66 protein-coding genes and 1 riboswitch (1 of these 67 cut by a window edge) are annotated in these 55,885 nt (G+C 45.5%); of the genes, 21 read left to right on the forward strand and 45 right to left on the reverse strand.

Annotated elements, in window-relative coordinates:
- Positions 1–908 (forward strand): octaprenyl diphosphate synthase (ispB, locus tag R7E42_RS17940; protein ID WP_318072891.1); only part of this gene is annotated, 908 nt, incomplete at its 5' end.
- Between the two features lie 93 nt (positions 909–1,001).
- On the opposite strand, the gene R7E42_RS17945 is transcribed toward ispB, so the two are convergent.
- Positions 1,002–1,193 carry a hypothetical protein gene (locus R7E42_RS17945; RefSeq protein WP_213883837.1) on the reverse strand — a complete coding sequence of 64 codons (192 nt, stop codon included), beginning with the start codon at positions 1,191–1,193 and terminating at the stop codon, positions 1,002–1,004.
- A gap of 113 nt (positions 1,194–1,306) precedes the next feature.
- Positions 1,307–2,242: a malate dehydrogenase gene (mdh, locus tag R7E42_RS17950; RefSeq protein WP_005379660.1), complete on the reverse strand. Its 936-nt coding sequence runs from the start codon at positions 2,240–2,242 to the stop codon at positions 1,307–1,309.
- Between the two features lie 359 nt (positions 2,243–2,601).
- Here mdh and argR point away from each other — a divergent pair, with 359 nt between their 5' ends.
- The 4 genes from argR to R7E42_RS17970 all read left to right on the forward strand — a co-directional run bounded on the left by argR (position 2,602) and on the right by R7E42_RS17970 (position 7,800).
- Positions 2,602–3,072, forward strand: a complete 471-nt coding sequence (argR, locus tag R7E42_RS17955; RefSeq protein ID WP_005379659.1) for a transcriptional regulator ArgR — start codon at positions 2,602–2,604, stop codon at positions 3,070–3,072.
- A gap of 405 nt (positions 3,073–3,477) precedes the next feature.
- Positions 3,478–4,446, forward strand: coding sequence for a TAXI family TRAP transporter solute-binding subunit (locus R7E42_RS17960; RefSeq protein ID WP_005379657.1), 969 nt, complete (start codon positions 3,478–3,480; stop codon positions 4,444–4,446).
- Positions 4,447–4,737: 291 nt separating this feature from the next.
- Positions 4,738–7,317 (forward strand): TRAP transporter permease, encoded by a 2,580-nt coding sequence (locus tag R7E42_RS17965; protein WP_017820274.1) that lies wholly within the window; start codon positions 4,738–4,740, stop codon positions 7,315–7,317.
- A 45-nt stretch (positions 7,318–7,362) separates the two neighbouring features.
- Positions 7,363–7,800 carry a universal stress protein gene (locus tag R7E42_RS17970; RefSeq protein ID WP_171342786.1) on the forward strand — a complete coding sequence of 146 codons (438 nt, stop codon included), beginning with the start codon at positions 7,363–7,365 and terminating at the stop codon, positions 7,798–7,800.
- A 63-nt stretch (positions 7,801–7,863) separates the two neighbouring features.
- Here R7E42_RS17970 and R7E42_RS17975 read toward each other — a convergent pair whose 3' ends face one another.
- Positions 7,864–8,940: an alkene reductase gene (locus R7E42_RS17975; RefSeq protein WP_025768366.1), complete on the reverse strand. Its 1,077-nt coding sequence runs from the start codon at positions 8,938–8,940 to the stop codon at positions 7,864–7,866.
- A 92-nt stretch (positions 8,941–9,032) separates the two neighbouring features.
- Between R7E42_RS17975 and R7E42_RS17980 the strand changes: the two genes are divergently transcribed.
- Entirely contained in the window at positions 9,033–9,980 is a 948-nt protein-coding gene (locus tag R7E42_RS17980) for a LysR family transcriptional regulator (RefSeq protein ID WP_318072892.1), read from the forward strand.
- 18 nt (positions 9,981–9,998) lie between these two features.
- Here R7E42_RS17980 and thiQ read toward each other — a convergent pair whose 3' ends face one another.
- The 5 genes from thiQ to mpl all read right to left on the reverse strand — a co-directional run bounded on the left by thiQ (position 9,999) and on the right by mpl (position 15,572).
- On the reverse strand, positions 9,999–10,703 hold the full coding sequence (gene thiQ / locus R7E42_RS17985; RefSeq protein ID WP_171342788.1) for a thiamine ABC transporter ATP-binding protein: 705 nt from the start codon (positions 10,701–10,703) through the stop codon (positions 9,999–10,001).
- Positions 10,703–12,289: a thiamine/thiamine pyrophosphate ABC transporter permease ThiP gene (gene thiP / locus R7E42_RS17990; protein ID WP_136976965.1), complete on the reverse strand. Its 1,587-nt coding sequence runs from the start codon at positions 12,287–12,289 to the stop codon at positions 10,703–10,705. Before thiP ends, thiQ begins: the two co-directional genes overlap by 1 nt.
- Before the next feature lie 41 nt (positions 12,290–12,330).
- Positions 12,331–13,323: a thiamine ABC transporter substrate binding subunit gene (gene thiB / locus R7E42_RS17995; RefSeq protein WP_171342790.1), complete on the reverse strand. Its 993-nt coding sequence runs from the start codon at positions 13,321–13,323 to the stop codon at positions 12,331–12,333.
- Positions 13,324–13,395: 72 nt separating this feature from the next.
- A riboswitch (TPP riboswitch) is annotated at positions 13,396–13,532 on the reverse strand.
- A 37-nt stretch (positions 13,533–13,569) separates the two neighbouring features.
- Positions 13,570–14,208, reverse strand: a complete 639-nt coding sequence (locus R7E42_RS18000; protein WP_033906022.1) for a flavin prenyltransferase UbiX — start codon at positions 14,206–14,208, stop codon at positions 13,570–13,572.
- 5 nt (positions 14,209–14,213) lie between these two features.
- Positions 14,214–15,572, reverse strand: coding sequence for a UDP-N-acetylmuramate:L-alanyl-gamma-D-glutamyl-meso-diaminopimelate ligase (gene mpl, locus R7E42_RS18005; RefSeq protein ID WP_318072893.1), 1,359 nt, complete (start codon positions 15,570–15,572; stop codon positions 14,214–14,216).
- 312 nt (positions 15,573–15,884) lie between these two features.
- Between mpl and fbp the strand changes: the two genes are divergently transcribed.
- Both fbp and ppa read left to right on the forward strand, forming a co-directional pair.
- Positions 15,885–16,901, forward strand: a complete 1,017-nt coding sequence (fbp, locus tag R7E42_RS18010; protein ID WP_005383114.1) for a class 1 fructose-bisphosphatase — start codon at positions 15,885–15,887, stop codon at positions 16,899–16,901.
- Between the two features lie 127 nt (positions 16,902–17,028).
- Positions 17,029–17,559, forward strand: coding sequence for an inorganic diphosphatase (ppa, locus tag R7E42_RS18015; RefSeq protein WP_005379635.1), 531 nt, complete (start codon positions 17,029–17,031; stop codon positions 17,557–17,559).
- A gap of 73 nt (positions 17,560–17,632) precedes the next feature.
- Here the strand turns inward: ppa and R7E42_RS18020 are convergent, their stop codons facing one another.
- From R7E42_RS18020 to R7E42_RS18035, 4 genes are read right to left on the reverse strand one after another with little or no spacing between them, the layout of a single operon-like run.
- Positions 17,633–17,995: a DUF2799 domain-containing protein gene (locus R7E42_RS18020; protein WP_025768360.1), complete on the reverse strand. Its 363-nt coding sequence runs from the start codon at positions 17,993–17,995 to the stop codon at positions 17,633–17,635.
- 49 nt (positions 17,996–18,044) lie between these two features.
- Positions 18,045–18,392: a gamma-glutamylcyclotransferase gene (locus R7E42_RS18025; RefSeq protein ID WP_318072894.1), complete on the reverse strand. Its 348-nt coding sequence runs from the start codon at positions 18,390–18,392 to the stop codon at positions 18,045–18,047.
- Between the two features lie 44 nt (positions 18,393–18,436).
- Positions 18,437–22,201, reverse strand: a complete 3,765-nt coding sequence (locus R7E42_RS18030) for a translocation/assembly module TamB domain-containing protein (RefSeq protein WP_213898416.1) — start codon at positions 22,199–22,201, stop codon at positions 18,437–18,439.
- Positions 22,198–23,910 (reverse strand): autotransporter assembly complex protein TamA, encoded by a 1,713-nt coding sequence (locus R7E42_RS18035; RefSeq protein ID WP_064353584.1) that lies wholly within the window; start codon positions 23,908–23,910, stop codon positions 22,198–22,200. Before R7E42_RS18035 ends, R7E42_RS18030 begins: the two co-directional genes overlap by 4 nt.
- A 167-nt stretch (positions 23,911–24,077) precedes the next feature.
- On the opposite strand from R7E42_RS18035, the gene msrA reads away from it, so the two are divergent.
- On the forward strand, positions 24,078–24,716 hold the full coding sequence (gene msrA, locus R7E42_RS18040) for a peptide-methionine (S)-S-oxide reductase MsrA (protein WP_318072895.1): 639 nt from the start codon (positions 24,078–24,080) through the stop codon (positions 24,714–24,716).
- A gap of 70 nt (positions 24,717–24,786) precedes the next feature.
- Here the strand turns inward: msrA and R7E42_RS18045 are convergent, their stop codons facing one another.
- Positions 24,787–24,987, reverse strand: coding sequence for a DUF1107 domain-containing protein (locus tag R7E42_RS18045; protein WP_005379612.1), 201 nt, complete (start codon positions 24,985–24,987; stop codon positions 24,787–24,789).
- Positions 24,988–25,202: 215 nt separating this feature from the next.
- Between R7E42_RS18045 and R7E42_RS18050 the strand changes: the two genes are divergently transcribed.
- The 7 genes from R7E42_RS18050 (at position 25,203) to R7E42_RS18080 (ending at position 30,824) form a co-directional block, all read left to right on the forward strand.
- Positions 25,203–25,754, forward strand: a complete 552-nt coding sequence (locus R7E42_RS18050; RefSeq protein ID WP_005383122.1) for a YtfJ family protein — start codon at positions 25,203–25,205, stop codon at positions 25,752–25,754.
- A gap of 227 nt (positions 25,755–25,981) precedes the next feature.
- Positions 25,982–26,281 (forward strand): DUF2607 family protein, encoded by a 300-nt coding sequence (locus R7E42_RS18055; RefSeq protein WP_080996158.1) that lies wholly within the window; start codon positions 25,982–25,984, stop codon positions 26,279–26,281.
- A gap of 134 nt (positions 26,282–26,415) precedes the next feature.
- Complete coding sequence (gene zrgA / locus R7E42_RS18060) at positions 26,416–27,060, forward strand: zinc uptake protein ZrgA (RefSeq protein ID WP_053349701.1); 645 nt, start codon at positions 26,416–26,418, stop codon at positions 27,058–27,060.
- A gap of 52 nt (positions 27,061–27,112) precedes the next feature.
- Positions 27,113–27,841, forward strand: coding sequence for an ABC transporter ATP-binding protein (locus tag R7E42_RS18065; RefSeq protein WP_053349702.1), 729 nt, complete (start codon positions 27,113–27,115; stop codon positions 27,839–27,841).
- Positions 27,838–29,097 (forward strand): ABC transporter permease, encoded by a 1,260-nt coding sequence (locus R7E42_RS18070; RefSeq protein WP_053306844.1) that lies wholly within the window; start codon positions 27,838–27,840, stop codon positions 29,095–29,097. Before R7E42_RS18065 ends, R7E42_RS18070 begins: the two co-directional genes overlap by 4 nt.
- Before the next feature lie 4 nt (positions 29,098–29,101).
- Entirely contained in the window at positions 29,102–29,596 is a 495-nt protein-coding gene (locus R7E42_RS18075) for a DUF3299 domain-containing protein (protein WP_005379600.1), read from the forward strand.
- A gap of 322 nt (positions 29,597–29,918) precedes the next feature.
- Positions 29,919–30,824, forward strand: coding sequence for a TIGR03899 family protein (locus tag R7E42_RS18080; RefSeq protein ID WP_005379599.1), 906 nt, complete (start codon positions 29,919–29,921; stop codon positions 30,822–30,824).
- Positions 30,825–30,913: 89 nt separating this feature from the next.
- On the opposite strand, the gene cysC is transcribed toward R7E42_RS18080, so the two are convergent.
- The 5 genes from cysC to cobA all read right to left on the reverse strand — a co-directional run bounded on the left by cysC (position 30,914) and on the right by cobA (position 36,824).
- Entirely contained in the window at positions 30,914–31,531 is a 618-nt protein-coding gene (gene cysC / locus R7E42_RS18085; RefSeq protein ID WP_005379598.1) for an adenylyl-sulfate kinase, read from the reverse strand.
- A 24-nt stretch (positions 31,532–31,555) separates the two neighbouring features.
- Positions 31,556–33,280 (reverse strand): SLC13 family permease, encoded by a 1,725-nt coding sequence (locus tag R7E42_RS18090; RefSeq protein ID WP_005379596.1) that lies wholly within the window; start codon positions 33,278–33,280, stop codon positions 31,556–31,558.
- A gap of 251 nt (positions 33,281–33,531) precedes the next feature.
- Positions 33,532–34,962, reverse strand: a complete 1,431-nt coding sequence (cysN, locus tag R7E42_RS18095) for a sulfate adenylyltransferase subunit CysN (protein WP_017633444.1) — start codon at positions 34,960–34,962, stop codon at positions 33,532–33,534.
- An 18-nt stretch (positions 34,963–34,980) separates the two neighbouring features.
- The gene (cysD, locus tag R7E42_RS18100; protein WP_005379592.1) at positions 34,981–35,889 is read right to left on the reverse strand and encodes a sulfate adenylyltransferase subunit CysD; all 909 of its coding nucleotides are present in this window, start codon (positions 35,887–35,889) and stop codon (positions 34,981–34,983) included.
- Between the two features lie 59 nt (positions 35,890–35,948).
- Complete coding sequence (cobA, locus tag R7E42_RS18105) at positions 35,949–36,824, reverse strand: uroporphyrinogen-III C-methyltransferase (protein ID WP_031780800.1); 876 nt, start codon at positions 36,822–36,824, stop codon at positions 35,949–35,951.
- 275 nt (positions 36,825–37,099) lie between these two features.
- Here cobA and cpdB point away from each other — a divergent pair, with 275 nt between their 5' ends.
- Positions 37,100–39,061, forward strand: coding sequence for a 2',3'-cyclic-nucleotide 2'-phosphodiesterase (gene cpdB / locus R7E42_RS18110; RefSeq protein ID WP_318072896.1), 1,962 nt, complete (start codon positions 37,100–37,102; stop codon positions 39,059–39,061).
- Positions 39,062–39,158: 97 nt separating this feature from the next.
- Positions 39,159–39,737, forward strand: coding sequence for a Crp/Fnr family transcriptional regulator (locus tag R7E42_RS18115; RefSeq protein WP_213871821.1), 579 nt, complete (start codon positions 39,159–39,161; stop codon positions 39,735–39,737).
- Between the two features lie 54 nt (positions 39,738–39,791).
- Here R7E42_RS18115 and dbpA read toward each other — a convergent pair whose 3' ends face one another.
- Positions 39,792–41,171 (reverse strand): ATP-dependent RNA helicase DbpA, encoded by a 1,380-nt coding sequence (gene dbpA / locus R7E42_RS18120; RefSeq protein ID WP_318072897.1) that lies wholly within the window; start codon positions 41,169–41,171, stop codon positions 39,792–39,794.
- 142 nt (positions 41,172–41,313) lie between these two features.
- On the opposite strand from dbpA, the gene R7E42_RS18125 reads away from it, so the two are divergent.
- A complete protein-coding gene (locus R7E42_RS18125) occupies positions 41,314–41,775 on the forward strand; it encodes a GNAT family N-acetyltransferase (RefSeq protein WP_017820295.1) in 462 nt (153 codons plus the stop codon).
- Positions 41,776–41,866: 91 nt separating this feature from the next.
- On the opposite strand, the gene R7E42_RS18130 is transcribed toward R7E42_RS18125, so the two are convergent.
- The gene (locus tag R7E42_RS18130; protein ID WP_017820296.1) at positions 41,867–42,463 is read right to left on the reverse strand and encodes a LysM-like peptidoglycan-binding domain-containing protein; all 597 of its coding nucleotides are present in this window, start codon (positions 42,461–42,463) and stop codon (positions 41,867–41,869) included.
- Positions 42,464–42,695: 232 nt separating this feature from the next.
- Here R7E42_RS18130 and R7E42_RS18135 point away from each other — a divergent pair, with 232 nt between their 5' ends.
- Both R7E42_RS18135 and R7E42_RS18140 read left to right on the forward strand, forming a co-directional pair.
- Complete coding sequence (locus R7E42_RS18135) at positions 42,696–43,316, forward strand: FKBP-type peptidyl-prolyl cis-trans isomerase (protein ID WP_005383137.1); 621 nt, start codon at positions 42,696–42,698, stop codon at positions 43,314–43,316.
- Positions 43,317–43,469: 153 nt separating this feature from the next.
- Entirely contained in the window at positions 43,470–43,949 is a 480-nt protein-coding gene (locus tag R7E42_RS18140; RefSeq protein ID WP_017820297.1) for a DUF2780 domain-containing protein, read from the forward strand.
- 135 nt (positions 43,950–44,084) lie between these two features.
- Here the strand turns inward: R7E42_RS18140 and rplQ are convergent, their stop codons facing one another.
- The 25 genes from rplQ to rplW form a co-directional block, all read right to left on the reverse strand.
- Positions 44,085–44,465: a 50S ribosomal protein L17 gene (gene rplQ / locus R7E42_RS18145; protein WP_005383141.1), complete on the reverse strand. Its 381-nt coding sequence runs from the start codon at positions 44,463–44,465 to the stop codon at positions 44,085–44,087.
- Between the two features lie 26 nt (positions 44,466–44,491).
- Entirely contained in the window at positions 44,492–45,484 is a 993-nt protein-coding gene (locus R7E42_RS18150) for a DNA-directed RNA polymerase subunit alpha (protein ID WP_005383143.1), read from the reverse strand.
- Between the two features lie 24 nt (positions 45,485–45,508).
- A complete protein-coding gene (gene rpsD / locus R7E42_RS18155) occupies positions 45,509–46,129 on the reverse strand; it encodes a 30S ribosomal protein S4 (protein ID WP_005383146.1) in 621 nt (206 codons plus the stop codon).
- A gap of 27 nt (positions 46,130–46,156) precedes the next feature.
- Positions 46,157–46,546 (reverse strand): 30S ribosomal protein S11, encoded by a 390-nt coding sequence (rpsK, locus tag R7E42_RS18160; protein ID WP_001118870.1) that lies wholly within the window; start codon positions 46,544–46,546, stop codon positions 46,157–46,159.
- An 18-nt stretch (positions 46,547–46,564) separates the two neighbouring features.
- A complete protein-coding gene (gene rpsM, locus R7E42_RS18165; protein WP_005383154.1) occupies positions 46,565–46,921 on the reverse strand; it encodes a 30S ribosomal protein S13 in 357 nt (118 codons plus the stop codon).
- 149 nt (positions 46,922–47,070) lie between these two features.
- On the reverse strand, positions 47,071–47,184 hold the full coding sequence (rpmJ, locus tag R7E42_RS18170) for a 50S ribosomal protein L36 (protein WP_000868186.1): 114 nt from the start codon (positions 47,182–47,184) through the stop codon (positions 47,071–47,073).
- Between the two features lie 38 nt (positions 47,185–47,222).
- Complete coding sequence (gene secY, locus R7E42_RS18175) at positions 47,223–48,557, reverse strand: preprotein translocase subunit SecY (RefSeq protein WP_005379562.1); 1,335 nt, start codon at positions 48,555–48,557, stop codon at positions 47,223–47,225.
- Positions 48,558–48,577: 20 nt separating this feature from the next.
- The gene (rplO, locus tag R7E42_RS18180; protein WP_005383155.1) at positions 48,578–49,012 is read right to left on the reverse strand and encodes a 50S ribosomal protein L15; all 435 of its coding nucleotides are present in this window, start codon (positions 49,010–49,012) and stop codon (positions 48,578–48,580) included.
- Positions 49,013–49,017: 5 nt separating this feature from the next.
- Positions 49,018–49,194 carry a 50S ribosomal protein L30 gene (gene rpmD / locus R7E42_RS18185; protein ID WP_005379565.1) on the reverse strand — a complete coding sequence of 59 codons (177 nt, stop codon included), beginning with the start codon at positions 49,192–49,194 and terminating at the stop codon, positions 49,018–49,020.
- Positions 49,195–49,201: 7 nt separating this feature from the next.
- Positions 49,202–49,705: a 30S ribosomal protein S5 gene (gene rpsE / locus R7E42_RS18190; protein ID WP_004745894.1), complete on the reverse strand. Its 504-nt coding sequence runs from the start codon at positions 49,703–49,705 to the stop codon at positions 49,202–49,204.
- Between the two features lie 14 nt (positions 49,706–49,719).
- Positions 49,720–50,073, reverse strand: a complete 354-nt coding sequence (gene rplR / locus R7E42_RS18195; RefSeq protein ID WP_005379568.1) for a 50S ribosomal protein L18 — start codon at positions 50,071–50,073, stop codon at positions 49,720–49,722.
- Between the two features lie 9 nt (positions 50,074–50,082).
- Complete coding sequence (rplF, locus tag R7E42_RS18200; RefSeq protein WP_005379570.1) at positions 50,083–50,616, reverse strand: 50S ribosomal protein L6; 534 nt, start codon at positions 50,614–50,616, stop codon at positions 50,083–50,085.
- 13 nt (positions 50,617–50,629) lie between these two features.
- Positions 50,630–51,022, reverse strand: coding sequence for a 30S ribosomal protein S8 (gene rpsH / locus R7E42_RS18205; RefSeq protein ID WP_005379572.1), 393 nt, complete (start codon positions 51,020–51,022; stop codon positions 50,630–50,632).
- Between the two features lie 29 nt (positions 51,023–51,051).
- Complete coding sequence (rpsN, locus tag R7E42_RS18210) at positions 51,052–51,357, reverse strand: 30S ribosomal protein S14 (RefSeq protein WP_004410442.1); 306 nt, start codon at positions 51,355–51,357, stop codon at positions 51,052–51,054.
- Positions 51,358–51,374: 17 nt separating this feature from the next.
- Positions 51,375–51,914, reverse strand: a complete 540-nt coding sequence (gene rplE, locus R7E42_RS18215) for a 50S ribosomal protein L5 (protein WP_005379573.1) — start codon at positions 51,912–51,914, stop codon at positions 51,375–51,377.
- A 23-nt stretch (positions 51,915–51,937) separates the two neighbouring features.
- Positions 51,938–52,255 carry a 50S ribosomal protein L24 gene (gene rplX, locus R7E42_RS18220; protein WP_005379574.1) on the reverse strand — a complete coding sequence of 106 codons (318 nt, stop codon included), beginning with the start codon at positions 52,253–52,255 and terminating at the stop codon, positions 51,938–51,940.
- A 13-nt stretch (positions 52,256–52,268) separates the two neighbouring features.
- Positions 52,269–52,640 (reverse strand): 50S ribosomal protein L14, encoded by a 372-nt coding sequence (gene rplN / locus R7E42_RS18225; RefSeq protein ID WP_004410450.1) that lies wholly within the window; start codon positions 52,638–52,640, stop codon positions 52,269–52,271.
- A gap of 162 nt (positions 52,641–52,802) precedes the next feature.
- Complete coding sequence (rpsQ, locus tag R7E42_RS18230) at positions 52,803–53,057, reverse strand: 30S ribosomal protein S17 (RefSeq protein ID WP_005379575.1); 255 nt, start codon at positions 53,055–53,057, stop codon at positions 52,803–52,805.
- Positions 53,057–53,248 (reverse strand): 50S ribosomal protein L29, encoded by a 192-nt coding sequence (rpmC, locus tag R7E42_RS18235; RefSeq protein ID WP_005379576.1) that lies wholly within the window; start codon positions 53,246–53,248, stop codon positions 53,057–53,059. The genes rpsQ and rpmC overlap by 1 nt, the downstream gene beginning before the upstream one ends.
- Positions 53,248–53,658: a 50S ribosomal protein L16 gene (gene rplP, locus R7E42_RS18240; protein WP_005379577.1), complete on the reverse strand. Its 411-nt coding sequence runs from the start codon at positions 53,656–53,658 to the stop codon at positions 53,248–53,250. Before rplP ends, rpmC begins: the two co-directional genes overlap by 1 nt.
- A gap of 11 nt (positions 53,659–53,669) precedes the next feature.
- Positions 53,670–54,368, reverse strand: a complete 699-nt coding sequence (rpsC, locus tag R7E42_RS18245) for a 30S ribosomal protein S3 (RefSeq protein WP_005383161.1) — start codon at positions 54,366–54,368, stop codon at positions 53,670–53,672.
- 18 nt (positions 54,369–54,386) lie between these two features.
- On the reverse strand, positions 54,387–54,719 hold the full coding sequence (rplV, locus tag R7E42_RS18250; RefSeq protein ID WP_005383164.1) for a 50S ribosomal protein L22: 333 nt from the start codon (positions 54,717–54,719) through the stop codon (positions 54,387–54,389).
- A gap of 10 nt (positions 54,720–54,729) precedes the next feature.
- The gene (gene rpsS, locus R7E42_RS18255) at positions 54,730–55,008 is read right to left on the reverse strand and encodes a 30S ribosomal protein S19 (protein ID WP_004394525.1); all 279 of its coding nucleotides are present in this window, start codon (positions 55,006–55,008) and stop codon (positions 54,730–54,732) included.
- Between the two features lie 21 nt (positions 55,009–55,029).
- Complete coding sequence (rplB, locus tag R7E42_RS18260; protein ID WP_005383168.1) at positions 55,030–55,854, reverse strand: 50S ribosomal protein L2; 825 nt, start codon at positions 55,852–55,854, stop codon at positions 55,030–55,032.
- A 15-nt stretch (positions 55,855–55,869) separates the two neighbouring features.
- A protein-coding gene (gene rplW / locus R7E42_RS18265) for a 50S ribosomal protein L23 (protein WP_004398471.1) crosses the window boundary here: on the reverse strand, positions 55,870–55,885 show its final stretch. The gene runs 287 nt beyond the window's last position; only the last 16 of its 303 coding nucleotides appear in the window; its start codon lies off the right edge, out of view; its stop codon occupies positions 55,870–55,872.

Below are 55,885 nucleotides of genomic sequence, written 5' to 3' on the forward strand. Positions count from 1 at the left end.
AAGCCCAACTTAATTCTGATGTCTCTTTAATCAACCAGCTCGGTTTTTATATCGTGAGTGGTGGAGGCAAACGTCTAAGACCGCTTTTAGCGATACTGTCAGCCCGTGCACTTGGTTACCAAGGCAATGGTCATACAATGGCAGCTGCGTTTATTGAGTTCATCCATACAGCGACTTTGCTGCATGATGACGTGGTAGATGAATCAGACATGCGCCGTGGTAAAGCCACTGCGAATGCAGCATTTGGCAATGCGGCTAGCGTATTAGTTGGGGACTTTATCTATACACGCTCATTTCAGATGATGACGGAACTAGGATCCATGAAGATCCTTAAACTAATGAGCAATGCCGTAAACGTGATCGCCGAAGGTGAAGTACAGCAGTTGATGAACTGTAACGACCCTGACACGACAGAAGAAAGCTACATGCAAGTCATCTACTCTAAGACTGCGCGCTTATTTGAATCCGCAACTCAAATCGGTGCAATCTTAAATGATGCTCCTGAGCATGTGGAAATCGCAATGCAAAATTACGGTAAGTATCTAGGCACTGCGTTTCAGCTCATTGATGACGTCATGGATTACACTTCTGATGGCGAAGACATGGGTAAAAATGTGGGTGATGACTTGGCCGAAGGCAAGCCAACTTTACCTCTACTCCATGCTATGCGTAATACCACACCAGAAAACGCCATCATGATTCGTGAAGCGATTGAGAAAGCGAATGGCATGGATCGCTTAGAAGAAATTCTTGCGGTCATGAAAGAAGCAGGCTCTCTGGAATACACAACGCAAAAAGCTCTAGAAGAAGCAGACAAAGCAATCGCAGAACTATCAGTGTTGCCAGAGTCTGAATACAAACAAGCGCTTGTTACTCTGGCTCATGTCGCTGTACAACGCACGAAGTAATCAATAGCTACCCATAACGCAAGGCTTATAGCTAAAAGGAAGAGCATGCTCTTCCTTTTTTACGTTTGATACCTAATGACGACGCCCGAGGCGCTAGTAATATCTGTCACTACCGCCATGCAGTTGTGGATCATCTTCTATTTCATCAAAGCTAACGGCGAGCTGCTGTTCAGTCCCTTGTTTGGACAACAATACCGTCTCTGCTTCATGGTCGACCACTAATATCGTACCGACGCCTTGTTGGCACTCAACAACCATGCCTTTACGGATTCGCCTCGCTTCCATCATCTTCTCCTTCACTACGTGGTTTTATTCGACCATTTTTACGAAGTTGAGAAATCAAGGATCAAAAAAGCCGATCAAAATGATCGGCTTTCTTCTTATATAGGCTTTCTAGATTACTTTGCGAATTCAACACCAATGTTGATGTCGCCATTTAGTGTTTCTAGCATACCGTCTAATGCAGACTTTTCGTAATCGCTGAGTTTGCCGTAGCTTAGTACTTCTTCAACGCCTTCTTTACCCAGTTTCACAGGTTGCGCGAAGTACGTCGCGTGTTCGCCGTCGCCTTCAACGTAAGCGCACTCAACTACGCCTTCTTCACCTTGAAGAGCACGAACCAGAGACAGACCAAAGCGACATGCAGCTTGGCCCATTGATAGTGTTGCACTACCACCACCCGCTTTCGCTTCTACAACTTCAGTACCTGCATTTTGAATACGTTTCGTTAATGCTTCTACTTCTTCAGCTGTAAACTCAACACCTTCTACTTGAGACAGTAGAGGTAAGATCGTTACGCCAGAGTGACCACCAATTACTGGCACGCGAACGTCACCTGGATCTTTGTCTTTTAGCTCAGCAACAAACGTTTCTGAACGGATAACATCCAACGTTGTTACACCAAATAGACGACGCTTATCATAAACACCCGCTTTTTTAAGAACTTCAGCAGCAATTGGCACTGTTGTATTTACAGGGTTTGTGATGATACCAACACAAGCTTTCGGACAAACAACCGCAATCTTCTCCGCTAGCGATTTAACGATACCAGCGTTTACATTAAATAGATCCGCACGATCCATACCTGGCTTACGCGCAACACCAGCAGAAATTAGCACAACATCCGCGCCTTCTAGTGCTGGAGTAGGATCTTCACCAGCGTAACCTTTGATAGAAACTGGCGTAGGGATGTGGCTAAGATCAGCGGCCACACCAGGAGTTACTGGAGCAATATCATATAGGGCTAGATCAGAACCAGCAGGAAGACGGTTCTTAAGTAGAAGGGCCAGGGCTTGACCGATGCCACCAGCGGCACCAATAACGGCTACTTTCATGTAGTTCTCCTTGAGAGTATTTCTCTTATAAACGTATTCGTAGGGTAGTTTGTAACCAACTTAAATAAAGCTATCGGAATCACAACTTGATTACAATCAATTAACGCTAGCTTTGCGACCTCGCGCAACTCGCTGTTACCGTGCTACAAATGGGGCTTGGATTATTCTTTTATTCTGTTGAAATGACAAGGAATTCAAGAAAACAGATACAGCCCTACTTCAGCGCGCTAAAGAATTCTATGTGGTATATAGTTTACAGTGACGCATCTAACATAATCCTGGGACTCTTTGGCACCGCCTGAATATATATGCGAGAATATGCAAAATTGCTGACCCGTAATAAGAGATTTGTAATGACTATGCGCAATTCAGAAAAACAAGACAACTTAGTTCGCGCCTTTAAAGCCCTGTTAAAAGAAGAAAGCTTTGGCTCACAGGGCGAGATTGTTGACGCACTCAAACAGCAAGGGTTTGAGAGTATCAACCAATCTAAAGTCTCACGTATGCTGACTAAATTTGGCGCCGTCCGTACGCGCAATGCAAAAATGGAAATGGTTTACTGTCTTCCTGCTGAGCTAGGTGTCCCAACAGTCAGCAGCTCTCTGCGTGAACTGGTACTAGACATCGATCGTAATGCAGCGTTAGTGGTAATTCACACCGGCCCAGGTGCAGCACAGTTGATTGCTCGCTTGCTTGATTCACTCGGTAAATCCGAAGGTATTCTTGGCGTTGTCGCGGGTGACGATACCATTTTCATTACGCCAACCATGGCAATTACGACTGAGCAACTCTTCAAATCAGTGTGCGAGCTGTTCGAATATACTGGTTAAGTTCTATAAAGCTTCAATCAGCTAACTCATTGTGGGTTATAAAAGAAGTCTCATTTTGTAGCCCATAATTTATGTAAATTTTTTGCTTACTCCGCTCGTTCTTTAACCACCCATTTTGTGATTAACATCACGCAATTGATCTTTTTCATTTCAGTCACTAAACGTTAATTAAGTAATTGTTATAAAAAGAATTAAATCACAAATTGAATCCTATCCCCTGATACAAAATTCAGACTTATCAACTATAACATTTAACAATTGGATAATTTTCTGCCAATTTTTTGTTATGATTCGCTCGCTTTTTCAAACGATTGGATTGAAAAAGGTGCCGTTTCCAAATAGGAAACTCCAGAAGTGATTTATGGTTATTTCCGGGTAAATAATGAATATAAGGAAGGGAAATTCATGGCATTTAACAAACTTCTCAAAGTAGGCGCTATCGCTGCAGCCGTAATGGGCGCAGGCGCAGTTAACGCTCAAGAGTTTATTACCATCGGTACTGGCTCTGTGACAGGTGTTTACTACCCAACTGGTGGTGCTATCTGTAAGTTGGTAAATAAAGGTCGTAAAGACCACAACATCCGTTGTTCAGTAGAATCGACTGGTGGCTCAATTTACAACGTTAACACTATCCGTGCAGGCGAATTAGATTTTGGTATCGTGCAATCGGATTGGCAGTACCACGGCTACAACGGTACGAGCAAGTTTGAAGAACAAGGCCCGTACAAGAAGCTACGCGCAATGTTCTCTCTTCATACAGAACCTTTCAACATCATTGCGCGTGCAGATTCAGGTATTGAAAACGTTGAAGACCTGAAAGGTAAGCGCGTAAACATCGGTAATCCAGGCTCTGGTGACCGTGCAACGATGGGCGTTGTCATGGAAGCGATGGGTTGGACAAACGACAGCTTCAAATTGGCGTCTGAGCTAAAAGGCTCTGAACGCTCTCAAGCACTTTGTGATAACAAAATTGACGCCTTCATTTACATGGTCGGCCACCCGAACGGTTCAATCAAAGAAGCAACCACATCATGTGATGCGAAGCTAGTTTCAGCAACAGGCCCTAAAATCGATAAAATTGTTGCCGACAACCCATACTACGCCTTTAGCTCAGTACCGGCTGGTATGTACCGCGGTACAGACAAAGACGTAAACAGCTTTGGTGTTGCAGCAACAATGGTAACGACCTCTGATGTTTCAGACGATGTCGCTTACAACGTGGCAAAAGCTGTGTTTGAAAACTTTGATACCTTCAAACGTCTACACCCTGCATTCGCAAACTTGAAGAAAGAAGACATGGTGAAAGCTGGTCTTTCTATTCCTCTTCACCCAGGTGCAGAAAAATACTACAAAGAAATGGGTCTAATTAAGTAATTTCCTCAGACTCTACATACAGGCAGGAAAGAATATTTTCTGCCTGTTTGAGCATACAGGTTGTAGCACGTTCTAACTGTATGCTTCATTCGCCAGTTTTCTTCTGAAAACTGCGAGCTCATACCCAAGAAAACTTAAACGCCGCCTAACAGAGTACCCAACAATCAACACTTTGAGTTCAGGCAGCAAAATACTCGAAAGCAAACTTCGCTCCATTCACTACACTGATAGAGGCGAAGTGTGGTTCTCGATAAAAATCAGACAGGACCATCAATAATAAGGAAAAAGTACATGGCGACGAATCAAGCTCCGTCACAAGATGTGCAAGAAATGGTGGCTCAGGCAGACACAGGTGCACGTAGCCCTTCGGGAATGCAAGGACGAATCCTTTGGTTTGTTCCTCTGTGTTGGTCACTATTTCAATTATGGTACGCATCCCCGTTACCATTTATTTTCAATTTTGGCGTACTGAACGACACGGAAGCGCGATCTATCCACCTTACTTTCGCGATCTTTTTGGCTTTCACTGCTTATCCAGCGATGAAGAATTCTCCTCGCGATCATATCCCTCTTGTTGATTGGATACTCGCGTTGGCTGGCAGCTTTTCAGCAGCCTATATATACCTTTTTTATACCGAGCTAGCAGGACGCTCAGGCGCACCGACAACGGTTGATATCGTTGTTGCTGTTATCGGTATGCTCCTCCTTTTAGAAGCAACACGCCGAGCACTTGGTCCACCATTAATGGTCGTGGCTGCTGTTTTCCTTACTTACACCTTTGCAGGCCCTTACATGCCTGACGTTATCGCGCACAAAGGGGCAAGCTTGAACAAGGCCATGTCTCACTTGTGGCTAACAACAGAAGGCGTATTTGGGGTTGCGCTAGGTGTTTCTACCTCTTTTGTCTTCTTGTTTGTATTGTTTGGAGCAATGCTGGAACGCGCTGGTGCTGGTGCTTACTTCATTAAAGTTGCCTTCTCGTTACTTGGCCATATGAAAGGTGGTCCAGCTAAAGCGGCCGTTGTTGCATCAGGTTTATCTGGTCTGGTTTCTGGTTCTTCAATCGCAAACGTAGTAACAACTGGCACCTTTACGATTCCACTGATGAAGCGTGTTGGCTTTCCCGGCACAAAAGCGGGTGCGGTAGAGGTAGCGGCTTCAACCAATGGTCAGTTAACACCGCCAATCATGGGTGCAGCAGCATTTTTGATGGTGGAATACGTCGGTATCTCCTACGTTGAGGTGATTAAAGCCGCCCTACTTCCAGCGCTAATCTCTTATATTGCTTTAATTTACATTGTTCACCTTGAAGCGTGTAAAGCAGGCATGACAGGGCTTCCTCGTCGCCACAACCCAACACTAGTACAAAGTCTGCTGTCCTTTACTGGCACAATCTTAGGATTGTGTGTGATCAGCGCATTGGTTTACTACGGAGTGGGTTGGACAAAGGACGTCTTTGGTGATGCCGCGACACCAATTGTTACCGTCGCACTATTAATCGCGTACGTTGGGTTGGTGAAAGTCTCAGCAAATCACGTGCAAGATGGCGCAATTGAGATTGATGCAGAATTAACAGAAGTACCTGATCCTGGCCCAACCGTTAAGTCAGGCTTGCACTACCTACTCCCTATCGTCGTATTGGTTTGGTGTTTGACTGTCGAACGTTTCTCACCTGGTCTTTCGGCATTCTGGGCAACGGTGTTCATGATTTTCATTTTGCTTACTCAACGTCCGTTGATTGCACTGCTGTCAAAGCAAGGTGATATGCTTCAGCAAACCAAAGATGGCTTTGTCGATCTTGCCGAGAGCTTAGTTTCTGGTGCGCGCAATATGATTGGTATCGGCGTTGCAACCGCGGCAGCGGGCACCGTAGTTGGTGTTGTTACACTAACGGGTATCGGACTAGTGATGACCGACTTCGTCGAGTTTATCTCTGGTGGCAGTATCATTCTTATGCTGCTGTTTACCGCCATCATTAGCTTGGTTCTGGGGATGGGTCTGCCAACAACGGCGAACTACATCGTGGTCTCTACGCTAATGGCGCCGGTTATTGTTACGCTCGGCGCGGCGCATGGCTTGATTATTCCGTTGATAGCGGTGCACTTGTTCGTTTTCTACTTTGGTATTTTGGCCGACGATACCCCACCTGTAGGTCTTGCGGCTTTTGCAGCAGCAGCGATTGCGAAATCAGATCCAATTCGTACCGGTATCCAAGGTTTTACTTACGATATTCGAACCGCTATTTTGCCGTTCATGTTTGTGTTCAATACCCAGTTATTGTTAATGGGGATCGACTCTTGGTGGCATTTGGCACTCACGGTCATTTCATCGATCATTGCAATGCTGATATTCTCTGCGGCAACTCAAGGGTGGTGGTTCACGCGTAACAAGTGGTGGGAAACAGTCCTATTATTAGTACTGACATTTTCGTTTTTCCGTCCAGGTTTTTGGTGGGACATGCTGTACCCAGCGAAAGTTCTTTCTCCTGGCGTTGAGGTAGCTCAAATCACGGAAACACTAAATGTAGGAGAATCATTGGAGTTACGTGTTGCCGGTGAAAACCTTGAGGGCGACTACATTGAGAAAACGGTTCGTCTTCCATTCGAAGACAGTGCGACAACAGCAGACGCACGTATTTCATCTATGGGTCTGATGCTGACCGAAAGTGACAACAAAATGATTGTCGATATGGTTGAATTTGGTAGTCCAGCAGAGTCCGCAGGTATCGACTTTGATTGGGAAATCAAGTGGGTTATCCAGGATGCAGACCGTCCGATGAAAGAGTGGGTGTTTGTACCATGCTTAATGATTTTGCTGGTGCTTGCAATGAACCAAAAACGTCGTGCTCGTAAGGAACAATTGAGCGCATAACCGATTTGGCCCCGAGGATAAAGGGGCCTTAATGAGAGACATTGAATGTACAAACAAATTCTTGTTCCGGTTGATCTAAATGACCAAGGCTTTTCAGACCGAGCGGTTGAACTAGCGGTTTGGCAGGCAAAGCAAGCAAATGCTCAAATCCATCTTCTGACGGTACTACCTGGTATTCACATGTCGATGGTTGCCACATACTTTCCGAAAGATGCTGCAGCCAAAATGAAGCAAGACGTGAAGCAGCAACTAAAAGCTTTCGCTAATGAGCATATTGCTGAAGATGTGGTTTACCAAGTGCATGTTGCTGAAGGCAAGGCCTACGCGACCATTCTTGATTATGCAGAACGTTTAGGCGCTGATCTCATCATTATGCCAAGCCACAAACGCTCTAAAATCAATAAAGTAATGCTTGGCTCTGTCGCGAGTAAGGTTGTGGAATATTCTCCAATCAATGTGATGATCGTAAAACCGCAAGGCTAAGTAAATACAGAAACGAAAAAGGACGCTAACATTAGCGTCCTTTTTATATTAAACAAGTAAGGGTTATGCCATCACTGGGTAATCGGTATAACCTTCTGCTCCACCCAAATAAAAGTGTTCTGGTTTCGCCTCATTAAGAGGTGCATTTTTCTTAAACCGCTCAACTAAATCTGGGTTTGCGATAAAGGGAACGCCAAATGCGACCACATCAACTTTGTTTTCTGCAATTGCTGTTGCCGCTTCTTGTGCACTGTAGCCCACGTTCGCCATTAAGTGACCTTGATAGTTTTCGCGTGCTGGCTTGAGAACATCTGCTTTTTGTACGCCTTTCAGATCCGCACGCATCACGTGCCAATAAGCAAGATCGAAAGAATTAAGTTGCTCTGCTAAGTAACGCACCAAACCAACTGGATCACTGTCTTTCATGTCATTAAATCCATTTAGCGGAGATGTACGCAGACCGACTCTTCCGGGTCCCCACACCTCAACGACTTCTTTCACTATCTCAAGTAAAAATCGAGCACGATTTTCAACCGAGCCACCGTATTCATCGGTACGTAAATTTGAGCCGTCACGAAGGAAGTTATCAATAAGATAACCATTGGCGCCATGTATCTCGACCCCATCAAAGCCTGCTTTCTTGGCGTTTTCTGCACCTTGTTTAAACGCCGCAACAATGGAAGCTATCTCATCCACTTCGAGTGCTCGTGGTACCGTATATGCTTGCTTACCCGAAGGGGTATGGACTAATTCATCACGAATGGCCAATGCGCTCGCCGCTACAGGTGTTTTTCCTTCATTCAGATCAGGATGACAAGCTCGTCCCGCATGCCAAATTTGCAGTACAATCTTACCGCCTCTCTCATGAACCGCATCCGTTACCTTTTTCCAAGCTGCGATTTGCTCTTCGTTGTAAATACCCGGCTCTGCCATGAAAGCAGACGTACCTTCCATCACCATGGTGCATTCAGCAATGATAAGTCCGGCACTCGCACGTTGAGCGTAGTATTCAACCATAAGGTCATTAGGAATATGGTCTGCGCCAGCACGAGCTCGCGTTAAAGGCGCCATAATGGCACGGTTATCTAATGCTAATTGACCGAGTTCGATAGGAGAAAATAAGTCTACAGAGTTGGACATGTTGTTTACCTCAAATGACAATAACTTGATGGCTAAGGATGAGGTGCCAGACTATAATCAGATTAATATTGAAACAATATGGATAATTGAAAGTGATTGTTCGGAATTTAGAAACAATTGACTTTAGAACGCTTTCTATCTTTGTCACAAGCTGTCGACTACTGAGCTTAACCAAGTGCGCGCTGGAGTTAAACCTACCGAAATCTACTGTTAGTAAAGCCATAACCAAACTCGAACAACACTTTGAAGCCAAACTGCTAGAGCGCACAACCCGAAAGTTAGTGATCACCGAAGCTGGCCAAATGGTTTTAGAGCGTGCTGCAAGCTTAGTTGAGGAATTCCACTCAATTGGCCATGACGTTCAGGAGATGGAACAACAGATCCAAGGCCGGCTGCGTATTTCCGCGCCACCAGCGTTGGATGCGTATATGGCGGAGCACATCTTTTTGCCATTTTTAAAACAATGGCCAAAAGTACAAATTGCGTTAGAAGCATCGAACGATTTTGTTGATCTGTTTTCACACGGCTTTGATATGGCAATTAGAGTCGGTCAGATAGTTGATGATCGATTAATCGCGAAAAAATTAGGCTATACCACTCGAGTCCTGGCTGCTAGCCCTGAGTATTTAGCTGAGTTCGGCGTACCTGAAACGCCAGAAGACCTGACAAAACATAACTGTTTGAGGTATCAATATGTTTCAGAAATAGGACCTTGGACGCTGATCTCACAAGATAATACCGTCAATGTTTCAATAACCAGTAACTTCTCAAGTACAACTGTAGAAGCAATATTAAAAGGCGCACTTAAAGGACTAGGCATCGCGAACTTACCTGTGCAGAACATGACGCAAGAGCTAGAAAGTGGCACCTTAGTCAGAGTGTTACCGCAATGGCACACGGTACCAATGCCTATTTATTTAGTCTATCGTCCTGGAGCAAACCGCCCACGGCGTGTACAAGCAATGATTGACCATATCATGAGCTTAAGATCTCAATTTGAATTTGGCCCTCGGCATGGTTTGTGTTGCGGAGAAGCATAACCTAGCAACTATCAGGCACTAGCATGCTGCTCGGATAAATGCCGCAAGCTTCTCACTAGCATGCTGTTCACTCAATGCAGACATATCACCCGCGGCTTCCACTTTACCATCTGCCACAAACACAAAGTGGCTGGCAATCGCTTTGGCATCGCTTAAATGGTGCGTGACCATCAATACAGTTATTCCCTGCTCTGCTGCGAGTTTTTTTACCAAGCTCAGCATCTCTTCACGCAACACCGGATCAAGCGCCGAGAACGGCTCATCCAATAGCCACATGGGATGAGGCTGAACAAAACAACGCGCTAAGGCAACACGTTGACGCTGGCCACCAGAAAGATGCTCTGGCAAACGGTCGAGGTACTCTGCAACACCAACTTGCTGCGCGGCTTGTTCAATCTGACGATTTTGGTCCACCGTAAGCTTTAGCCCTGGGTGTAAGCCCAAACCGATGTTGTCACGCACCGATAAGTGAGCAAACAAATTGTGCTCTTGGAACAACATAGAGAACGGACGCAGATAAGGCTCTTTACGCACAATGGACTCACCATCAACACAAATATCACCACGGTCAGGATGGATGAATCCTGCCACCAACGCCAGCAAGGTTGACTTCCCTGCCCCACTTGGTCCCATCAGCGACACAATCTGTCCTTGCTCAATCGTTAAGTCAAAACGAAACAGTTCACGTTGGTAGGTGTACTGCACATCATCCAACACTAACATTACGCTCTCTCCTTCGTTTTCAATACTTTCTCAATCAAGGCAAAACAGCCCACACTCAACAACAATAGGGTCACCGATACCACCGCAGCTGCGTCCATCTGATAACTGCCAAGCAACTGGAACAAATACAAAGGTAAGGTACGAAACTCTTGTCCACCAAACAGTGCTATGGCACTTAAATCCCCTATTGCAAACATAAAGCTGATCGCAAACGCATGTGCAAACGGCTTGCGTAGCGCCTGCCACTCCACCACTTTAAACCGTTGCCAGCCACGCATGCCTAAGCTGGCACATACATACTGATACTGTTGTTCAATGTGCAGCATTGGCTGCGCTAGCGTTTTGATCACGTAAGGCAAAGCCATCAAACCGTTCACCAAAATCACGACAAAAAATGCCAAGCTAAAAACATCGGTAAATGCGCGCAGTAGTAAGAATAAACCGGTGCTAATCACCAGACCTGGAGTCACCAAAATAATGGTGCCGATTAACTCTATCTGATCGGCTCGCGTGTTTTTGTACTGCAACCGCCAACGGCGACTGGTCAATAGTATGGACACCCCTGCAGCGACCGCAAGCACGCTAGCGACACAGGCGACTTTGAGGGAGTTCAATAGCGCAAACCAAAAACGCTCATCGGTTAATACTGTCCAAACTTGTTGGTTGATGCCACTCAGTAACACCATCAATAACGGCGGTATTACCAGTAAAAAGGCACCTATGATCCAAAAGCTATCCCAAGCTTTTGACCACCCATGATCCTTCGTTAAATATTGCTGTACCGATGTGCTTCCAGCACTGATAGAAACAGGCCTTGTTAACTTCTGCACTCCAATAGCAAGCAGTCCACATAACAGCATCTGCCACAGCGCCAATAACGCCCCAGCTTGTAAATCAAAATCAAACTTAATCGCTTGGTAAATGGCCAATTCAATGGTGGTGGATTTTGGCCCGCCCCCCAACGCCATTACAGTGGCAAAACTGGTAAAGCACAACATAAACACCAACCCACAAACGTGGGGAAGCTGCTGCCTTAAACGCGGCCATTCTACCCAGCGAAACTTATCCCAATGGCTCATCCCAAGATGCGCGCAAAGCTTATGCTGCTCGGCAGGAATAGACTCCAAGGCTTGCAGAAGCAATCGTGCCGCGTAAGGTAAATTAAAGAACACATGGGCGAGTAAAATGCCGTTCAAACCGTAAATAGAGAATGGCAGTTTAGTGTCGAAACTTTGCAACCACTGCGCCAACAAACCACTGTTGCCATAAATCGCTAACAGCCCAAAAACACCAACCAAAACCGGCAAAACCAGTGTCGATGCAAACAGCTTAAGCAGTAATGATTTACCAATAAATTGGCGACGCGAAAGTGCGTGCGCTACTGGAATGGCAAAGCCAACACTGAGCAATGTGGAAAGAAACGCTTGGTAGAAACTGAACTTGGTGACATGTTGATAGTACGGGTCGCCCCATACCACAGACACATCAAGTGAAGGGGCTTGAACAATCAAAGCACCTAGGGCAGAAATAACAAAGGTCGCGATGATCATCGCGACCCCTAAACCTATTTTTGGAACAGAATTCAAAGGTAAAACCTATCTCATTCAGATGAGGGTGGAAACGTCAGCTAAAACGTCAATGCGCTTTGCCATTCGCGAATCCAAGACTTACGCATTTTTGCCACTTCATCAGCACTAAAGCTCAACGACTTGCTTGGAACACTCAAAGTTTCAAAACCTTTAGGTAACTCAACGTCAGTGACTGGGTACATCCAGTTACCCGTTGGCATCGCCGATTGGAACTCATCACTTAAAATGAAACTCATAAATTGATCAGCAAGTTCTGAATTTTTTGCCCCTTTCACTTTGGCGGCGACTTCAACTTGCATGTAGTGGCCTTCAGCAAAATTCGCCGTCGCAAACTTCGAATCGTTTTCCGCAATTAAGTGGTACGCAGGTGAGGTGGTGTAAGAAAGCACTAAATCGGACTCACCATTGAGGAACATGGAATACGCTTCAGACCAACCTTTCGTGACCGTTACGGTTTTGCTCGCTAGCTTCTGCCACGCTTGCGTCACATCGTCGCCATAAATAGATTTCATCCATAGCATCAAGCCTTGGCCCGGCGTTGAAGTCCGCGGATCTTGGTAAATCACTTTCAGATCGTCGCGCGTTTCCACCAGCTCTTTCATGCTTTTCGGCGGATTAGTCATTTTCTCTTTGTTGTACACAAACGCGAAGTAGCCGTAATCGTACGGTACAAACGTCGTGTCGCTCCAACCGTTTGGTAACACTGTATTGGACGTATCTACATTGTGCTCGGCAAGCAGACCGGTTTTCTTCGCTTCTGCCATCAGATTGTTATCCAAACCTAATACGATGTCCGCTTTGCTATTACCGCCTTCAAGACGAAGACGATTCAGAATCGACACACCATCGTCCAACGCTACGAAGTTAACGTCACAGCCACATTTTGCTTCAAAAGCTTGCTCGATTTTAGGACCCGGCCCCCAATCTGCGGCAAAAGAGTCGTAGGTATAGATGGTTAATGTGTTTTCAGCGGCAAACGCTGAAGTAGAGGTGATTGCAGCTAAGGCAATCAGATTTAGAGTGGGTTTCACTGCTCGCTCTCCATGAGTATTTCAGAGAAATAAGTTGAGCGGCACAGGGTTTGAGGCGGCTATTAAGGACTTCCAATATCCAGACTCAATTCCTACGCCAGCATTATCTGGTTCAGGTAATACGGGTCCCTAGTTAAACACTTAGGTCTCAGCGCCCCAATGCATTGATTGACTCAATGCTAAATGGGTTTGCTCCCCGATGAGTTGGATGGATTGTAAAGGTATTTGAGTGGTTACACAATCAGCTCACGAGCGCTGGTCATAACCCCAACGAGGCACCAAACCTTGCTCAATACCTAAGTGGTCAAGAATTCTCGCCACCATAAAATCCACTAAGTCTTCAATACTCTTTGGCTGATGATAGAAGCCTGGAGCTGCTGGCATGATGGTGACGCCCATTTGCGACAGTTTGTGCATGTTCTCCAGATGTAGCGTTGAAAATGGTGTTTCGCGAACCACGAGCAACAGCTGCCCGCGCTCTTTCATTACCACATCAGCGGCCCGCTCGATCAAGTTATCTGACATACCATGCGCAATCGCTGCAACGCTTCCCGCAGAACATGGGCAAACCACCATTTGCTTTGGTGCAGCAGAACCAGACGCAACCGGTGAGAACCAGTCATCTTTACCGCAAACGGTGATGTTATCGGGATTGCAGTTCAGGTGCTCTACCAATGCTTGCTGCGCTGCTTCTGGACCACTTGGCAGCTTAAGATTATGCTCGGTTGCCATCACAACACGAGCTGCCGAAGAAATCAGAACGTAGACATGATAATCCGCCGCAACCAAGCATTCTAAAAGACGAAGGCCGTAGGGAGCACCAGAAGCCCCCGTTAATGCCAACGTGATGGCTTTTTTGTGAGAGGGTTGTGTTTTGTTTTGCATATCAATCAGGCTTTTTGTTTTAACTGCTCAAGAAGTTTTCCGTGAATACCACCGAAGCCACCATTACTCATGACTAGAATTTGGTCACCTGCTCGCGCACGTTCGACGATCTTGGCTACAAAGTTATCTATATCCGCATCGAAAAACGCTGGCTGTTTGCATTGGTCGGCAATGTCTTGCACAGACCACTCGATATTATCTGGCTGGAACAAGAAGACTTCATCTGCACTGTGTAGTGACTCTGCAAGTGTGTTGTTGTGTACACCACGCTTCATGGTGGCAGAACGCGGCTCTAACACAGCAAGGATGCGTTTTTCACCTACCTTGTTACGCAAACCACCGACAGTAAGTTCAATTGCCGTTGGGTGATGCGCAAAATCATCGTAAACCGTCACACCTTGTTCTTCACCTTTCAGCTCTAAACGGCGCTTGGTATTGATGAAACGCCCTAATGCCTGGCAAGCAAGATCCGGAGTGACTCCAACATGTCGTGCAGCAGCGATTGCCATCAGCGCATTATCCACATTGTGGTCACCCACCAAATTCCATTCGACGGTACCAACCTTCTCACCTTGCAACGCAACGTCAAATTTTGAGCCATCAAGCACTAATTTGTGCGCTTGCCAGTCACCATTCTCACCAGAGAACTGTTTTTCAGTCCAGCAGCCACGCTCTAATACATCCGCTAACGCTTGATCTTTCCTCGGCGCTAAGATCAATCCGTTGCCCGGTACAGTTCGCACTAAATGATGGAATTGGCGCTTGATCGCTTCTAGATCATCGAAGATATCAGCATGATCGAACTCAAGGTTATTCATGATTAAAGTGCGAGGATGGTAATGCACAAACTTAGAACGCTTATCGAAAAAAGCACTGTCATATTCGTCGGCTTCAACGACAAAAAACATGCTTTCACCCAAACGAGCAGACACTCCGAAGTTACCGAGTACCCCACCGACTAAGAAACCCGGTTGATAACCACAATCTTCAAGTATCCAAGCAAGCATGCTCGACGTGGTCGTTTTCCCATGTGTACCCGATACCGCCAATACCCAACGATCATGCAGCAAAAACTCGTTGAGCCACTGCGGGCCAGAGGTGTAACGCATGTTAGTGTTGAGCACATGCTCGACACACGGGTTGCCACGGCTCATCGCGTTACCAATCACCACAAGATCTGGTTGGGGGTCGAGTTGAGACGGGTCAAAGCCTTCAATAATTTCAATACCTTGAGACTCAAGCAGTGTGCTCATTGGCGGATAAACGTTGGCATCAGAACCAGTGACTTTATGTCCTAATTGGCGCGCTAGAATCGCTGCGCCGCCCATAAATGTGCCACAGATACCCAAGATATGAATGTGCATAAACTAAACCTTGTAATGCGTTTTTTAATGCTTTCATTATCGCGATTACCGCCTGAAAAGCGAGTGACTTTAGCCTTCTTCTTGCAGTCCCTTTCACAAATATGACAAGGTTGAACACAGACTGTACAACCTCTTGCTTACTGATGAATCCCTCAAACAAGTCTACAAATAAATTGAGATCTCAAACAGTTACTTCATTACCATTAAAAAGATCTGCGACTTAAACTTACATCCAGCGCAATCGTTTAACATCCATAAAGAGATGCTCACTTGCGCACTACCCCCAATGAAATGAAAATGTAAGGATTAACCATGTCAGGACTGCGCACCCTAGGCGAGTTCATTGTCGAAAAACAAGCGGATTTCCCCCACGCTAGCGGTGATCTATCATCCCTTTTAGCCTCCATTCGTTTAGCTGCAAAAATCGTTAACCGCGAAATCAACGCAGCGGGTCTCGGTGATATCACTGGTGCTGTAGGCACGGAAAATGTCCAAGGTGAAGATCAGCAAAAGCTCGATGTTTACGCGAACGATAAGTTCAAAGCCGCGCTTGAAGCTCGTGACCAAGTGTGTGGCGTTGCCAGTGAAGAAGAAGACGAAGCAGTTGCGTTCAATAAAGAACTCAACCAAAACGCCAAATATGTAGTACTGATGGACCCACTTGATGGTTCTTCTAACATCGATGTGAACGTCTCTGTTGGTACTATCTTCTCGATTTACCGTCGTGTTTCTCCAATCGGTACTCCACCAACTGAAGAAGACTTCCTACAACCTGGTCACAAACAAGTGGCTGCGGGCTACGTAATTTACGGCTCCTCCACCATGTTGGTATACACAACAGGTAACGGCGTAAACGGCTTTACTTACGACCCATCTATCGGCAGCTTCTGTCTTTCTCATGAAAACATGATGATTCCTGATGATGGTAAGATCTACTCCATCAACGAAGGTAATTACATTCGTTTCCCTCAAGGGGTGAAGAAGTACATCAAGTACTGCCAAGAAAACGTGCCAGAAGACGGTCGCCCATACACTTCTCGCTACATTGGCTCGCTGGTTGCTGATTTCCACCGCAACCTACTGAAAGGCGGTATCTACCTTTACCCAAGCACACAAAGCCACCCACAAGGCAAGCTACGCCTGCTTTACGAATGTAACCCTATGGCATTCCTCATTGAGCAAGCTGGCGGCATTGCATCGGACGGCGTGAATCGCATTATGGACATCAAGCCTACTGAGTTGCACCAGCGTGTACCTTTCTTTGTGGGTTCGAAGAACATGGTTCGCAAAGTTGAAGAGTTCCTTGAACTGCACCGCGACGAAGAATAATTTCAGACCTTTGTCCAACGCGGCAGGTGTTTACCTGCCGCGTTTTTGTCGCTAAAGTGAAACGCGAATTTATCATCAGATGAAGCCGCTTTTGTGTGACTCATCGTTAATGAAAAGGAATATTCTAATGAGCTTAAACCATGTACCAGCAGGCAAGTCGCTGCCTGAAGATATCTATGTCGTTATCGAAATTCCAGCAAATGCAGATCCAATCAAGTACGAAGTAGATAAAGACTCTGGTGCTGTATTTGTCGACCGTTTCATGTCTGCACCAATGTTCTACCCATGCAACTATGGCTACGTGAACAATACCCTGTCTCTTGATGGCGACCCAGTCGACGTATTGGTACCAACACCATACCCACTCATGCCAGGTTCAGTCATTCGCTGCCGTCCTGTTGGCGTTTTGAAGATGACAGATGAATCGGGTGAAGATGCAAAAGTGTTTGCGGTTCCCCACTCAAAAATCTCGAAAGAGTACGAGCACATCCAAGATGTGGACGATATCCCAGAACTACTGAAAGCGCAGATCACGCAATTCTTTGAGCGTTACAAAGAGCTTGAAGCAGGCAAATGGGTGAAAGTGGATGGGTGGGCAGATGTTGCTGCCGCTAAAGCTGAAATCCTAGAATCTTACGAGCGAGCTCAGAAAAAATAAGCATCACTGCTGATACAAAATTAAAAAGAGCTGCTCTAGGGCAGCTCTTTTGCTTTCATCTTACCTGTGTCAACTAGATAGGTGCGCCTGCTGAAGACATTCGTCCAGCGTCGTAGTCATGTTGAAAGAAGGGGTCAACATCATCACAAATGCCAAAATACGGACGCCCGATAACACCGAGCATATAAGCACTTTGCTCACAATACTCTTGCTTGCCTTGCTGGTAACCCGCTTGATAAGCCATTATCAGTTCTGGCGTCGCATGGTTAACATCATCCAGCTTCGCAATTCGCTCCTCAGATAACTCCCGTAATCCATCTAAAGCTGACTGCTTACCAAACACTTGCCAATCGGTCACATTATTCGAAGTCGGTAGTGTTGTTTGTGCGCATGCAGCAAGAAGCAACGCCATTACTCCAATTACGAATGTTTTCATCGTGACTCCTTAGTGTTTAGCTCGTTGCTATTGATAATGTCAGTATAGCTCACACCTTTTGACACCAATCGCCGGAAGCGATTTCTTCGGTTAATTGCTCAGTATCTTGATATAAGTAGATCCAAGCTTGGCCAAACAGCGTAACGATGCTCTCTCGGCGATATTCCACTGGCACATCTTCTAACCTATCTAGCTCGGATAAGGTTTCATCATCAATCAGATACACTTCACCTTGAATCGAGCGTTGCCCATCAGACAACGCTGGATAAGGGCCTAAGTCATACATTGCAAATTGAGCATCCGTTTCATGTAAACCAAGAAACTGCGCCGAGCGCAAATACTGATGGTTGTACTCTCCCTTGCGTAACGTGCCGTAGACAAAAATCAAATGCTGCATAACCACTCCTTAGTCATGACTGTATATGCTTAGGTTAAAGCACTTTAATCGAACTCAAACTGATAGAGTAGGTCAACGGCGCTATCTACACCAGATACTGCTTCTAAATACAAGTCTTGCATCAATCGGTAACGCACAGTGAACTCACCTAGGGAGTTAAAGATGCCGACACCATATTTCACCTGCAAACCTGGCAGAATATAACCACTCACCGTCACTTGCGAATCATCGCCCGACCCAGCAGTGTCCAGCTGTAAATCTTGTACGCCAAAGGCTTCACCGATTTCACCAACCACACGACCACTCTTCGCCAAGCTTAAACCAATTAAGGTAGTCGTCATTGCATTACCACCGGCTTCACCATCAATATCTTGACCACGAAGTAGATAAGAAAGTGCATTGGCTTGGTTCATCGCGGGCTCTGAGAAAATTTCTATACTCGGATCAGATGCTGGGCCTGACACTTGTACCCCCGCAATGACATCATCTTGGGTATTGTCTGGATTACGAATCGCTTTGATAGACAAGTAAGGTTGATCCGGTGGACCATTCATCAGAATCTTACCTTCTTTAATCAATAAGTCCTGACCAAACGAACGATAAGAACCGTCGACAACATTCACTTCACCAACGATGAAAGGACCTTTGTCTTTTTGTGTCACGTTTAGGTTCCCTTTCAACCCACCTTTTAAACCAAAAGCGGCAAGTTGGAAGTCATCACCAATTTTAATGTTGATGTTCGTTTCCACATCAAACGGCATCGCAGCCACATCGTCCACTGGCTGCAAGTTTTTATCGAGAATAACGGTATCACTCGATACGCCTACCGCACTTGGTGGAAGCTCTTCGACGACAATTCTGCCCCATGGCAAATTAATATCACCCTCAATTTTCGCAAGCTGAGGAGTCACATCTATTGTCATGTCAGGCTCAACTTTGATTTTTACCATTGGGGGCAAATCAACATTGAGCTCTTTAGCAAATACACGCGCTTTAGTGCGCCAGTTCTGTAAGTCCTGCCAGTCGGCATCACCGGTAACGTTCAACTCACCATCCGGGGTTAAAATTCCGGCATCCAAGTCCGCTTGATGACCTTTAAAGTTGATGACGACCTGTCCTGAGTTTATATCTATCGGTGTGACTTCACCCTGTAGCTTCATCTGGTCAATCAAGAACTGGCCGTTCACCTTCGGATGCATGACGTCACCTGATATCGCTAGGTCAGTATTCATGTTTGCTTTAAACAAGCTGTACTCACCAATCAACGGTGCCAAGAAATCCAAGTGGAACGTAGAGAGTGAAACCTTACCATCAATAGTGGGCTTTTCAGACGAGACATTCAGTAAAGAAACCTTACCAGACAAGTCACCGTTATCTTTCACATCAAATAGCCACTCGGCATCAAGCTTGTCTTTCGCTAATGCCGCTTTAAAGTTGAAGCTTTCCCAACCGACTTTAATTGGCTGCTCAAGCGCTTGTTCAACTTGGCCTTTTGGCATATTGACACTTAAGGTTACTTCAGGCTTTTTCTCTGGTGCCCATTTAGCAAAAGCCTGTGCATTAACCGAGCCTTGCAGCTTGGTTTCTGGCGGCAGGAATTGTTTGATTTGGTCAAAATCAAAATCATTGATGGCTAACTTCGCCTGGCCACTCTTACCGACACTAATGTCTTCGGTTAGACATACGCTCGACTCAGCTTGCAACCAACAATGCGCTTGAACGTTCGCGATCTGTTTGTCGATATTGACCTTCACCGCGGTCGATTTTTGCAACGCCCACGGGCCTTGTTGCGAGCTCAGCGTCAAGCGGCGCAGCGCCCCATCCCAAATCATTTCTGGTTTCTGCTGGAATGTCCCTTCAATTTCTAAACTGGTCGACACTAGGTCAGACACTACATCGAGCGTAAGTTGATGCAGTTTTTCATCCCCAGAGACTTCAAGGTCAGCACTATCAACTTTTATGTCGTCATAGGTAATGTTGTTCGCAATAAGGCTTATATTCGCTTTTGGTGCTGGCAGAGGCTTCACATCGCCCTTTAAGGTGATCGTTTCTACGTTCGCCTGTTGCTGCCAGTTAATCTGATTTAAAGCGAGATCAAGATTGATGTTTGGTTCTTTCAAGCTACCACGTAGTGCGACTTTACCTTGCATCTTACCTGCAAGGTCCGGAACACTTTTCGCAAAATCAGGGAAGTTAACCTCAACATCCATCAGAATTTGCTTATCGATCTTACCCTTTGCACTCAGTTGGTTCGGGCCATGAGAAAGCGCTAAACCCTGAGTGGTAAGTTGGATGTCTTCGCCTTTGCCGTTCTTATCAGACGCTTCAAGTTGCCCTTCAACATTCAGCGGATAACCTCGCAAAATGCCGTCAATGTCTAACTTAGGCAAACTGACTTGCCAACCGCCTTGTTCTGTTAACAACCCCGAAGTCGAAAGATTACCGCTGATATCCCCTTCGGCTTCTTTCCACTGCAATCCTGGTTGAATGTTCTTCAGGTTTAAGTCAGCTTGCCAGTTGATTGGCGCGGCCCAATTGGCCATGACTTTCCCAGAGAGTTCGCCCCCTAAGGTTTTCACTACAAGGCTTTCGAGGTCAATTTGCTCTAACGTACCTTTGCCGTTTAGTGCGACATCAACGGCGGGAATATCTTTGCCTGACGCTTTGGTTTCTAATGCGACTTCGTAGCCGTCAAGTGAGCCTTTTGCCGCCAAGCTTGGTACAGAAACCTGGTAATCGCTTTGTCCAAATAGCGGCCATTGCGCTTGTACATTTTTAATCGCGACATCAAACGGTAACTGTGTTTTAAGCGGTTGAATATCACCTTTGATCTCCGCTTGTATAAGCTCAGAAAGCGTAGCATTTAGTGACAAATCACCAACCGAACCCGAGACCGAAAGCGACAGTTTTTGTCCCTTCGCATCCGCTTGCTTCACTAACGCGTCCAATTGCGCTTTGATAGGGTAATCAGAAGAAAGCGTCACTTGTGTGCTCAACTTGCCCTCCACTTCTGGCATGTCGAGTTCTAACGTTTTGACATCAACACGCTCACCGCCTGCTCTTGCAACCAAACCAAGATGATTGACGATCACTGGCGTTTCACCTGCCAGTTTGAAATTGTGAATATCAAGACGACGCGCTTCCACCGTCAGCGGAATCCATACTTCGGGTAACACAATATCTTGCGGCGTAGCATCGGCTTCTTTCGGCTCTTCAACAACCGCTTCAGGTTCAGCTTCACTTGGTGCTAAAGCCACATTAATGTCTTTCAACGCGGTAGGTGCGATCACCAAACGATCGCCTTGCATCGACAAAGCGGTCGAGAACGTTTGCCAATCAATTTGATTGCCCAGCACATTGACATTGATATCATTAAAGCTGACTTTATTAACAAAAATTGGCACTGGCGTACTGATAGAACGCAGTGGTGGTGTTTCCTCTTGCTCCTCGCTTGCTGGCGGTAGCTCAGGCATCTTAAAGTCAAGCCCCTGCAGTCTTAACTCATCGACACAAACCTTAGGGTCAAAGAAACAGCGGAAGTTCACTGCCAAAGCTAAACGCTCGACTTTGGCATCGATATTCAAAGACTCATCGACAAAACTGACGTTATGCAGTTCGAAGCGAGGAAACAATGAACCCTGCACTTTTTCAATCTGCAATTGTGGTAGTGCTTTTTCGGCTCCCCACAAGGCAAATTTGAGGCCTGGGTGGGTAAATAAAACTGTCGCGACAATAATGATGAGCAACAGCAATAGACCAATCAAACTGAGCGACAGCCATTTGGTCCACTTAAACATCATTTTGATCATAGCTCAGGCCCCAATGAGAAGTGGATACGAAACTCTCGTTCTGGTTTTGCATCCAACCCCCATGCAAAATCAAAACTAACAGGGCCCACCGGAGACGCCCAGCGGATACCAACACCAGCACCTGATTTCCAATCTGGTGTTTCATTAAACGCATCACCAATATCGTAAAACGTTGCAGCCCACCAGTTTCCATAAACACGATATTGGTATTCTAATGTACTGCTAACAATGTATTTACCACCCGTCAAAGCACCACTCTCATCCACAGGTGAAATAGATTCATAGCCGTAACCACGAATATTATTGTCACCACCTGCGAAGAAACGCAGCGACGGTGATAGCTTTTCAAGTTCATCGGTAATATTCGCACCACCTTCTAAGCGGAACAAACCACGATGATTCTCTCCAATACCACGAATCCAAGAAGTCGAGCCAATCAAGCGGAGCACTCTAGTTTCAGAAAGCATAGCGGTATCACCATACTCAACAGTGATGCTTTGCTTGTCTCCCCACATTGGCATATTGCCCCCTCGAACCCTAGTCCGAGAAAATGTCGCACCTGGAAGTACGAAGTTGAATTCATCATCTTGTAAACCTTGCGTAAAGCTCTCGTACAAATGACGAACATAAACGGTATTATGCCAACCACCGTCTGCTAACCAATGACGTTCCACTGCAAGGTTAGACTCGATACTCTGCGTGTCACGGTTGTCTAGGTTTTTAAGCCCATATTGAACTTGATAATAATCGTTAGCGACATCTTCTAAAGGAATTTTGTAAGAAGCAGTCACGGTTTGCTCTGGCTTAGATAGGGATAAAGCAGTGTTGAAACTGTGCCCTCGGGAGCTCACCCAAGGTTTCTTCCACTTCAACGTTCCTCGAACGCCGACATCCGTTGAGTAACCAATACCCGTCTCGATCTGATTCTTCGAAGCAGGAGATAAAGACACTTTAATTGGCAAGTCTCGGCCATCATCAAGCCTATCCAATTCAGGCTCAACAAAAACTGAGGAAAACCACTCCGTATTTGATAGCTTCTGGTTAAACTCGCCCAGCTTCGAAACGTTGTATGGGTCCCCTTCTTTAAAAGGTTGTAGTGATGCGACACGGTCTTCCCAGATGTGGTTGCCAATAAAAGAAACGTCGCCAAAATTGAAACGTATTCCACTGCTGTAGTGCAAACGGACATTAGCTTCGTTCAGATCAGGGATAACCTCTAATCGACTTAGCGTAAACTCACCATTGAAGTAACCACGCTGAAGCGCCAAGTTACGAATGCCTGACTTAAGGCTGTCGTATTGGCCTTGATTCAAAACTTGGCCAACTTTGAGCGGAGAGCGCTCAATAAGTTTTGCAAACTCTTCATCGTCCTTGGCCTCTCCAGTGATGACCACATCCATGACTTTCACTTTCACTGGCAAGCCCGGCTTGATGAGCACAATTAACTCATCATTCGCTTCAGGAATAGAGTATGAAATTTTTGCATGATAATACCCAAGCGCGTTAAGCGCTTCAGTGATACTTTGATCTAATCTCGCTTGAAAACGCAGAGAAGTGGAGTAATCCTTCTCTGGAATAGATGATAGATACGCACTGACATTCTCTTCTAAAGCGCCATCAATGCCTTTCAAAGTCAAAGAAACATCGGCATAGGCACCATGAGAAAAGGCAAACAGGCCAACAATGGTGGGGAGAGCTTTTTTTATCATGCTTTTATGGCTGAATGAGGTTAAGTAAACGTAAATAATGATAACGCCAATTAGGTTCTAAGTCTGTAATATTAATAGGTTTAACGCGGTCTATGTCATCACAGCATCAGATACAGACGAAATGAAAAAGTTCGCAAATTTAAGACACGTATTGAAGGACAAATACCATGCTCAACAAACAAACATTGATCAGTATAGAAGATGCCTTGCCAGGTAGAGATCAACCAATGCAGATTGACGCTCATCATTTTGTAAATAAATCTAACCTAAAGGCGCCTCTGGCGTCACACCAACAGCAGATTTTGCTCGGAATGGGCTGTTTTTGGGGCGCTGAGCGCGTATTTTGGCAACTCGACGGCGTTGTATCTACTTCGGTCGGTTACGCTGGGGGGTACACACCCAATCCCACCTATGAAGAAGTCTGTACGGGTAAAACGGGTCATACAGAAGTCGTACGAGTCGTTTTCGATGAACGCGTCATCTCATTAGAAAAGCTACTGGCTGTTTTTTGGGAAAAACACGACCCAACTCAGGGAATGCGTCAAGGTAACGACTTAGGTACTCAATATCGTTCTGCAATTTACACTTATTCGACGGAGCAACTCGAGAGCGCAGAGAAATCGAAACTCTTGTATCAGCAAGCACTGCAAGAAGAGCAGCGCGCGAACATCACCACCGAAATACAACCAGCAGGTCCGTATTACTTTGCGGAAACCTACCACCAGCAATATTTGGCGAAAAACCCTGATGGTTACTGTGGCATCGGAGGAACGGGAGTTTGCTTCCCACCAAGCCTCCAAGGATAAACCTAACCAGCAACAAAAAGAGCGACCGATATGGTCGCTCTTTTCTAAATCTAAGTGGGTACCAAGCTAACTAAGCCGATAATGATGCTATCACTTGGTTGACTTCTTTAAAGATGGTGAGCCTTTTATGATCGTTGACGTCAGGTAGTAACACTTTGCCATTGTCGAACTGAAAACAGCCAACCCCAACAATAAAAAATTGACCTTTGAACAACGTTTTAACAAAACGGGCCACTTGTAATGGTCGATATACAGCAAACTCACGTAGCATAACTCACCTCAATTCCTTTGAGAAAACACGGATTGCTTATTTTTCCTCTGCAATCTTAATGCGCAATTTGCGACGGAAATCATTTTAGCAAATTCTAAATATAACGCAAGATTACACCACTCCATACGTTAAATAAATGTTATCACCGGTCCTACAAATTTCTAAGATCTGGATATATACTGGAAGCTTCCAAACCTCGTACGGAATATAACAATATGAAAACTAAGACTCTCCTACCTCTACTACTGGCCTTAACGCCAAGCTTGACCTTTGCACACAACTTGTCAGTGGGTAAAAGCGTTCCTCCTGTCAATGTTGCCGCTTACGGCGAGATTGTTTTACAAGGCGAAGGCGTTGCATACCAACCCTGGGCAACTCAACATATGCAAGGCAAAGTTCGTGTTATTCAAGCCATCGCAGGCCGTAGCAGTTCAAAAGAGATGAATGCCCCTTTAATGTCGGCAATAACAGCGGCAAATTTTCCACAAGAAAGCTACCAGACGACGACTATCATCAACCAAGATGATGCAATTTGGGGGACAGGCTCTTTCGTGAAGTCTTCAGCTCAAGACAGCAAAAAAGAGTTTCCTTGGTCATCCATGGTTCTTGATGAAAATGGCGTAGTTGCTAATACTTGGGACCTGAAAGAAGAAAGCTCGGCCATTATTGTTCAAGACAAAACGGGCAAAGTTCTGTTTGTCAAAGAGGGCGCACTTGAGCAAGATGAGATAACAAAAGTCATTGAGCTTATTAAACAGAACATCTAGCTTCATTGAATGGCTCCTTGTTCCTGTTGTAAGGAGCTATATGAATTTGATTAGAAGCATGGGCAGTGATAACTCTGCTCTTTATAAGTGCGACACTTCCATCAGAGAGTATTACCAATATTTTTCGGCACGTATGTGTTGAGTTAAATTTTTCTGCTAGCCAACAAAAGAGTGAACTTTTATTCATTATGGGTGTTATATTATAACAGTCGGTAAGAGGAGCTCAGATGTACCACCACCAGCAAAAAATACTAAGATATTGGTATCGCACTGCTTTATTTTTCAGTGTTGCGTTGCTGATCGCTTGGAACTTTGCGGTTGTACTTCATCAAGTTGATCTGACGCCCGACCATCATACCCATCATCATTGCCAATTATTTTCTGGTGTTCAGCACGGTATAGCAAAGGTACAACCTACCCTCTCTACACCGACTTTTACGCGCGCCCAGCATCATCATGTTTTTTTGCATCTCGTGTACGGCGAAGAAGTTCTTGGCGCTGCTCGTGCCCCTCCTTATTTTGCTTAATTTCCAAACTATTCCACACTCAAAATTATTGAGTTCATTTCCGCACCTAGTGTGTCAGGGAACAATAACTTAGTGAAACTCGAATCTGAGCAATACCGCCTTTGGTTAATGCCAGTAAAATTAGGAAAAATACAATGTCATCAAAACACGTTTTAGCCCTTGCTATTGGCCTCACTTTATCGACAGCAGCGAATGCAAACGAATACCGCCAGCATGGTGCTCATGTGCATGGTCACGTCGAGTTTAATATCGCCCAAGATGGCAAAGATCTGTTAGTAGAGATCACAGCTCCTGGAGCTGATGTTGTGGGTTTCGAGCATGCTCCAGAAAACGCGCAACAAGAGCAAGCGCTTAAACAAGCCGTCGCTACACTCGAAGACAGCAACGCATTGTTCGCTATTAACTCACAAGCTGATTGTAATATTGAAGAAGCTTACGTGAGCCACAACCTAAGCGAAACTCATGAGGAACATGATCATAGTGAGCACGACCATGATGACCATGCACATCACGATCATGAAGGGCACGAACATCATGATCATAATGATAAACATGACCACCATGACGATCATGATGAGGCGCACGATCATGGCGGTCACGGTGAATTTTCGGTGCAATATCGCTTCAGTTGCGAACAAGTTAATCAGCTTAGCCAAATCCAAACCGATTGGTTTAACCAATTCCCAACTACAGAGTCCATCAGCGTCAATATATTCACTGATACCATGCAATCAGCAATTAAATTAAGCAAAGATAACACCCAAATCGTAATCAAATAACACGAGTGGCGTGTAAGTACCCACTTACACGCCACAGCTTTGGTGATTTAATATGACTGAAACCACACCAAATGTTGTCGAGCTAGAGGATGCCCAATTTTTCTGGCCCGGTTCAACCAACGCAACCATCCGCATCCCCAAATTACACATTACACAAGGCGAGCATGTGTTTATCAAAGGTCCAAGTGGCTGCGGTAAATCGACCTTGCTCGCTTTGTTGACGGGGATTAACACATTAACTTCAGGCTCTCTATCTGTACTCGATACTGACCTTGCTAGTTTAAGTGCCAGTCAGAGAGACCGCTTTCGCGCCAATCATATTGGCTACATCTTTCAACAGTTCAATTTATTGCCGTACCTTAACGTACTTGAAAACGTATTATTGCCATGTCAGTTCAGTAAAATACGACGTGACCGTGCCCATTTAGGTGCCTCATCTCAAACGTTAAATGAACAGGCTCAGGCCCTACTAGAACGACTGCACTTGCCAAACGAGCTTCATACACGCCCTGTCTCTGAATTGAGTATTGGTCAACAACAACGTGTGGCTGCGGCTCGAGCTCTGATAGGACATCCAGAGTTAGTGATCGCTGACGAACCAACCTCAGCTTTAGACTATGACAATCGTAAAGCATTTATTGAGCTCCTTATGGAGCAAGCGAATCAAGCCAATGCCACACTGGTATTCGTTAGCCACGACCCAACACTCGAACCCTTATTCGATCGCACGCTCAATCTACCCGACATTAATCAAGTATCTAGCCTAGGAGCCATATCATGAGTGCTGTTGTAAAGCTCGCCTGGAAAAGCTTGATGAACCGCAAAGCGACGGCAATTCTAACCATCATGACCGTTGCGATTTCAGTGGTACTCCTCTTGGGCGTCGAGCGTATCCGAACTCAAGCCAAGGATAGCTTCGCCAATACAATTTCAGGCACAGACCTCATTATTGGTGGACGCTCTGGGCAAGTGAACCTATTGCTCTATTCTGTGTTTCGTATTGGTAATGCGACCAACAACATCGATTGGAAAAGCTACCAAGAGTTTGCCAATCATCGTTCAGTCGATTGGGCTATTCCAATCTCGCTTGGCGACTCGCATAAAGGCTTCCGAGTTATGGGAACCAATCACAGTTACTTTGAGCATTACAAGTTTGGAAGTAAGCAACCACTAACATTTGGCAAGGGTAGAGAATTCAATGGTTTATTTGAAACCGTGCTAGGTTCTGATGTCGCTAAACAACTTGGTTATGATATCGGTAGCGAAATCATCATTGCCCACGGCATTAGCGACGTTGGCTTTAGCCGTCATGACAATCTGCCATTTAAAGTTGTCGGTATCCTTGCACCTACAGGAACACCAGTCGACAAAACTGTCCATGTATCATTGGAAGCCATCGAAGCCATTCACGTCGGATGGGAAAGTGGTGCGCGTTTGGGCCCGACACCCAAGGCACAAGATCTCAAAAACAGAGACTTTCAGCCCAAACAAATTACCGCTATGCTCGTTGGTTTGAAATCTCGTATTCAAACTTTCGCCCTGCAAAGACAAATTAACACCTACCCCAAAGAGCCGCTCAGCGCCATTATGCCCGGCGTTGCGTTGCATGAGTTATGGGGAATGATGTCGGTTGCAGAGCAAGCCCTAATGGCAGTATCTGGTTTTGTCGTGATCGCAGGGTTGTTAGGTATGTTAAGCAGTCTATTAACTAGCCTACAGGAACGCCGCCGTGAAATGGCGATTTTGCGTGCCATGGGAGCAAGGCCTCGTCATGTTTTCTCACTCTTAATTAGTGAAGCCAGCTTGCTTACTGCTGCTGGTATTATTACTGGCGTTACTGGGCTGTATGCCATTCTTGCTATCGCGCAGCCGATCATCCAACAGCACTATGGAATACATCTCACCTTAAGCATCTTATCTACTTATGAGTGGATGCTATTAGGTTTCGTACAATGCGCTGGTATTGTGATTGGTTTCATTCCCGCACTCCGCGCCTACCGACAGTCACTGAGTGACGGAATGACAATAAGGATTTAATAAAATGTGGAAAAAAATACTCGCAAGTTGCTTGCTGGTCGTCGCATTCACAGCGCCTGTTATGGCCAGCGAAGAACCATTAAAGCTTGACTGGATTGACCTTGTTCCAGAAAAAGAGCGTAAATTGTTCGACAGTATAGGCATGCCCGCATCTGATCACAGTGGTGGCGCAGCCCAGCAGTCCAAGATTGGTAACGTTCGACCAGAACTGAACGGAAGCCAAGTTAAAATTCCGGGGTTTGTTATCCCACTTGAAGGTGATGCCGATACCGTCACCGAATTTTTATTGGTGCCATATTTTGGAGCTTGTATTCACGTGCCACCACCGCCTCCAAACCAGATCATTTACGTGAAGTTTCCGAAAGGCGCGCCTGTTCAAGAGTTGTGGGATGTTATATATGTGGTTGGAACGTTGAAAACCGAGACGATAAACCACGAACTGGCAGAAACGGCTTACGTTATTGAGGGATCAGAAATAGAAGCCTACGACGATATGTAATTTAAGTCGTCGATAAGCCTCGCTACACCTAAGGCGTCACACTGGCGCCTTTTTTAGCTTTGTGCTACACGATATAACGAGATAAATACGCTAATACGCCCACATAAATAACCAAAAGAAACGCTATCGACAGGTGCTTTTTGAGTTTACCTGCTTCTGAGAACTTCATAGCCCCTCCAAAATAACGATAACAATTTTAACAACTCATTATCATTTTGAATAGCCCTATTCGTTCAAAAACTGAGAACTCCTGTCTGGTCGCTTGGTCAGATAAGGTGTAAATTTAAACGTGCGAACCACGCAGTTCTTGGTAGGAAAACGAATGGCAGACCCGACAAAGCAACCTGTTGTCATCGAACATCAGTCAGACACAAAAAAAAATACGCAACAAGAAAAGAAACAAGGCTACATAAAAGACAGTGCTAGTAAGGTAAAAACCATAGCCCAAATACACGGTCTTGACGCCTTACTGCAAACCGAACCGCCAGCCAAATCTGCGTTTGAAAGAGCCCAATTGCGAGAGCAACGACGCCAAGAACAGCGACAAAAAAACTTAGAACAGATTTTAAAATTAGCGCACAGTTCATGCCGAGATGAGACAGCGGGAGAGCCAGACCAAGATTGGTTGCATCGATTTTTTGAGATGGCTCAAGACATCCATAACAGCGCGATGCAAAAGCTATGGGCTCAAGTGATGAAGCGTGAAGTGACCAATCCGGGCTCAACATCCATGAAAGCGTTGAAAACCCTCAAAGATATGTCACCAAAGGAAGCACAAACTCTGCAAAGAGCCGCCTCTTTAGCGTGCAGTTTTGGAGGGGATCACAGCAGAAAACTGTTGATTGGTTACAAAGCGCAAGGAGGCATATTTAGCTTCGGCAAGCGAGACGTCGCCAACAGCCTAAATATGGGAAGTTTTCAACTGCCGTATTCAAGCTTGTTGCTCTTAATTGAATTAGGGCTGCTGCACAGTGCCGAACTTGAATCTGGCGAAATTAGTATCGAGACACCGTTGGTCCTCACCTACCAAGGTAAAAACTTGTCACTGAACGTAAACAGTAAAGGTGTCCGCCTTTTATATTACCGCTTCACACCCACAGGTAATGAGCTCTGTACCTTGCTCGGAAACAAACCACATGCCGAATACTACGATCAAATGCTTGCACTGTTAAATCATAGATTTAGTGTCCATAGTGAAGCTAAAAGTACGGTTCATCATACCGTCTAGCCAGCTTGAGAAGCATTTGATCACCTATGATCCAAATACTTCTCAAGCAGCTCAAAGAGCTTTAGGTCACCTATGATCTAAATGCTTTTTTATCGGATCACACCGCGTTGTTTAAGATCGATTAAGCACAAATCCACCAGCTCATCGACACTCTTTTCTCCCGCGGGCAAATCGATTTCAGGGTTCTCTGGCGCTTGATATTCCGAATCAATACCAGTGAAATTAGGAATCTCTCCCGCACGGGCTTTACGGTATAAACCCTTAGGATCTCGACCTTCGCAAACCTCTAGAGATGCATTGACATACACTTCGATAAACTCGCCTTCTGGCAATAAATCGCGCACTAACTTCCGCTCTGCACGATGCGGTGAAATAAACGCCGACAGAACAATTAAACCCGCATCTGCCATCAACTTCGCCAGTTCACCAATGCGACGAATGTTCTCGCGACGGTCCTGTTCAGAAAAACCTAAATCGCTACACAAACCATGCCGTACATTGTCACCATCCAATAAATAGGTGTGGTAACCCAATGCTGCAAGGCGATTTTCCAACGCACCTGCTACGGTTGATTTACCCGCTCCAGATAAGCCGGTAAACCACAATACGGCAGGTTTTTGCTTCTTTAATTCAGCACGAAACTGTTTATCAACCGAATGCTGGTGCCAAACAATGTTTTCATCTTTTACCGTCGTTTCGGCAGTCATAACGTATCCTTGTAAATATCGGAATTAAAACGGGAAAAAGACCGGGATCAAAGTAAGTACTAATACAGAGTACACAATCGAAATTGGCACTCCAATTCTCACGTAGTCGGTCAATTTGTAATTTCCTACGCTGTACACCAGCAGGTTAGTTTGGTAACCGTAGGGAGAGATAAAGCTCGCACTCGCGCCGAACAAAACCGCCATGATGAATGGCATCGGATCCACGCCATAACCCACCGCCATACTATAGCCGATAGGAAAAGAAAGCGCAGCCGCGGCATTGTTTGTCACCAATTCAGTGAGTACCAATGTCATGATATAAGTCGCCACCAAGGCACCAAATACTCCCCAGCCATTAAACGCTTCAATAAACATCACTCCCATTCTTTCTGACAATCCAGAAGAGATCATCAGTTGAGCAATAGACAAAGCGGAACCTACAATCACGACGATATCGATCGGAAAACGGCGGCGCAGTTCTGAAATCTGCACAATACCAAACGCAATAAGCGCGATAAGGTACGCAGCTAGACCTTTAATAATCGGTACTAACTCTAATAGAGCGCATCCAATTACGGCTGCAAAGCCCAGTAATACAATGGAAGACTTATTCGTATCAAGCCGAGCGCTAGAGTCCAAGTCATGCACTAAAACAAACTCTTTACGATGAGCTCGGCGTTCAGACTCAAAACGCTTGCCTGGAACCAGAACTAACGTGTCCCCAGGCGCTAAGGTAATGCTACCCAAGCCACCTTCTAGGCGTTCGTGGCCTCGGCGAATCGCCACAACAACGGCATCGAATCGGTCGCGGAATCGGCTCTCTTTGAGGGTTTTGTAGCAAAACGTCGCCGACGAGCTCACCACAACTTCGATAAAGTTTTGCCCATTTAAGTGCTGCTGACCAAACAACTTGAGGCCCGGAATTTCTTGCAGGGTCGCGACGCTCTCAACATCGCCACAAAATAACAGGCGGTCTTTTGCATTGAGCACAAAATCCGGTCCCACAGAAGAAACAGTAACACCATCGCGCACCACTTCTGCAAGAAACAGTTTGCGCAGCGCACGTAAATTATTCTCGCTGATCGTACGCCCAACTAGCGGTGAGCCTGGCTCAACGCGAGACTCAAGAAAGTAAGGTAAATCTTCTTGGTTTTGATCATCATAATTCGGTAGCAAGTAGCTCAGTGGGATAAGAATCAGCATCCCTCCCACCAGCACAGCCAAACCTATCATCGTAGGTGTAAAAAAACTCAGGCTCGGTAAGCCTGCGTCTTCGACAAAGCTGTTGATGATTAAGTTAGTCGACGTACCAATCAAAGTTAACGTGCCACCAAAAATGGCGGCGTAAGACAAGGGAATAAGTAATTTCGAAGGTGCATGTTGCTGATTACGCTTAATCGCCCCAATCAATGAGACAACCACAGCGGTATTATTCGTAAATGAAGAAAGCAAGGCGGTCGACACACCGAGCTTAGCAATCACGCTGCCTAACTGGCCCTCAGAGATACTTCGGCTCACCCAACTGATCAGCAGTGTTTTTTCTAGAGCACAGGATGCAAGAATCAATAGAACCAGAGTTAACAATGAAGAGTTGGTAAAATTGGATGCGATAGTGGCTGAATCCATCATCCCAGCCATGAATGCAATAAAAGCGGCACCCGCAAAGACATAACTAGGCTTAATTTTCGTGACAAGCAAGCAAGTGATAATGCCAAGCAAAATCGCTAACACAAACCCTTGTTCCCACATAGCCTTTCCTTACCAAATAGCCCTAAAGGGCACAACAACGACTCATTTATCCATGAATCACCGACAAACGAGCAAACAGACAAAAATCAGCGCAAGCGAAAAGAACATCAGAATGCTCGGTTTTCTTGGGCTCCACCGAAGCATTCTGGTATTAGGAGAATACCTAACGACATTTCGCAATTCAGTTAGGTAGCGACGCCCCAAGTACAACAGCAGACAGAGCCTGAAATTATCGTACTTGGGTAAGCCAGTTACTTTTTCAGAAACTGGCTGACGTCTTTTGCTTCCCAGTGTGGGAAGTGTTTACGGACAAGCGCATTAAGCTCAACTTCAAACGCAGAGATGTCCGTCAAATCGCGCTCAACCACGGCGAGGCTCTCTTTAACCATGCCAGCACCAACCGTCACGTTTGTCAGACGATCGATAATGATAAAGCCACCGGTATCTGCACAGTCTTGATAATTGTCCAGCGCGACTGACTCATTAAGAGACCATTCACACAAACCAATACCATTCAATGGCAGCTCTGCCGAGCTATGAGTCGAGAGATTATTAATGTCATATTGATGACGAATCGCTTCAACATGACCTACGGTTTTCTTACCTGCGATTTTGATGTCATAGTCACGACCCGGTTGCAGGGGTTGCTCTGTCATCCACACCACATCGGCAAGCAAATGGTTTGTGGTTTCCACTTGAGCATTATCTAGAACAATCAAATCTCCACGGCTAATATCGATCTCATCGCTTAGCGTCAGAGTGACAGCTAATCCGGCACGAGCTTCTTCAATATCACCATCAAATGTCACAATACGTGCCACAGTTGACGTTTTACCCGATGGCAATGCTTTAATGGCATCACCGACTTTGATCGAACCAGAAGAAATGGTCCCCGCAAAGCCACGGAAATCGAGGTTAGGACGATTAACGTATTGCACAGGGAAGCGGAACTCACCCGCGCCTTTTTCTTGATCCACATCGACCGTTTCAAGAAGCTCAAGCAATGATGGGCCTTTAAACCAAGTCAGGTTTTGGCCTTTATCCACCACATTGTCCCCTTCAAGCGCTGAGATCGGGATGATTTGAATATCAATATCCCCTGTCAGATTCTCAGAGAACTTCAGATACTCGTCGCGGATCTCTTCAAAGCGCTCTTGGGAGTAATCCACTAAGTCCATCTTGTTGATCGCCACAACAAAGTGCTTCAAACCCAACAGGTTGGAAATGAAAGAGTGACGACGAGTTTGATCGAGAATGCCCTTACGTGCATCAACTAGAATCACAGCTAAGTCACATGTCGATGCACCTGTAGCCATGTTACGTGTGTACTGCTCGTGTCCAGGAGTATCTGCAATGATGAATTTACGTTTCTGCGTCGAGAAATAGCGGTAAGCCACATCAATCGTGATCCCCTGCTCGCGCTCAGCTTGTAAGCCATCGACCAACAACGCAAGGTCAGGCTTTTCACCCGTGGTACCCACACGTTGGCTGTCTGAGTGCACTGCCGCTAGCTGATCTTCATAAATTTGTTTTGAGTCATGGAGTAAGCGACCGATTAATGTACTTTTACCGTCATCCACCGAGCCACAAGTCAAGAATCTAAGTAACGACTTGTACTGGTGTTGTGTTAAATAGCCTTCGATACCAAGCTCGGCTAATTGAGCTTCAACTGCACTGTTCATTATCTTTCCTTAGATCCTTTAGAAGTAACCTTGACGTTTCTTAAGCTCCATCGATCCTGACTGATCGTGGTCGATCGCTCGGCCTTGGCGCTCACTCGACGTTGCCACCAGCATTTCTTCAATAATGCCAGTTAAAGTGTTCGCTTCAGACTCGATGGCCCCGGTCAATGGATAACAACCAAGGGTACGGAAGCGCACACTCTTCTCTTCAATCACTTCACCCGGTTGAAGCTCCATACGATCATCATCAACCATGATCAGCATGCCATCGCGTTCAACAACTGGGCGTTTGTCCGCGAGGTAAAGCGGCACGATCTCGATGTTTTCTAAATAGATGTATTGCCAGATATCAAGCTCAGTCCAGTTAGACAGTGGGAATACACGAATGCTCTCACCCTTATTAACCTGACCGTTGTACGTCTTCCATAGCTCAGGACGTTGGTTTTTAGGGTCCCATGTATGGTTCTTATCGCGGAATGAATACACGCGCTCTTTCGCCCGTGATTTCTCTTCGTCGCGGCGCGCACCACCAAAGGCAGCATCAAAACCGTACTTGTTCAGCGCTTGTTTTAAGCCTTGAGTCTTCATGATGTCAGTGTGCTTAGAAGAACCATGAACAAACGGGCTACAGCCCATGGCTAGACCTTCTGGATTCTTATGTACCAAAAGCTCAAAACCGTATTTGGCCGCGGTGCGATCACGAAATTCAATCATCTCGCGGAACTTCCAATCGGTGTCAACATGCAGCAATGGAAATGGAATCTTACCTGGGTAAAAAGCTTTACGCGCAAGGTGCAGCATCACTGATGAGTCTTTACCAATCGAATACATCATGACTGGGTTATCAAACTCAGCCGCAACTTCACGGATGATGTGGATACTCTCCGCTTCGAGTTGTTTAAGGTGAGTTAAACGTTGTTGGTCCATGTTTTGTATTTCCTTTTTAAGCTTGAAGGCGCATTACGTCTCTAATCTTTGGTCTGAAATTATATGGAGTTGGCAATAGCACTTTTGTTGAATTCAGTACTAGACAAAAACCAGTCTAACTTTTGAGACAGTCGCACTACCTCTCCGACAACAATCAAAGATGGCGACTGTGCTTCCTTCGATAAATCAGAGAGTTGGGAGAGTTCTCCCGTAAATACTTTTTGTTGAATCTGCGTGCCACGCTCAATAATGGCAATCGGAGTCGACGCTGAACGACCATGCTTAATGAGTTGATTCTGAATATAGTGTGATTTCATCAGCCCCATGTAGATCACTAAAGTCTGATTCCCACGCGCCAACGTGGACCAATCCATCTCATCACTTTCTTCTTTCAAGTGGCCAGTCACAAAGATGGCCGATTGCGCATAATCACGATGAGTCAGTGGAATACCAGCATAAGCGGTTGCGCCAGCTGCTGCGGTAATGCCAGGGACAACTTGAAAACGAACGCCGGCATCAGCAAGCACTTCTAACTCTTCACCACCACGACCAAATACAAACGGATCACCACCTTTAATGCGCACTACTTTGTAGCCCTGCTTGGCAAAATCCACCAAAAGCTGATTCGTCTTCTCCTGCGGCACACTGTGATGCCCAGCTCGCTTCCCAACGCACACCAAAATCGTATCGCTTGGAATCAATGCCATGATTTCTTCAGACACCAAGTAGTCGTACAAAACCACGTCAGCTTGCTGCAAGCAGTTCAGTGCTTTCACCGTCAGAAGTTCAGGATCGCCTGGTCCTGCACCTACTAAGGCGACTTCACCAGGCTGTAGCGATTGCTTTGCAAAACGAGTAACACCAGCGACTGGGTTGTCAGAAACTAACCGGGGCTTTGGTTTAGGAAAAGAAGTGACTGAATCGTTCGTTGCCATGTGCTTGCTCATCGTCCATTGATATCGTTATGTAAGCATTATGGCGGGGCGTTTATATTACCTGAAATTCTAAAATTTCATTTTTTATTCAAAAATCTGCTAAGAAGTTTTTGTTTGGTCTCATTCAAAAGCGTGCAAAAGTCGGCGGTTAATATGAATAAGGTTCAGTAAACTGATTAATGTTCACAGTTTTCTGTATCTTTATCATCGAGTTGCACCTGTGTTTGATACATTACGCAGTACGATTTCCCCTTATCATCGAATTGGAGCACCAAATGAAAGTGGCAGTTCATCCTATTTCCCTCGCAGTATTAAGTGGCATGCTAACGCTTGCTGGCCCAGCAATGGCCGATACCATCAAGCTTCGTATTATCGAAACCACCGACATTCACACCAACGTAATGGATTACGATTACTACAAAGACCAACCATCACAGCAAATCGGTTTAAGTCGCGCAGCAACAATAGTGAAACAAGCTAAGTCCGAGGCAGAAAACTCGGTACTAGTAGATAACGGTGATTTAATTCAGGGCAGCCCAATGGGCGATTACATGGCGGCAAAGGGGATTAATCCCGGCGACGTGCACCCAGTCTACAAAGCGATGAACAAGCTAGACTACGATGTGGGCAACATTGGCAATCATGAGTTCAACTATGGCTTAGATTTCCTACAAACGACGTTGAAGGGGGCAAACTTCCCTTACATCAATGCAAACGTATTTGATAAACAAACCGGTGAGCATTACTTCAAGCCTTACCTCATCAAAACTCACACATTTAAAGACACAGACGGCGAAGCGCATCAAATAAAAGTGGGTTACATCGGCTTTGTACCACCACAAATTATGGTATGGGATAAGAAGAACTTAGAAGGCAAAGTCTTTGCTAAAGACATTAAGGAAACCGCAGAGAAACTGATTCCTCAAATGAAGAAAGAAGGCGCAGACGTGATTGTGGCGATTCCACACTCGGGCATTTCTACTGATCTATACAAACTAGGCGCTGAAAACTCTGTTTACTACCTCACAGAAGTTGAAGGTATTGATGCGATTGCTTTTGGCCACTCTCACGCCGTCTTCCCAGGGAAAGACTTCGCAAACCTACCTAGTGTTGACATAGATAAAGGGACCATCAATGGTGTAACGTCCGTGATGCCGGGCCGCTGGGGAAGTCACGTAGGTGTGATGGATTTGATGCTGAAAGAGAAAGACGGCAGATGGCAAGTCGTCGAAGGCCAAGCAGAAGCACGCCCTATCTTCGATAAAGTAAATAAGAAGTCATTAGCTAAAGCCGATGAAGATATTGTGAAAGCGTTAGAAGAAGATCACAAAGGCACTCGTGAATTTGTAAACCAACCAATCGGCAAAGCAAATGATGTCATGTACAGCTTCTTGGCATTAGTGCAGGACGACCCCACCATTCAAATCGTTAACCTTGCTCAGAAAGACTACGTAGAACGCTTTATTCAAGGCGACCCAGACCTTTCTGACATTCCAGTACTGAGTGCGGCAGCACCATTTAAAGTAGGCGGTCGTAAGAACGATCCGAATAACTTTACAGAAGTAGAATCCGGTCAGCTCACCTTCCGTAATGCGGCCGATCTTTACTTATACCCAAACACCTTGGTTGCGATGAAAGTGAAAGGTAAAGAAGTTCGCGAATGGCTAGAGTGCAGTGCGGGTCAATTCAACCACATCGACATCAACAATCCTAAACCGCAATCTTTGATTGATTGGGATAATTTCCGTACTTACAACTTCGATGTTATTGATGGGGTTAACTACCAAATCGACGTTACCCAACCGCCGAAGTACGATGCGGATTGTAAAGTGATTAATCCGGATTCTCAGCGTATTGTGAACCTGACGTTCAATGGTAAGCCTGTCAATCCGAAGCAAGATTTCATCATCGCAACCAATAACTACCGTGCTTATAGTAATACTTTCCCTGGTACAGGCCCAGATTTCATTGCATTTGACGCACCAGATGAAAACCGCTCTGTCGTCGCCACTTATATTTCTCGCGTGAGTGAAGAAAAAGGAGAAGTGACACCAAGCGCTGACAACAACTGGTCTTTCGCACCGATTAAGTCCGATAACAAGCTAGATATTCGTTTCGAAACCTCCCCTAGCGATAAAGCGGCGCAGTTCATCAAAGAGAAAGGACAATACCCAATGAAACGCGTGTCAACAGACGACATTGGTTTCGCAATTTATCAAATCGATCTGAATAAATAAGGTTGATTTGACAACAACACTAAGCGGCTCTCATGAGCCGCTTTTTTGTTATCAATAAAACCCGTTAAAATAAAGAAAACCGTTTCTGAGTTATCACATGCACAGCGATCTTTTTTCAGACTTAGTCAAACATGGCTTTTTAGAGACAGAAGCAAACCAACTTATTGAAAATGGTGAGTTGCTCGAACTGCCTACACGCCACATTCTTAATCACCAAGGGGAGTTTAGCTCACACCTTTACTTCATCATTGAGGGGTTATGCCACGCAAGCTATCTTACTGAGCACGGCAAAGAATTCAGTAAAGAATTTTATTGGGAGAAGGACTGGGTTATCGGGTTTGAGAGCATAATAAAGGACCAACCTTCGCCTTACTTATTGGAAACGCTGAGCGCTTGTCAGCTATTTTGCTTGCCAATTGAAACGTTGCATCACTGGCGAGCAGAAAAGCACGCCATTTACTTAAAGCTACTCGAAAACCAACTGATTAATAAAGAGAACAAAGAACGCTTTATGTTGCTCTACTCTCCAGAAGAACGATATCAATTATTTTGCGCTCATTACCCAGATTTAAAGCAACGTATTACCGATAGTCAAATTGCGGCCTACCTGGGCATTACGCCAATCAGTTTGAGCCGAATCAAAGCGCGCTTAACCAAAGATCACACTCTCAAATAAACTCAAAAAAGAAAAAAGCTCTTCAAACGAAGAGCTTTTTCTCTGCTATTTGAGCTATTTAAGAATTCGCGCCCGGAATTGGCGCCCTTTCATCTTGCCGTTACTAATGGTCTGTAGAGCCTTTTTAGCCACAGACTTTTCGACGGCAACATAAGCGCGTACAGGGAACAGGTGAATCTTTCCGACTTGAGAGCCTGGAATACCATTTTTTCCTGTCAAACAACCTAAAATATCACCCGGTCGTACTTTCTGTTTCTTACCGCCATCAATGTTAATCGTAACCATCTTCGCTTGGTATGGCTGCTGATTTGATTTGGCAGGCAATGTTGCTGGTACCACGTCCATCTCTAGGTATTCTTCAATACGAGCTACACGTAAACCGTCTTTCTCACCAAAAAAGCTGAACGCTAAACCTTTACTACCCGCACGACCTGTACGACCAATACGGTGCACATGAACCTCAGGATCGCGCGATAGCTCAAAGTTAAAGACAGCATCAAGATTATCAACGTCCAAACCACGCGCTGCAACGTCTGTTGCAACAAGGATAGACACACTCTTGTTAGCAAACTGCACCAATGCTTGGTCGCGTTCACGCTGCTCTAAGTCCCCATGGATATCGATAACGCTGAATCCTTTGTGATGCAACTCATCTGCGACACTTTGCACTTCTTTTTTGGTATTACAAAAAACCACCGCGGACTCTGGCTGGTGAGTCAGCAGCAAATTCGCCAATGCTTCATCACGTGCTTCCGAGCCTTCAACTTTATAGAAGTACTGCGCAATGCTTGAGGTATCATGCGTCGATTCCACCTTAATCACTTCCGGTGTCTGCATTATACGCTGCGCAGTTTGCTCAATTTTTTCTGGAAAAGTAGCACTGAAAAGTAGAGTTTGACGCTGCTTTGGCGCTGCATCGATGATTGCATCTAATGCGTCTTGGAACCCCATGTCCAACATGCGATCAGCTTCATCTAGCACCAAGGTATTCAGTTCGCTAAGATCAATTCGGCCTTTTTCAAGGTGATCCAAAATACGACCAGGAGTACCAACTAGGATATGCGCACCATGCTCCAGCGAACCAATTTGTGGCCCCATAGGCATCCCACCGCAGAGAGTAAGCACTTTAATATTATGAATGCCGCGACCTAAAGTACGAATTTCCTTCGCTACTTGGTCTGCAAGCTCACGCGTTGGACACAATACTAATGACTGGACACGAAAGCGTTTGACGTTGAGGTTCGATAAAACCCCTAAACCAAATGCAGCGGTTTTACCTGAGCCCGTTTTACCCTGCCCGATGACATCACGATGTTTTAGGATTGCAGGCAAGCTCAAAGCTTGAATTGGCGTCATGTGGGTATAGTTCAGGGAATCAAGTGTGGCAAGTAACGCTGGGTTAAGCCCTACTTGATCGAATGTTTGTTTGCTCACGGGGATATCCTCAGGTGAGATGGAAAGAGGGCACATTATCACCAGATTTGGTGGGAAAACCAGTGCTAATTAACCTTTGTTAATGAGTATGAGCTCAAAACAAAGTAAAGTCAGTCACTCTATTCTCATTACGGATGACAACATGCTCACTTGGATTACTTTGCCCTTTGCTCAGCTAACAACCACACAGCTGTATGAAATGATGAAATTGCGTGTGGATGTATTCGTTGTTGAACAAACCTGCCCTTATCCTGAACTTGATGGTAAGGACACACTCGAAGGCGTTTATCATCTAATAGGCTATCACGGTGATGAACTGGTTGCTTGCGCACGATTACTGCCCGCAGGCACTACGTATGACAATGTGAGTATTGGTCGAGTGGTGACAAAGCAGACCGCGCGAGGCGGTGGCTTAGGTCATAAGTTATTGGACAAGGCATTGGCACAATGCGAAACATTATGGCCAGGGCAGACAATAGATATAGGTGCTCAAGAACACCTCATCCAGTTTTATGCAAGTCATGGATTCAAGGTTATCTCAGAGTGCTACCTTGAAGATGGTATCCCTCATGTGGATATGCGGAAAGAATCCGTAGCGCTATAAGTTTCAATTCGATTGGTTACTATGAAAACTAATCGAATTAAAAAACTAACTAAAAAGACGCGATATATTCGCGTCTTTTCATTTGAAGCGTTTACTTGTTACGCCCAAAGGTCCCATCCGACAAACGGAAAAACATAACGGACCGCCCGCTTTTTTCCAGCTGTAGCATATCTAACTCGCCTTCGTCACTAAGCTTAAAGCGAATCAACTGTCCCTGCTTTATTTGGCTTAGCGGCTTATCACTGCCTTCTATTTTGACCAGAGCGCTAAGATCCGCCATAGAGAGCTGATTACTTCTGAAAACCTGCGCTAATGTATCACCATTTTTAACCGTGTACTCTTTCCAGTCTTCAGATTTCGGTCCAGAGTTCTGAGAGGTTCTCTGCTGGCTTAAACTCTGCGCGTTCAGCTCAATCGCTACGCGTTGATGATCGACCTCAGTCTGCTCAACTGGTTGATCTGTTTTATTTGGCAAAGGAATAACAAGGAGTACCAGAATCAATGGCACTAAGACCATCAAAGCACGCTGATGAAATTTAGGCAGACGCAACCAAAACTGCTTAACAGGCTGTATACGCTCCAACCATTGCTCTTTGTTGAACGGCTGCTTCCAGTCGATAGCAGCGAATTTTTGTTTAACCAATTCGACATAGTCGACTTGCTGCTTTTTCTTTCTGCGACGATTCATTGTAATGAGTCCCTTAATACTTCTACGGTCAGTATAAAAATACCGACGCGGAGAGTATATGTTTTTCACCAAACTAAAATGGAATTGGGATTAAATTAGCAGAAATTTCACTTGGAGTAAGAGATAAGTCACAACCTGGCCGCCTCAATTAAGCATTCAGTCGCAATCATTTAAACCTAAGCTCGAAACTGATATCCTGTTACCTTTATCACTCCTAATAAGAGCGACATTCATGTCTGAAATTAAATTTGAAACTGCAGAACAAAAAGCAAGCTACGGCATTGGTCTGCAAATGGGTCAGCAACTTGCAGGCTCTGGTCTTGAAGGTCTTAGCGTTGATGCTATCGCAGCGGGTATTGCAACAGCACTAACTGGTGACATGCCATCAATCGAAATTGATGAAATCAACAAAGCACTACAAGAACTTCACACTCGTGCAGAAACAGCTCGCCAAGAAGCAGCAAAAATTGCGGCAGCAGAAGGCGAAGCGTTCCTAAAAGACAACGCTCTACGACCTGAAGTTAACGTTCTAGACTCTGGTCTTCAGTACGAAATCATTTCTGAAGGTACTGGTGCAGTTCCTACAGCAGAAAGCTCAGTTCGCGTTCACTACCACGGTGAGCTAACTGACGGTACTGTATTCGATAGCTCTGTATCTCGCGGTCAACCTGCTGAATTCCCTGTTACAGGTGTAATCAAAGGTTGGGTAGAGGCACTACAACTAATGCCTGTTGGCTCTAAGTGGAAGCTATACGTACCACAAGATCTTGCGTACGGTGAGCGTGGCGCTGGTGCGGCTATCCCTCCATTTGCAGCTTTAGTTTTCGAAGTAGAACTATTAGATATTATCTAATTGAAACCATTTTCAATTATGATTAAATAAAACGGCGCACTAGCGCCGTTTTTTTGTCTAAACTGAATAAACTTTCTCACCTCTGAACCTTTCACTCTGATAGCCTTTAAAAATAAAATCACTTTTAAAAAACGCTCAACCTTTGGAGGTACTATGCGTAAAACACTCCTAACTCTAGCACTCCTATCAATCAACATTGGTAGTGCGCACGCATTCTTAGATTCAGTCACTCAAAAAAGTAAAGAAAGTGGCCTGATGGACATGGTCGGCAGCAGCTTGAACACCGAGTCGTCTCCATTAACAGACATGCTAACTAGCCAATTACCAGTATCCACTGAGCAAGCAGCCGGAGGCAGTGGTGCACTACTCGCTTTGGCTCAAAGCCAGCTTTCGCAAGAAAATAGTAGTGAATTACAGTCTTTGATTCCTGGACTTTCAAACTTGCAAGGAGCACAAAGCTTACTAGGAAATATTGAGAATATCAGTGCAGTAAAAAGTGCATTCGATACGTTAGGTTTAGACCCATCTATGATCAGTCAGTTTGCTCCAGTAATCTTGGATTACTTGAACAAGCAAGGCGCTAGCGAAGGGCTTCTAAGTTCGTTGGGCGGGTTGTGGAATACTAGTAAATAAGCGTAAGTGATAATCACTTTTTAAATTGCCAGTCTGCATCGGTTGAAATAAATGCAGGCTGGATATAAAGGTTTACTGAATTACAGATACAAAAAAGCCGAGCTAATGCTCGGCTTTCTCGTTCTTACGAACTGATTACTCAGCAGCTTCTTCAGCAGCTGGGCGATCTACAAGCTCAATGTAAGCCATTGGAGCTTTATCACCAGCACGGAAGCCAGCTTTTAGGATACGAGTGTAACCGCCCTGACGAGCAGCAAAACGTGGACCTAGTTCGTTAAATAGTTTTGCAACTACTTCGTTGTCACGAGTACGTGCAAATGCTAGACGACGGTTAGCAACACTGTCAGTCTTAGCTAGTGTAATCAAAGGCTCAACTACGCGACGTAGCTCTTTTGCTTTTGGCAAAGTAGTCTTGATAACTTCATGACGTACTAGAGAGCTAGCCATGTTGCTGAACATCGCTTTGCGATGTGAGCTGTTGCGGTTGAGTTGACGACCACTCTTACGATGGCGCATGACCTAATCCTTCTAACTAGTATCGATTAATCTTCAGCGATTGATGCAGGTGGCCAGTTTTCTAGGCGCATGCCCAGAGACAGACCACGTGACGCAAGTACGTCTTTAATCTCAGTAAGAGATTTTTTACCAAGGTTAGGCGTTTTAAGTAGCTCAACCTCAGTACGTTGTACTAGATCACCGATGTAGTGAATCGCTTCTGCTTTCAGACAGTTAGCAGAGCGAACTGTTAGTTCAAGATCGTCTACAGGACGCAGTAGGATCGGATCGAATTCTGGCTTCTCTTCCTTCTCCTCAGGAACTCGTACATCACGAAGATCTACGAATGCATCCAATTGTTCAGCTAGGATTGTAGCTGCACGACGGATTGCTTCCTCAGGTTCTAGAGTACCGTTTGTTTCCATATCGATAACAAGCTTGTCTAGATCAGTACGCTGTTCTACACGAGCTGCTTCTACAGCGTAGGCAATTTTGTCTACTGGGCTGTAAGTAGCATCTACTAGTAGACGACCGATAGGACGCTCGTCTTCTTCGTTATGGATACGCGCAGAAGCTGGAACATAACCACGACCACGTTCAACTTTGATACGCATTGCGATCTCAGCGTTGTCATCCGTTAGGTGACAAATTACGTGTTCAGGGTTAGCGATCTCTACATCACCATCATGGGTGATGTCACCTGCAACCACAGGGCCCGAGCCTGATTTGTTCAAAGTAATGAACACTTCATCTTTGCCTTCGGCAACGCGCACAGCCAAACCTTTAAGGTTTAGAAGAATTTCAAGAATATCTTCTTGAACGCCTTCTTTCGTGCTGTACTCATGAAGTACGCCTTCAATTTCTACTTCTGTTACAGCACAACCTGGCATAGAAGATAGAAGGATGCGGCGAAGTGCATTACCCAGAGTATGACCAAAGCCACGCTCTAATGGCTCAAGAGTTACTTTTGCGTGAGTCGAGCTGATTTGTTCGATGTCAACTAGACGTGGCTTAAGAAATTCTGTTACAGAACCCTGCATTGTGTCCTCTCTTTAGTTTAAACCTTACTTAGAGTAAAGCTCGACGATCAATTGTTCGTTGATGTCAGCTGATAGATCAGAACGCTCAGGCATACGCTTGAATGTACCTTCCATCTTGCCACCATCTACTTCAATCCAAGTTGGTTTTTCACGTTGTTCAGCAACTTCTAGAGCTGCTTTGATACGAGCTTGCTGTTTAGCTTTCTCGCGAATAGAAACAACGTCATTAGCCGCTACTTTGAAAGAAGGAACGTTTACAACTTTACCGTTTACTAGGATAGCTTTGTGGCTAACTAGCTGACGTGCTTCTGCGCGAGTTGCGCCAAAGCCCATGCGGTAAACTACGTTATCAAGACGACCTTCAAGAAGCTGAAGTAGGTTTTCACCAGTGTTGCCTTTTAGGCGAGCAGCTTCTTTGTAGTAGTTACGGAATTGTTTTTCTAGAACGCCGTACATACGACGTACTTTTTGCTTCTCACGAAGCTGAACGCCATACTCAGATAGACGACCGCGACGAGCGCCGTGTACACCTGGTGCGTTATCAATTTTACACTTGGTATCGATCGCGCGAACACCAGACTTAAGGAATAAGTCAGTGCCTTCACGACGGCTAAGCTTCAGCTTAGGACCCAAATATCTTGCCATGATTCTTCTCCAATTGTCCTAGAAACGTTATACGCGACGTTTCTTAGGTGGACGACAACCGTTATGAGGGATTGGTGTAGCATCAACGATGTTTGTGATGCGGAAACCAGCGGCGTTTAGTGCACGAACAGTAGATTCGCGACCTGGACCAGGACCCTTAACCATAACTTCCAAGTTCTTTAGGCCGTATTCTTTAGCCATTTCAGCACAACGCTCAGCAGCAACCTGTGCAGCGAACGGAGTAGACTTACGAGAACCACGGAAACCAGAACCACCTGCAGTAGCCCATGCAAGAGCGTTACCTTGACGGTCAGTAATGGTTACGATTGTGTTATTGAAAGAAGCATGGATGTGCGCAACGCCATCTGCAACTTGCTTGCGTACGCGCTTACGAGCGCGAGTTGGTTGTTTAGCCATTGTACTCTACCTTCCCGATTATTTCTTGATCGGCTTACGCGGACCCTTACGGGTGCGAGCGTTGGTTTTAGTACGCTGTCCACGTAGTGGTAGACTGCGACGATGACGAAGACCACGGTAACAGCCAAGGTCCATAAGACGCTTGATGTTCATAGATACTTCACGACGTAGATCACCTTCTACAGTGTACTTAGCTACACCATCACGCAGTTGATCGATCTGCTCTTCAGTTAGTTCACTGATCTTAACATTTTCAGCAATACCCACTTCAGCTAGGATAGCTTGAGAGCGAGTTTTACCGATGCCGTAGATCGCTGTTAGAGCGATTACTGCATGTTTCTGATCAGGAATGTTAATGCCTGCTATACGGGCCATTATTCACTCCTAAGTGTTTCTATAAAAGAATTAGCCGCAGCAAAGCCCGTTATGGATACGCTGCGGAATACTACTTCTTTTGCACGCAAAAGGTAGGCCGAGGAATATACTCGACCCAACCTTCATTTTCAAGTAAAAATTTCTGCTAATTAGCCTTGGCGCTGTTTGTGCTTTGGCTCACTGCAAATCACGCGAACGACACCGTTACGCTTGATTACTTTACAGTTACGGCAGATTTTTTTAACGGAAGCACGAACTTTCATTGCTAAACTCCGTAAATGAAACTGAGTCTACCGCCGGATTAACGGCCGTAGCCTTTCAGATTCGCTTTCTTCAACACAGAATCATACTGTTGAGACATCAGATGAGTCTGTACCTGTGCCATAAAGTCCATAATTACAACAACTACGATTAGTAGCGATGTACCGCCGAAGTAGAAACGTACGTTCCACGCGACCATCATGAACTCGGGAATCAGACAGATAAAGGTAATGTACAGTGCACCAGCAAGGGTTAAACGTGTCATTACTTTATCAATGTATTTCGCTGTCTGCTCACCTGGGCGGATACCGGGTACGAATGCACCAGACTTCTTCAAGTTATCTGCTGTTTCACGCGGGTTGAAAACCAACGCCGTGTAGAAGAAACAGAAGAAGATAATTGCTGCTGCATAAAGCATTACATACAACGGTTGACCTGGGCTAAGAGCCAAAGACACGTCAGTTAACCAACCGAACGCGCTGCTCTCACCGTTTTGACCAAACCACTGAGCCAATGTTCCTGGGAACAAGATAATACTTGATGCAAAAATCGCTGGAATTACACCTGCCATGTTAATTTTAAGAGGCAAATGCGAGCTTTGCGCAGCAAATACTTTACGACCTTGTTGACGTTTCGCATAGTTAACGACGATTCGGCGTTGACCACGTTCCATGAAAACAACGAAGTAAATTACTGCAAAAGCTAATACCGCGATTAGCAACAGAAGAAGTACATGCAATTCACCTTGACGCGCTTGCTCGATTGTTTGACCGATTGCAGAAGGCAATCCAGCAACAATACCTGCAAAAATCAGTATCGAAATACCGTTACCAATTCCGCGCTCTGTAATTTGTTCACCTAACCACATCAAGAACATGGTACCGGTTACTAAACTTACGGTAGCAATTAGCGTAAACATGGTTTGGTTGATAACAACCAGATTGTCGACCATGTTTGGTAGGCCAGTTGCAATACCTATAGCTTGGAAGGTTGCAAGTACAAGCGTGCCGTAGCGTGTGTATTGGCTTATCTTACGACGGCCTGCTTCACCCTCTTTTTTGAGTTCAGCTAACGCTGGATGAACTACAGTTAGCAATTGGACAACAATAGATGCCGAAATATACGGCATGATGCCCAATGCTAATATAGATGCACGCTCAAGAGCACCACCGGAGAACATGTTAAACATTTCAACGATGGTACCTTTTTGCTGTTCGAACAAATCGGCAAGTACAGCAGCGTCAATACCAGGAATCGGCACAAAAGAGCCGGCTCGGAATACTAAAAGTGCACCAATTACGAATAACAAGCGCGACTTTAGTTCACTTAAGCCGCTCTGAGCACTACGAAAATCTTGTCCTGGTTTCTTAGCCATCTGTACCTCGTTCCTCGAGATTATTCCTCGATTTTACCGCCTGCAGCTTCGATTGCAGCTTTAGCGCCTTTAGTCACACGTAGACCTTTAACAGTCACTGCTTTGTTGATTTCACCAGAAAGAACAACTTTTACAAATTCGATGTTCTTAGTGATGATGTTAGCAGCTTTAAGACTGTTTAGATCAACTACGTCACCAGAAACTTTCGCTAGCTCAGCTAGACGAACTTCAGCAGACACTAGGCTCTTACGAGAAGTGAAACCGAATTTTGGTAGACGTTGTTTCAGAGGCATCTGACCGCCTTCGAAACCTGGACGAACACTGCCGCCAGAACGTGATTTTTGACCTTTGTGACCACGGCCACCAGTTTTACCTAGGCCTGAACCGATACCACGACCTACTCGCTTCGCAGAAGTTTTCGCGCCAGCAGCCGGTGCTAGAGTATTCAAACGCATTCTGATTACTCCTCAACTTTAACCATGTAGTAAACCTTGTTGATCATACCGCGAATACACGGAGTATCTTCAAGTTCTACTGTGTGGTTGATTTTACGAAGACCTAGACCGCGCAAAGTAGCTTTGTGCTTTGGCAGACGACCAATTGAGCTTTTAGTTTGAGTTACTTTAATAGTTGCCATGGTGTTCTTACTCCGAAATAGATTCAACAGTTAGACCACGTTTAGCAGCAACCATTTCTGGTGACTTCATGCTACCTAGTGCATCGATCGTTGCACGAACGATGTTGATAGGGTTCGTAGAACCGTACGCTTTAGATAGTACGTTGTGTACACCAGCAACTTCTAGTACTGCACGCATCGCACCACCTGCGATAACACCAGTACCTTCTGCAGCAGGCTGCATGTAAACTTTAGAGCCCGAATGGCGACCTTTCACTGGGTGGTGAAGAGTGCCTTCGTTTAGAGCGATCGTAGTCATGTTACGACGCGCTTTTTCCATTGCTTTTTGAATCGCTGCAGGTACTTCACGAGCTTTGCCGTAACCGAAACCTACACGACCGTTACCGTCACCAACTACTGTTAGTGCAGTGAAGCTCATGATTCGACCACCTTTAACCGTTTTAGAAACACGGTTAACTGCGATTAGCTTTTCTTGCAAATCATTCGCTTGAACTTGTTGTTCTTTAGCCATCTTCCAACCCTACCTTAGAATTTCAGACCAGCTTCGCGAGCAGATTCTGCTAGCGCCGCTACTCGACCGTGGTATTGGAAACCAGAACGATCAAATGCAACTGCAGTTACGCCCTTCTCTAGAGCGCGCTCAGCAATAGCTTTACCCACTGCTTTAGCTGCATCAACGTTACCAGTGTATTTCACTTGCTCACGGATCGCTTTTTCTACAGTAGAAGCTGCTGCGATAACCTCAGAGCCGTTAGCCGCGATAACCTGTGCGTACACGTGACGAGGAGTACGGTGTACAACTAGGCGAGTCGCACCCAGTTCTGCAATCTTACGACGTGCACGTGTAGCACGACGGATGCGAGATGCTTTCTTATCCATAGTGTTACCTTACTTCTTCTTAGCTTCTTTAGTACGCACATTTTCATCTGCGTAACGAACACCTTTGCCTTTGTATGGCTCAGGCTCACGGTAAGAACGAATGTCAGCCGCAACTTGACCAACTAGTTGCTTGTCAGCACCAGTGATCACGATTTCAGTTTGGCTTGGACATTCAGCTTTAATACCCGCTGGCAACTCGTGCTCAACTGGGTGTGAGAAGCCTAGTGTTAGACCTACAGCGTTGCCTTTGATAGCAGCACGGTAACCTACACCTTTAAGAGTTAGCTTCTTAGTAAAGCCTTCAGTAACACCAACAACCATGTTGTTAACTAGAGCGCGAGCAGTACCTGCTTGAGCCCATGCGTTAGCAACACCTTCTTTAGGACCGAAAGTCAGGTTATTTTCTTCCTGAGCGATTACAACTGCGTTGTTAAGAACGCGAGTTAGTTCGCCTTTCGCACCTTTTACAGTGATTTCTTGGCCGTTTAGTTTCACCTCTACGCCAGCTGGAATAGCGACAGGTGCTTTTGCAACACGAGACATAGTCTACTCCTTATTAAGCTACGTAAGCGATGATTTCACCACCAAGACCTGCTTTACGTGCAGCGCGGTCTGACATAAGACCCTTGGAAGTAGAAACGATAGCGATACCAAGACCACCCATTACAGAAGGAAGTTCATCTTTCTTCTTGTAAACACGTAGACCTGGACGAGAAACACGTTTAAGTTGCTCGATTACTGGTTTAGCTTGGAAGTACTTAAGTGTAACTTCTAGCTCAGGTTTTGCTTCGCCTTCAACAGCGAAGTCAACGATGTAACCTTCAGCTTTTAGTAGTGCAGCAATTGCAACTTTAAGCTTTGAAGAAGGCATTTTTACAGCAACTTTGTTTGCTGCCTGACCGTTACGAACGCGGGTCAGCATATCCGAAATCGGATCTTGCATGCTCATATGATTTACTCCAAATGATTAAGTGGCAATTACCAGCTAGCCTTACGAAGACCCGGAATCTCGCCTTTCATGCAAGCTTCACGAACCTTAATACGGCTTAGACCGAACTTACGTAGGTAACCGTGTGGACGACCAGTTTGGTTGCAACGGTTGCGCTGACGTGATGCACTTGAATCACGTGGAAGAGATTGCAGTGTAAGAACCGCGTTCCAACGATCTTCTTCAGATGCGTTTACATCGCTGATGATAGCTTTTAGCGCTGCACGCTTTTCAGCGAACTTAGCTACTAGCTTCGCACGTTTTGCTTCACGTGCTTTCATTGAATTTTTAGCCATAACAGTAACCCTTCACCTTACTTACGGAATGGGAAGTTAAAGGCAGCCAGCAGAGCACGGCCTTCCTCATCAGTACCAGCAGACGTCGTAATAGTGATGTCTAGACCGCGTACTCGATCAACTTTATCAAAGTCGATTTCCGGGAAGATGATTTGCTCGCGAACGCCCATGCTGTAGTTACCGCGACCGTCAAAAGACTTAGCGCTAACACCACGGAAGTCACGTACACGTGGAAGAGCGATGTTAATTAAACGCTCAAGAAAATCCCACATACGTTCGCCACGCAAGGTTACTTTACAACCGATAGGGTAGCCTTCACGGATTTTGAAACCTGCAACAGATTTGCGCGCTTTTGTGATAAGTGGCTTTTGACCAGAGATCGTTGCCATATCAGACGCTGCATTTTCTAGCAGTTTCTTATCGTTGATTGCTTCACCAACACCCATGTTTAGGGTGATTTTCTCGATTCTAGGGACTTGCATGACGCTTGTGTAACCGAACTGTTTGGTCAGTTCAGCGACTACAGACGACTTGTAGTAATCATGCAGTTTCGCCATAGTAGAACTCCAAATTACTTCTATTAGTTAGAAACGGTTTCGCCGTTAGACTTGAAGAAACGAACTTTTTTGCCGTCTTCAAAACGGAAACCGATACGGTCAGCTTTACCAGTAGCTGCGTTAAAGATAGCCACGTTAGAAACGTCGATAGCTGCTTCTTGCTCTACGATACCGCCTTGGATACCCATAGCTGGAACAGGTTTCTGATGTTTCTTAACTAGGTTGATACCTTCAACGATAACTTTACCAGTTGCTAGAACCTTAGTTACTTTACCTTTCTTGCCTTTGTCTTTACCAGCAAGAACGATTACTTCGTCATTACGACGGATTTTAGCTGCCATTTCTACGTGCTCCTTACAGAACTTCTGGAGCCAGTGAAACGATCTTCATGAACTTATCGCCACGAAGTTCGCGTGTCACAGGACCAAAGATACGTGTACCGATTGGTTGCTCAGTATTGTCGTTTAGCAATACGCAAGCATTTCGGTCGAAGCGAATGACAGAACCGTCAGGACGACGTACGCCTTTACGGGTGCGCACTACCACCGCCTTCAGAACATCACCTTTTTTAACTTTACCGCGAGGGATTGCTTCCTTCACAGTAACTTTGATGACGTCACCGATATGTGCATAACGGCGGTGAGAGCCACCCAGAACCTTAATACACATTACGCTGCGTGCGCCTGAGTTATCAGCTGCGTCCAGCATACTTTGCATTTGGATCATGTTAGTGCTCCGCTAAATATTAATAACTAGACCCATCACGGGTCGGGCTGCCTCTTTAAAAGGGACGCGAATTGTACCACCCTTTTTTGTGATTGGGTAGTCAAAAAATAAACGGCTCCAAAAATATTTTGGAGCCGCTTTAGTTTCATAGAATTAACGAGATTAAATCTTCGCCTTTTCTAGAACTTTTACCAAAGTCCAAGACTTAGTCTTAGACAGTGGACGACACTCTGCGATTTCAACTGTGTCGCCTAGGCCACACTCGTTGTTCTCGTCATGTGCGTGTACTTTAGTCGTACGTTTTACGTATTTACCGTAGATTGGGTGTTTTACGAAACGTTCGATAGCAACAGTGATAGACTTGTCCATCTTGTCGCTAACAACACGACCTTGTTGAGTACGTTTTACTTCGCTCATTATGCGCCTGCCTTCTCAGTCAAAACAGTTTTCACACGTGCGATATCACGGCGTACAGCTTTCAGAGTATGAGTTTGCTGTAGTTGACCAGTCGCAGCTTGCATGCGCAAGTTGAACTGTTCACGTAGCAAATTCATTAGCTCAGCGTTAAGCTCTTCAACGCTTTTCTCGCGTAGATCTTGTGCTTTCATCACATCACCTGCTTAGTTACAAATGTAGTTTTGAAAGGCAGTTTACGTGCCGCAAGACGGAACGCTTCACGTGCCAATTCTTCAGGTACACCACCCATTTCGTACATAACCTTACCAGGTTGGATTTGGGCTACCCAGTACTCAACGTTACCTTTACCCTTACCTTGACGAACTTCAAGTGGTTTTTCTGTGATTGGTTTGTCTGGGAACACACGGATCCAGATTTTACCTTGACGCTTAACGTGACGTGTCATTGCACGACGTGCCGCTTCGATTTGACGAGCAGTTAGACGACCACGGCCAACAGCTTTAAGACCGAATTCGCCGAAGCTTACATCAGTACCTTTAGCTAGACCACGGTTACGACCAGTCTGAACCTTACGGAACTTAGTACGTTTAGGTTGTAGCATCTGTCGACTCCTTACTTACGGCCTTTACGCTGCTTCTTAGGCTTGTCGCCTTTAGGCTCTACAGCGTTAGCTGCTGGCATACCACCTAGGATTTCACCTTTGAAGATCCAAGTTTTAATGCCGATCACACCGTATTGAGTGTGAGCCGAAGAAGTTGCGTAATCAATGTCAGCACGTAGAGTGTGTAGAGGCACACGGCCTTCACGGTACCACTCTGAACGTGCGATTTCAGCGCCGCCTAGACGACCGCTTACTTCCACTTTGATACCTTTAGCGCCTAGGCGCATTGCGTTTTGTACTGCGCGCTTCATAGCACGACGGAACATAACACGACGCTCTAGCTGAGACGCGATGCTGTCACCAACAAGTTGCGCATCTAGTTCAGGCTTACGTACTTCAGCGATGTTAATTTGCGCTGGTACACCTGCAATTTTAGCTACAGCTGCGCGTAGCTTCTCAACGTCTTCACCTTTCTTACCGATAACAACGCCTGGACGAGCAGTGTGAATAGTCACACGGATGCTCTTAGCAGGACGCTCGATAACGATACGTGATAGAGACGCTTTTTTCAGTTCACTTGTAAGGAACTGACGTACCTTGAAGTCGCCGTCTAGGTTGTCAGCGAAATCTTTGGTGTTAGCAAACCATGTAGCATTCCAAGGCTTAACGATGCCTAGACGAATACCATTTGGATGTACTTTTTGACCCATTGCTTACTCTCCTAGTCTCTAGCGATCTGCTACAACAACAGTGATGTGGCTTGAACGCTTCAAGATACGATCCGCACGACCTTTAGCACGAGGCATAATACGCTTCATGGTTGGGCCTTCATCTACAAAGATTTTTGCGACATTCAGATCGTCAATATCTGCACCTTCGTTGTGCTCCGCGTTAGCGATAGCAGACTCTAGAACTTTCTTAACTAGTGCAGCAGCTTTTTTGTTGCTGAACGTTAGGATTTCTAGAGCTTGGTCAACAGATTTACCACGGATTAGATCCGCAACTAAGCGAGCTTTCTGAGGCGAAATGCGAGCAAAGTTATGTTTAGCAATTGCTTCCATTATCTACTCCTTAGCGCTTCTTAGCTTTCTTATCCGCAGCGTGACCGCGGTAAGTGCGTGTTGGTGCGAATTCACCCAGTTTGTGACCGATCATTTCATCAGTTACAAATACTGGTACGTGCTGACGACCATTATGGACAGCGATGGTCAAACCGATCATCGTAGGGATGATCATTGAACGACGGGACCAAGTCTTAATAGGCTTTTTGTCTCCGCTTTCCACCGCTTTCTCTACCTTCTTCAGCAAGTGTAGGTCAATAAAAGGACCTTTCTTGAGAGAACGTGGCATGGCGATTCCTCTTTATATAGATTACTTGTTACGACGACGTACGATGTACTTGTCAGTGCGTTTGTTCTTACGAGTCTTGAAGCCTTTAGTAGGCATACCCCAAGGAGATACTGGGTGACGACCACCAGAAGTACGGCCTTCACCACCACCATGTGGGTGGTCAATCGGGTTCATTACAACACCACGAACCGTTGGACGGATACCGCGATGGCGTGATGCACCTGCTTTACCAAGTTCACGTAGCATGTGCTCAGAGTTACCAACTTCACCGATTGTTGCACGGCCTTCAGAAAGAACTTTGCGCATCTCGCCAGAACGTAGACGGATAGTTACGTACGCACCGTCGCGAGCAACGATTTGAGCGTAAGCACCAGCCGAACGAGCTAGCTGACCACCTTTACCAGGCTTAAGTTCAACGTTATGTACTGTTGAACCTACTGGGATATTACGCATTGGTAGAGTGTTACCAGCTTTGATTGGTGCATCAACACCAGACTGAATAACATCACCAGCTACAACACCTTTAGGTGCTAGGATGTAGCGACGCTCACCGTCTTTGTAAAGAACTAGAGCAATGTTTGCGCTACGGTTTGGATCGTATTCAAGACGCTCAACTGTCGCTGGAATACCATCTTTAGTACGTTTGAAGTCAACTACACGGTAGTGATGCTTGTGACCACCGCCGATGTGACGTACTGTGATACGACCCTTGTTGTTACGACCACCGTTCTTAGAGTTTTTCTCTAGAAGAGGTGCGTATGGCTTGCCCTTGTGTAGGTCAGCGTTAACAACTTTAACAACGTGACGACGACCAGGGGAAGTCGGCTTACATTTAACAATAGCCATTTTTAACTACTCCTGTTATTCCGCGCCGCCA

It is taken from the genome of Vibrio sp. Vb1337 (assembly GCF_033338715.1).
Classification (GTDB): domain Bacteria; phylum Pseudomonadota; class Gammaproteobacteria; order Enterobacterales; family Vibrionaceae; genus Vibrio; species Vibrio alginolyticus.

Coding starts and splice junctions, on each gene's coding strand:
- R7E42_RS18050 (WP_005383122.1), top strand. CDS start 25,203: ATGAAAACTAAGACTCTCCTACCTCTACTACTGGCCTTAACGCCAAGC.
- mdh (WP_005379660.1), bottom strand. CDS start 2,242: ATGAAAGTAGCCGTTATTGGTGCCGCTGGTGGCATCGGTCAAGCCCTG.
- R7E42_RS17965 (WP_017820274.1), top strand. CDS start 4,738: ATGGCGACGAATCAAGCTCCGTCACAAGATGTGCAAGAAATGGTGGCT.
- R7E42_RS18065 (WP_053349702.1), top strand. CDS start 27,113: ATGACTGAAACCACACCAAATGTTGTCGAGCTAGAGGATGCCCAATTT.
- rplN (WP_004410450.1), bottom strand. CDS start 52,640: ATGATCCAAATGCAAAGTATGCTGGACGCAGCTGATAACTCAGGCGCA.
- cpdB (WP_318072896.1), top strand. CDS start 37,100: ATGAAAGTGGCAGTTCATCCTATTTCCCTCGCAGTATTAAGTGGCATG.
- R7E42_RS18125 (WP_017820295.1), top strand. CDS start 41,314: ATGCTCACTTGGATTACTTTGCCCTTTGCTCAGCTAACAACCACACAG.
- rplR (WP_005379568.1), bottom strand. CDS start 50,073: ATGGATAAGAAAGCATCTCGCATCCGTCGTGCTACACGTGCACGTCGT.
- rpmC (WP_005379576.1), bottom strand. CDS start 53,248: ATGAAAGCACAAGATCTACGCGAGAAAAGCGTTGAAGAGCTTAACGCT.
- mpl (WP_318072893.1), bottom strand. CDS start 15,572: ATGCACATTCATATCTTGGGTATCTGTGGCACATTTATGGGCGGCGCA.
- cysC (WP_005379598.1), bottom strand. CDS start 31,531: ATGACTGCCGAAACGACGGTAAAAGATGAAAACATTGTTTGGCACCAG.
- rpsD (WP_005383146.1), bottom strand. CDS start 46,129: ATGGCAAGATATTTGGGTCCTAAGCTGAAGCTTAGCCGTCGTGAAGGC.
- rpsS (WP_004394525.1), bottom strand. CDS start 55,008: ATGCCACGTTCTCTCAAGAAAGGTCCTTTTATTGACCTACACTTGCTG.
- rpsC (WP_005383161.1), bottom strand. CDS start 54,368: ATGGGTCAAAAAGTACATCCAAATGGTATTCGTCTAGGCATCGTTAAG.
- rpsH (WP_005379572.1), bottom strand. CDS start 51,022: ATGAGCATGCAAGATCCGATTTCGGATATGCTGACCCGCGTTCGTAAC.
- secY (WP_005379562.1), bottom strand. CDS start 48,557: ATGGCTAAGAAACCAGGACAAGATTTTCGTAGTGCTCAGAGCGGCTTA.
- rplB (WP_005383168.1), bottom strand. CDS start 55,854: ATGGCTATTGTTAAATGTAAGCCGACTTCCCCTGGTCGTCGTCACGTT.
- R7E42_RS18055 (WP_080996158.1), top strand. CDS start 25,982: ATGTACCACCACCAGCAAAAAATACTAAGATATTGGTATCGCACTGCT.
- rpsN (WP_004410442.1), bottom strand. CDS start 51,357: ATGGCTAAAAATTCAATGAAAGCACGTGAAGCAAAACGTGCGAAGCTA.
- R7E42_RS18045 (WP_005379612.1), bottom strand. CDS start 24,987: ATGCTACGTGAGTTTGCTGTATATCGACCATTACAAGTGGCCCGTTTT.
- rplF (WP_005379570.1), bottom strand. CDS start 50,616: ATGTCTCGTGTTGCAAAAGCACCTGTCGCTATTCCAGCTGGCGTAGAG.
- rplQ (WP_005383141.1), bottom strand. CDS start 44,465: ATGCGCCATCGTAAGAGTGGTCGTCAACTCAACCGCAACAGCTCACAT.
- ppa (WP_005379635.1), top strand. CDS start 17,029: ATGAGCTTAAACCATGTACCAGCAGGCAAGTCGCTGCCTGAAGATATC.
- cysN (WP_017633444.1), bottom strand. CDS start 34,962: ATGAACAGTGCAGTTGAAGCTCAATTAGCCGAGCTTGGTATCGAAGGC.
- zrgA (WP_053349701.1), top strand. CDS start 26,416: ATGTCATCAAAACACGTTTTAGCCCTTGCTATTGGCCTCACTTTATCG.
- R7E42_RS18140 (WP_017820297.1), top strand. CDS start 43,470: ATGCGTAAAACACTCCTAACTCTAGCACTCCTATCAATCAACATTGGT.
- R7E42_RS18150 (WP_005383143.1), bottom strand. CDS start 45,484: ATGCAGGGTTCTGTAACAGAATTTCTTAAGCCACGTCTAGTTGACATC.
- R7E42_RS18020 (WP_025768360.1), bottom strand. CDS start 17,995: ATGAAAACATTCGTAATTGGAGTAATGGCGTTGCTTCTTGCTGCATGC.
- cobA (WP_031780800.1), bottom strand. CDS start 36,824: ATGGCAACGAACGATTCAGTCACTTCTTTTCCTAAACCAAAGCCCCGG.
- fbp (WP_005383114.1), top strand. CDS start 15,885: ATGTCAGGACTGCGCACCCTAGGCGAGTTCATTGTCGAAAAACAAGCG.
- R7E42_RS18000 (WP_033906022.1), bottom strand. CDS start 14,208: ATGCAAAACAAAACACAACCCTCTCACAAAAAAGCCATCACGTTGGCA.
- rplX (WP_005379574.1), bottom strand. CDS start 52,255: ATGGCAGCTAAAATCCGTCGTAATGACGAAGTAATCGTTCTTGCTGGT.
- R7E42_RS18075 (WP_005379600.1), top strand. CDS start 29,102: ATGTGGAAAAAAATACTCGCAAGTTGCTTGCTGGTCGTCGCATTCACA.
- msrA (WP_318072895.1), top strand. CDS start 24,078: ATGCTCAACAAACAAACATTGATCAGTATAGAAGATGCCTTGCCAGGT.
- rpsE (WP_004745894.1), bottom strand. CDS start 49,705: ATGGCTAAAGAACAACAAGTTCAAGCGAATGATTTGCAAGAAAAGCTA.
- rpmD (WP_005379565.1), bottom strand. CDS start 49,194: ATGGCAACTATTAAAGTAACTCAAACTAAAAGCTCAATTGGTCGTCTG.
- argR (WP_005379659.1), top strand. CDS start 2,602: ATGCGCAATTCAGAAAAACAAGACAACTTAGTTCGCGCCTTTAAAGCC.
- rpmJ (WP_000868186.1), bottom strand. CDS start 47,184: ATGAAAGTTCGTGCTTCCGTTAAAAAAATCTGCCGTAACTGTAAAGTA.
- rplE (WP_005379573.1), bottom strand. CDS start 51,914: ATGGCGAAACTGCATGATTACTACAAGTCGTCTGTAGTCGCTGAACTG.
- R7E42_RS18130 (WP_017820296.1), bottom strand. CDS start 42,463: ATGAATCGTCGCAGAAAGAAAAAGCAGCAAGTCGACTATGTCGAATTG.
- R7E42_RS17970 (WP_171342786.1), top strand. CDS start 7,363: ATGTACAAACAAATTCTTGTTCCGGTTGATCTAAATGACCAAGGCTTT.
- cysD (WP_005379592.1), bottom strand. CDS start 35,889: ATGGACCAACAACGTTTAACTCACCTTAAACAACTCGAAGCGGAGAGT.
- R7E42_RS18030 (WP_213898416.1), bottom strand. CDS start 22,201: ATGATCAAAATGATGTTTAAGTGGACCAAATGGCTGTCGCTCAGTTTG.
- R7E42_RS18115 (WP_213871821.1), top strand. CDS start 39,159: ATGCACAGCGATCTTTTTTCAGACTTAGTCAAACATGGCTTTTTAGAG.
- rpsK (WP_001118870.1), bottom strand. CDS start 46,546: ATGGCTAAACAACCAACTCGCGCTCGTAAGCGCGTACGCAAGCAAGTT.
- R7E42_RS18135 (WP_005383137.1), top strand. CDS start 42,696: ATGTCTGAAATTAAATTTGAAACTGCAGAACAAAAAGCAAGCTACGGC.
- R7E42_RS17975 (WP_025768366.1), bottom strand. CDS start 8,940: ATGTCCAACTCTGTAGACTTATTTTCTCCTATCGAACTCGGTCAATTA.
- R7E42_RS17945 (WP_213883837.1), bottom strand. CDS start 1,193: ATGGAAGCGAGGCGAATCCGTAAAGGCATGGTTGTTGAGTGCCAACAA.
- rpsQ (WP_005379575.1), bottom strand. CDS start 53,057: ATGAGCGAAGTAAAACGTACTCAACAAGGTCGTGTTGTTAGCGACAAG.
- rplV (WP_005383164.1), bottom strand. CDS start 54,719: ATGGAAGCAATTGCTAAACATAACTTTGCTCGCATTTCGCCTCAGAAA.
- rplO (WP_005383155.1), bottom strand. CDS start 49,012: ATGCGTTTGAATACTCTAGCACCGGCTGCTGGCGCGAAAACTTCTGCG.
- thiQ (WP_171342788.1), bottom strand. CDS start 10,703: ATGTTAGTGTTGGATGATGTGCAGTACACCTACCAACGTGAACTGTTT.
- R7E42_RS18080 (WP_005379599.1), top strand. CDS start 29,919: ATGGCAGACCCGACAAAGCAACCTGTTGTCATCGAACATCAGTCAGAC.
- rplP (WP_005379577.1), bottom strand. CDS start 53,658: ATGCTACAACCTAAACGTACTAAGTTCCGTAAGGTTCAGACTGGTCGT.
- R7E42_RS18035 (WP_064353584.1), bottom strand. CDS start 23,910: ATGATAAAAAAAGCTCTCCCCACCATTGTTGGCCTGTTTGCCTTTTCT.
- R7E42_RS18070 (WP_053306844.1), top strand. CDS start 27,838: ATGAGTGCTGTTGTAAAGCTCGCCTGGAAAAGCTTGATGAACCGCAAA.
- rpsM (WP_005383154.1), bottom strand. CDS start 46,921: ATGGCCCGTATAGCAGGCATTAACATTCCTGATCAGAAACATGCAGTA.
- R7E42_RS17960 (WP_005379657.1), top strand. CDS start 3,478: ATGGCATTTAACAAACTTCTCAAAGTAGGCGCTATCGCTGCAGCCGTA.
- R7E42_RS18090 (WP_005379596.1), bottom strand. CDS start 33,280: ATGTGGGAACAAGGGTTTGTGTTAGCGATTTTGCTTGGCATTATCACT.
- R7E42_RS18025 (WP_318072894.1), bottom strand. CDS start 18,392: ATGCAGCATTTGATTTTTGTCTACGGCACGTTACGCAAGGGAGAGTAC.